Source organism: Vibrio natriegens NBRC 15636 = ATCC 14048 = DSM 759 (assembly GCF_035621455.1).
GTDB classification, from domain to species: Bacteria; Pseudomonadota; Gammaproteobacteria; order Enterobacterales; family Vibrionaceae; genus Vibrio; species Vibrio natriegens.
The window spans coordinates 1-57,671 of record NZ_CP141822.1 but is presented as its reverse complement, the minus strand read 5'-3'; the positions used below and the strand labels follow the sequence as shown (position 1 = coordinate 57,671).

General features: G+C 46.7%; 40 protein-coding genes, 8 tRNA genes and 3 rRNA genes (1 of these 51 running past the window's edge). 19 read left to right on the top strand and 32 right to left on the bottom strand.

All coding sequences use genetic code 11. The annotated features are described in order from the left end of the window. Both VER99_RS00260 and edd read left to right on the top strand, forming a co-directional pair. Positions 1-471, top strand: partial view of a gluconokinase gene (locus VER99_RS00260; protein ID WP_014230460.1) — the 3' portion only. Its footprint begins 57 nt before the window's first position; only the last 471 of its 528 coding nucleotides appear in the window; its start codon lies off the left edge, out of view; it ends in the stop codon at positions 469-471. Further along, entirely contained in the window at positions 468-2,264 is a 1,797-nt protein-coding gene (gene edd / locus VER99_RS00255; protein ID WP_020336247.1) for a phosphogluconate dehydratase, read from the top strand. The genes VER99_RS00260 and edd overlap by 4 nt, the downstream gene beginning before the upstream one ends. A 62-nt stretch (positions 2,265-2,326) precedes the next feature. Here edd and VER99_RS00250 read toward each other — a convergent pair whose 3' ends face one another. The 6 genes from VER99_RS00250 to VER99_RS00225 form a co-directional block, all read right to left on the bottom strand. Further along, the gene (locus VER99_RS00250) at positions 2,327-3,334 is read right to left on the bottom strand and encodes a LacI family DNA-binding transcriptional regulator (protein WP_024372755.1); all 1,008 of its coding nucleotides are present in this window, start codon (positions 3,332-3,334) and stop codon (positions 2,327-2,329) included. Positions 3,335-3,560: 226 nt separating this feature from the next. Further along, on the bottom strand, positions 3,561-4,541 hold the full coding sequence (locus VER99_RS00245; protein WP_020336245.1) for a hypothetical protein: 981 nt from the start codon (positions 4,539-4,541) through the stop codon (positions 3,561-3,563). Positions 4,542-4,697: 156 nt separating this feature from the next. Then, a complete protein-coding gene (locus VER99_RS00240) occupies positions 4,698-5,642 on the bottom strand; it encodes an ABC transporter permease (RefSeq protein WP_020336244.1) in 945 nt (314 codons plus the stop codon). Positions 5,643-5,644: 2 nt separating this feature from the next. Further along, on the bottom strand, positions 5,645-6,622 hold the full coding sequence (locus VER99_RS00235; RefSeq protein ID WP_014230455.1) for an ABC transporter permease: 978 nt from the start codon (positions 6,620-6,622) through the stop codon (positions 5,645-5,647). 176 nt (positions 6,623-6,798) lie between these two features. After that, positions 6,799-8,352 (bottom strand): ABC transporter substrate-binding protein, encoded by a 1,554-nt coding sequence (locus tag VER99_RS00230; protein ID WP_014230454.1) that lies wholly within the window; start codon positions 8,350-8,352, stop codon positions 6,799-6,801. 88 nt (positions 8,353-8,440) lie between these two features. Next, positions 8,441-10,156 (bottom strand): ABC transporter ATP-binding protein, encoded by a 1,716-nt coding sequence (locus VER99_RS00225; RefSeq protein WP_020336243.1) that lies wholly within the window; start codon positions 10,154-10,156, stop codon positions 8,441-8,443. 684 nt (positions 10,157-10,840) lie between these two features. Here VER99_RS00225 and VER99_RS00215 point away from each other — a divergent pair. Further along, positions 10,841-11,566 carry an HAD family hydrolase gene (locus tag VER99_RS00215; RefSeq protein ID WP_020336242.1) on the top strand — a complete coding sequence of 242 codons (726 nt, stop codon included), beginning with the start codon at positions 10,841-10,843 and terminating at the stop codon, positions 11,564-11,566. A 280-nt stretch (positions 11,567-11,846) separates the two neighbouring features. Here VER99_RS00215 and VER99_RS00210 read toward each other — a convergent pair. The 5 genes from VER99_RS00210 to VER99_RS00190 all read right to left on the bottom strand — a co-directional run bounded on the left by VER99_RS00210 (position 11,847) and on the right by VER99_RS00190 (position 12,407). Beyond that, a tRNA-Pro gene (locus VER99_RS00210) sits at positions 11,847-11,923 on the bottom strand. A 24-nt stretch (positions 11,924-11,947) separates the two neighbouring features. After that, positions 11,948-12,023, bottom strand: a tRNA-His gene (locus tag VER99_RS00205). Positions 12,024-12,072: 49 nt separating this feature from the next. Further along, a tRNA-Pro gene (locus tag VER99_RS00200) sits at positions 12,073-12,149 on the bottom strand. A 72-nt stretch (positions 12,150-12,221) separates the two neighbouring features. Next, positions 12,222-12,297 (bottom strand) — tRNA-His (locus VER99_RS00195). A gap of 33 nt (positions 12,298-12,330) precedes the next feature. Further along, positions 12,331-12,407: transfer RNA gene (locus tag VER99_RS00190), tRNA-Arg, on the bottom strand. 336 nt (positions 12,408-12,743) lie between these two features. Between VER99_RS00190 and VER99_RS00185 the strand changes: the two genes are divergently transcribed. Next, positions 12,744-13,157, top strand: coding sequence for a c-type cytochrome (locus VER99_RS00185; protein WP_014230450.1), 414 nt, complete (start codon positions 12,744-12,746; stop codon positions 13,155-13,157). 83 nt (positions 13,158-13,240) lie between these two features. Here VER99_RS00185 and rep read toward each other — a convergent pair whose 3' ends face one another. Then, positions 13,241-15,256: a DNA helicase Rep gene (gene rep / locus VER99_RS00180; protein ID WP_014230449.1), complete on the bottom strand. Its 2,016-nt coding sequence runs from the start codon at positions 15,254-15,256 to the stop codon at positions 13,241-13,243. A gap of 197 nt (positions 15,257-15,453) precedes the next feature. On the opposite strand from rep, the gene VER99_RS00175 reads away from it, so the two are divergent. From VER99_RS00175 to ubiK, 4 genes are all read left to right on the top strand, one after another. Then, positions 15,454-16,035 carry a TetR/AcrR family transcriptional regulator gene (locus VER99_RS00175; protein ID WP_014230448.1) on the top strand — a complete coding sequence of 194 codons (582 nt, stop codon included), beginning with the start codon at positions 15,454-15,456 and terminating at the stop codon, positions 16,033-16,035. 17 nt (positions 16,036-16,052) lie between these two features. Then, entirely contained in the window at positions 16,053-17,159 is a 1,107-nt protein-coding gene (locus tag VER99_RS00170; protein WP_014230447.1) for an efflux RND transporter periplasmic adaptor subunit, read from the top strand. 11 nt (positions 17,160-17,170) lie between these two features. Beyond that, on the top strand, positions 17,171-20,293 hold the full coding sequence (locus tag VER99_RS00165) for a multidrug efflux RND transporter permease subunit (RefSeq protein ID WP_020336241.1): 3,123 nt from the start codon (positions 17,171-17,173) through the stop codon (positions 20,291-20,293). Positions 20,294-20,441: 148 nt separating this feature from the next. Next, positions 20,442-20,693 (top strand): ubiquinone biosynthesis accessory factor UbiK, encoded by a 252-nt coding sequence (ubiK, locus tag VER99_RS00160; protein ID WP_014230445.1) that lies wholly within the window; start codon positions 20,442-20,444, stop codon positions 20,691-20,693. A gap of 201 nt (positions 20,694-20,894) precedes the next feature. On the opposite strand, the gene ilvC is transcribed toward ubiK, so the two are convergent. Further along, positions 20,895-22,379: a ketol-acid reductoisomerase gene (ilvC, locus tag VER99_RS00155; RefSeq protein WP_020336240.1), complete on the bottom strand. Its 1,485-nt coding sequence runs from the start codon at positions 22,377-22,379 to the stop codon at positions 20,895-20,897. A 137-nt stretch (positions 22,380-22,516) separates the two neighbouring features. On the opposite strand from ilvC, the gene ilvY reads away from it, so the two are divergent. The 3 genes from ilvY (at position 22,517) to VER99_RS00140 (ending at position 25,563) form a co-directional block, all read left to right on the top strand. Next, positions 22,517-23,407: an HTH-type transcriptional activator IlvY gene (gene ilvY / locus VER99_RS00150; protein ID WP_014230443.1), complete on the top strand. Its 891-nt coding sequence runs from the start codon at positions 22,517-22,519 to the stop codon at positions 23,405-23,407. Positions 23,408-23,618: 211 nt separating this feature from the next. Beyond that, positions 23,619-24,293, top strand: a complete 675-nt coding sequence (locus tag VER99_RS00145) for a response regulator transcription factor (RefSeq protein WP_020336239.1) — start codon at positions 23,619-23,621, stop codon at positions 24,291-24,293. Then, a complete protein-coding gene (locus VER99_RS00140) occupies positions 24,277-25,563 on the top strand; it encodes a sensor histidine kinase (RefSeq protein ID WP_020336238.1) in 1,287 nt (428 codons plus the stop codon). Before VER99_RS00145 ends, VER99_RS00140 begins: the two co-directional genes overlap by 17 nt. Positions 25,564-25,619: 56 nt before the next feature. Here the strand turns inward: VER99_RS00140 and nagE are convergent, their stop codons facing one another. The 10 genes from nagE to VER99_RS00090 all read right to left on the bottom strand — a co-directional run bounded on the left by nagE (position 25,620) and on the right by VER99_RS00090 (position 35,709). Further along, entirely contained in the window at positions 25,620-27,107 is a 1,488-nt protein-coding gene (gene nagE / locus VER99_RS00135) for an N-acetylglucosamine-specific PTS transporter subunit IIBC (RefSeq protein WP_020336236.1), read from the bottom strand. A gap of 163 nt (positions 27,108-27,270) precedes the next feature. Next, positions 27,271-27,387 (bottom strand): 5S ribosomal RNA (gene rrf / locus VER99_RS00130). Positions 27,388-27,479: 92 nt separating this feature from the next. After that, positions 27,480-30,370 (bottom strand): 23S ribosomal RNA (locus VER99_RS00125). 319 nt (positions 30,371-30,689) lie between these two features. Beyond that, positions 30,690-30,765, bottom strand: a tRNA-Val gene (locus VER99_RS00120). Between the two features lie 30 nt (positions 30,766-30,795). Then, a tRNA-Lys gene (locus VER99_RS00115) sits at positions 30,796-30,871 on the bottom strand. A 2-nt stretch (positions 30,872-30,873) separates the two neighbouring features. Beyond that, positions 30,874-30,949, bottom strand: a tRNA-Glu gene (locus VER99_RS00110). A gap of 91 nt (positions 30,950-31,040) precedes the next feature. Next, positions 31,041-32,593, bottom strand: a 16S ribosomal RNA gene (locus VER99_RS00105). Together the 16S, 23S and 5S rRNA genes with 3 tRNA genes alongside form the textbook arrangement of a ribosomal RNA operon. Before the next feature lie 451 nt (positions 32,594-33,044). After that, positions 33,045-33,572, bottom strand: a complete 528-nt coding sequence (gene hemG / locus VER99_RS00100; RefSeq protein ID WP_020333588.1) for a menaquinone-dependent protoporphyrinogen IX dehydrogenase — start codon at positions 33,570-33,572, stop codon at positions 33,045-33,047. Positions 33,573-33,581: 9 nt separating this feature from the next. Continuing rightward, complete coding sequence (locus VER99_RS00095) at positions 33,582-35,039, bottom strand: TrkH family potassium uptake protein (protein WP_014230441.1); 1,458 nt, start codon at positions 35,037-35,039, stop codon at positions 33,582-33,584. A gap of 46 nt (positions 35,040-35,085) precedes the next feature. Next, positions 35,086-35,709 (bottom strand): YigZ family protein, encoded by a 624-nt coding sequence (locus VER99_RS00090; protein ID WP_014230440.1) that lies wholly within the window; start codon positions 35,707-35,709, stop codon positions 35,086-35,088. A 272-nt stretch (positions 35,710-35,981) separates the two neighbouring features. On the opposite strand from VER99_RS00090, the gene fadB reads away from it, so the two are divergent. The 3 genes from fadB (at position 35,982) to acuI (ending at position 40,583) form a co-directional block, all read left to right on the top strand. Then, complete coding sequence (gene fadB, locus VER99_RS00085; protein WP_014230439.1) at positions 35,982-38,153, top strand: fatty acid oxidation complex subunit alpha FadB; 2,172 nt, start codon at positions 35,982-35,984, stop codon at positions 38,151-38,153. Positions 38,154-38,168: 15 nt separating this feature from the next. Then, positions 38,169-39,344 carry an acetyl-CoA C-acyltransferase FadA gene (gene fadA, locus VER99_RS00080; RefSeq protein ID WP_020333587.1) on the top strand — a complete coding sequence of 392 codons (1,176 nt, stop codon included), beginning with the start codon at positions 38,169-38,171 and terminating at the stop codon, positions 39,342-39,344. A gap of 258 nt (positions 39,345-39,602) precedes the next feature. Then, positions 39,603-40,583: an acrylyl-CoA reductase (NADPH) gene (gene acuI, locus VER99_RS00075; RefSeq protein ID WP_020333586.1), complete on the top strand. Its 981-nt coding sequence runs from the start codon at positions 39,603-39,605 to the stop codon at positions 40,581-40,583. Positions 40,584-40,638: 55 nt separating this feature from the next. Here acuI and VER99_RS00070 read toward each other — a convergent pair whose 3' ends face one another. Together VER99_RS00070 and VER99_RS00065 are read right to left on the bottom strand one after the other, a co-directional pair. Further along, on the bottom strand, positions 40,639-41,580 hold the full coding sequence (locus VER99_RS00070; RefSeq protein ID WP_024372653.1) for a LysR family transcriptional regulator: 942 nt from the start codon (positions 41,578-41,580) through the stop codon (positions 40,639-40,641). 165 nt (positions 41,581-41,745) lie between these two features. After that, on the bottom strand, positions 41,746-41,928 hold the full coding sequence (locus tag VER99_RS00065) for a hypothetical protein (RefSeq protein ID WP_014230435.1): 183 nt from the start codon (positions 41,926-41,928) through the stop codon (positions 41,746-41,748). A 132-nt stretch (positions 41,929-42,060) separates the two neighbouring features. Between VER99_RS00065 and tusA the strand changes: the two genes are divergently transcribed. Next, positions 42,061-42,309, top strand: coding sequence for a sulfurtransferase TusA (gene tusA, locus VER99_RS00060; RefSeq protein ID WP_014230434.1), 249 nt, complete (start codon positions 42,061-42,063; stop codon positions 42,307-42,309). Between the two features lie 33 nt (positions 42,310-42,342). Here tusA and VER99_RS00055 read toward each other — a convergent pair whose 3' ends face one another. Both VER99_RS00055 and VER99_RS00050 read right to left on the bottom strand, forming a co-directional pair. After that, positions 42,343-42,603, bottom strand: coding sequence for a hypothetical protein (locus VER99_RS00055; protein WP_020333584.1), 261 nt, complete (start codon positions 42,601-42,603; stop codon positions 42,343-42,345). Between the two features lie 206 nt (positions 42,604-42,809). After that, a complete protein-coding gene (locus tag VER99_RS00050) occupies positions 42,810-43,364 on the bottom strand; it encodes a TMEM165/GDT1 family protein (protein ID WP_020333583.1) in 555 nt (184 codons plus the stop codon). Positions 43,365-43,847: 483 nt separating this feature from the next. On the opposite strand from VER99_RS00050, the gene glyQ reads away from it, so the two are divergent. The 4 genes from glyQ (at position 43,848) to VER99_RS00030 (ending at position 50,645) form a co-directional block, all read left to right on the top strand. Continuing rightward, positions 43,848-44,768: a glycine--tRNA ligase subunit alpha gene (gene glyQ, locus VER99_RS00045; protein ID WP_014230431.1), complete on the top strand. Its 921-nt coding sequence runs from the start codon at positions 43,848-43,850 to the stop codon at positions 44,766-44,768. A 14-nt stretch (positions 44,769-44,782) separates the two neighbouring features. Beyond that, positions 44,783-46,849 (top strand): glycine--tRNA ligase subunit beta, encoded by a 2,067-nt coding sequence (gene glyS / locus VER99_RS00040; protein ID WP_020333582.1) that lies wholly within the window; start codon positions 44,783-44,785, stop codon positions 46,847-46,849. Between the two features lie 231 nt (positions 46,850-47,080). Further along, positions 47,081-49,165, top strand: a complete 2,085-nt coding sequence (locus VER99_RS00035) for an alpha-amylase (protein WP_020333581.1) — start codon at positions 47,081-47,083, stop codon at positions 49,163-49,165. 226 nt (positions 49,166-49,391) lie between these two features. Next, positions 49,392-50,645, top strand: coding sequence for a valine--pyruvate transaminase (locus VER99_RS00030; RefSeq protein ID WP_020333580.1), 1,254 nt, complete (start codon positions 49,392-49,394; stop codon positions 50,643-50,645). A gap of 64 nt (positions 50,646-50,709) precedes the next feature. Here VER99_RS00030 and VER99_RS00025 read toward each other — a convergent pair whose 3' ends face one another. The 5 genes from VER99_RS00025 to dnaA all read right to left on the bottom strand — a co-directional run bounded on the left by VER99_RS00025 (position 50,710) and on the right by dnaA (position 57,671). After that, the gene (locus VER99_RS00025; RefSeq protein ID WP_020333579.1) at positions 50,710-51,147 is read right to left on the bottom strand and encodes an Hsp20 family protein; all 438 of its coding nucleotides are present in this window, start codon (positions 51,145-51,147) and stop codon (positions 50,710-50,712) included. A gap of 433 nt (positions 51,148-51,580) precedes the next feature. Beyond that, a complete protein-coding gene (gene gyrB / locus VER99_RS00020) occupies positions 51,581-53,998 on the bottom strand; it encodes a DNA topoisomerase (ATP-hydrolyzing) subunit B (protein ID WP_020333578.1) in 2,418 nt (805 codons plus the stop codon). Between the two features lie 13 nt (positions 53,999-54,011). After that, positions 54,012-55,091 (bottom strand): DNA replication/repair protein RecF, encoded by a 1,080-nt coding sequence (gene recF / locus VER99_RS00015; RefSeq protein WP_020333577.1) that lies wholly within the window; start codon positions 55,089-55,091, stop codon positions 54,012-54,014. Positions 55,092-55,100: 9 nt separating this feature from the next. Next, on the bottom strand, positions 55,101-56,201 hold the full coding sequence (gene dnaN / locus VER99_RS00010) for a DNA polymerase III subunit beta (protein ID WP_014230423.1): 1,101 nt from the start codon (positions 56,199-56,201) through the stop codon (positions 55,101-55,103). A gap of 63 nt (positions 56,202-56,264) precedes the next feature. Further along, the gene (gene dnaA / locus VER99_RS00005) at positions 56,265-57,671 is read right to left on the bottom strand and encodes a chromosomal replication initiator protein DnaA (protein WP_014230422.1); all 1,407 of its coding nucleotides are present in this window, start codon (positions 57,669-57,671) and stop codon (positions 56,265-56,267) included.

Sequence of the window (57,671 nt, the reverse complement as noted above, 5' to 3'; positions counted from 1 at the left end):
GGCGAGCAACTAGCGAAAAAGCTAGGACGAAAATTCATTGATGGTGATGATCTTCACCCACGAGCGAACATCCAGAAAATGGCATCAGGCCAGCCTCTGAACGATGACGATCGCAAGCCATGGCTAGAACGTATCCGTGATGCCGCATACAGCCTGGAAAGTAAAAACGAACACGGCGTGATCGTTTGTTCGGCTCTGAAAAAGATCTACCGCGATCAAATCCGAGAAGGCAACAACAACGTGACTTTCCTGTTTTTGGATGGCGACATGGAATTGATCCTTAACCGCATGCGTCTTCGTCAAGGCCACTTCATGAAAGAAAACATGGTGAAAAGCCAGTTTGAAACCCTTGAACGCCCAGATAATGAACCGCAAACCCTAGTGGTAAGCATTGAAGGTGACATCAGTGGTGTTGTGGAGCGCTCTGCAGCAGAACTCTTAAAACAGCAACCGGTTGAGGAGGCATCATGACCCACTCCGTTATTCTCAATGTAACCGAACGTCTTATCGAACGAAGCCGTGAAGCTCGCGCCGAATTTTTAGCACATACTCGTATTCAGTCGGAAGCGGGTAAAGGTCGTACCGGTTTATCCTGTGGAAACCTAGCGCATGCGGTGGCTGCGTCATGTTCTTCCGAGAAAGAAAATATTCTCAACTTTACACAGTCTAATATCGCGCTCATCAGTGCCTACAATGACATGTTGAGTGCCCACCAGCCTTACCAAGAATATCCAGCGCAAATTAAACAAGTACTGGCGCAATATGGGCACACCGCTCAAGTAGCAGGCTGCGTACCCGCCATGTGCGACGGCGTGACTCAAGGTCAGCCTGGCATGGATATGTCGCTGTTTTCTCGTGACTTAATTGCTCAATCGACGGCGTTATCTTTAAGCCATAATGTCTTTGACGCGACCCTGCTGCTTGGTATCTGCGACAAAATCGCACCAGGACAACTGATGGGGGCGCTCTCTTACGCTCACCTGCCAACGGCCTTTGTACCTGCTGGTTTAATGGCAACCGGCATCAGCAACGAAGAAAAAGTCGATGTACGCCAAAAATACGCGGCTGGCGAAGTAGGCAAAGAAGCACTGCTGGACATGGAGTGCCGTGCTTATCACTCTCCTGGCACCTGCACTTTCTACGGCACCGCAAATACCAACCAACTGGTCTTTGAAGCCATGGGCCTAATGCTACCGGGCTCTGCGTTTATCCACCCGCATAGTGAACTGCGTAAAGCACTAACAGACCATGCGGCACTGAAGATAGCGTCCATGACTGCAGGCTCCAGCAATTTCCGTCCTCTGGCTGAAGTTGTAACGGAAAAGAGTTTAATCAACGGTATCATTGCGCTGCTGGCATCTGGCGGCAGTACTAACCACACCATTCATATGGTCGCCGTCGCTCGCGCAGCAGGCATCTTGCTCACCTGGCAAGACATCAGTGACTTGTCCGAAGTGGTGCCTCTGCTGGCGCGTGTTTATCCAAACGGTCCGGCGGATATGAATGCATTTCAGGCCGCTGGCGGCGTTCCAGCCTTGTTGCATCGACTGAATGAATCCGAGCTACTGCACCGCGATGTAAAACCGGTTTTCGGAGAGTTCTCTGATCAGATGACGATTCCATCTTTGAACAATGGCCAGTTGGTATGGACAGCCTGTCAGCGAAGCCTAGATGGCGATGTCATCGCTGCCCCGGAAGCAGTATTCCAACACACTGGTGGCACACGTGTTTTAGATGGCAATTTAGGTAAAGCGGTCGTGAAAGTCTCGGCAGTAAAAGAAGAACAGCGCATTATCGAAGCACCTGCGGTCGTTTTCCAGTGCCAGCATGAAGTGGAAGCGGCATACAAACGAAGTGAGCTCAACAAAGACTGCATTGTCGTTGTAACGCACAACGGTCCAGCTGCGAACGGCATGCCAGAGCTGCATAAGTTGATGCCAATATTAGGTAATGTGCAAAAAATGGGCTTTAAAGTTGCGTTGGTAACCGATGGCCGTTTGTCAGGCGCATCCGGCAAAATTCCATCCGCGATCCATGTATCACCTGAAGCGATTCGCGGTGGTGCAATAGGTTTAGTCCGTGATGGTGATGTTATTCGCGTGGATTGCCAAACGGGTGAGCTGAACAACTTAACCGACACCAGTGGACGTGAAGTCATTCAGCTTGATACTGAATCAACCCAGAAAACATGGGGACGTGGATTTTTCGAAGTGATCCGCCACAACGTTTCCAGTGCAGATCAGGGCGCGAGCTTTATTGTTTAGGGCGTAAAAATAGAAGAGCGGAGTACTGTTCACTCCGCTTTTCTGTATTATTCAACAAAGTATTACACACTCTCACCCGCAGTAATGTCATAGCCCATATCGACCACTAACTCTGGCTGCTCTTCGCCTTTTAATCGCGCTATCAGCAGTTCTGCACTCTTCTTGCCAATCTCAAAACGCGGCGTATCCACACTGGTCAACTTCGGACTGATCGTCTGACCGATGTCTAATGCGTTATAGCCAACCACTGCCAGTTGCTCAGGGACGTTAATCCCACGTTGCTGGGCACTGAGTATCGTACCAATCGCGATATCATCGTTGGTACAGAACACACCGTCCAGATCAGGGTAAGTCTCCAATGCACGCCCAAGTAACTCATGCGCAAGAGAGAAGCTGGAGTGTTCGCCGGTTAATACGTGTTTCGCTTCTAAGCCTGCTTCCGACATCGCACGGCCATAGCCTTGCATACGTAGCTTAGTTCGCGTATCCAAACGAGCACCAAAGTAGACAATGGTACGCTTGCCAGAATCCAACATACGTTTTACTGCACTATACGATGCATCTTCGTGGTCCAAACCAACCGCCATATCAATGGGTTGTTCCGGCAATTCCATGGTCTCTACCACCGGTACACCGGCATTTTTGATCATCTGCAATGTACGTGGGGTATGGTTGCTTTCCGTTAAGATCAACCCATCAACTTGATAAGAGAGTAATGAGGCGATCTTGCGCTCTTCTTCTTCTACGTCATAGCTAAAGTGGGCCAAAAGCGTCTCATAGCCATTCGCTTTGGTGACCATCTCAATGCCCTGAACAAAAGAAGCAAAAATTTGGTTAGACAGCGAAGGAAGCAAAATACCGATCGCTTTACTGGAGGATTTGGACAACATCGCCGGAGCGCGGTTTTCTATATAACCCAGCTTTTCTATCGCAGCGGCGATTTTAACCCGAGTCTTTTCAGCAACGGATTCCGGGTTACGCATGTAACGCGAAACCGTCATCTTTGTTACGCCAACCTGGTCAGCAACATCCTGTAATGTCGCACGTGTTTTCTTATTCTTTTGAGTCATAAATATGTGAATTATCAGCAATGTTACTAGTAACATTATGACGAATACATTGCATAGCGGCAAGTAAACTAAGAGAGTTCCTCATACCGTTCACAAAATCATGCGCTTAGGAGCTCTTTCAACGCAGATCGAGAAGCTTCAGTAAACTAAACATCACGCAACAAAGCAGAATTCTTTCATACAAATAAGCCCAGAATGACCGGGGCTTTTTCTTTAGTACTCGAAATCACTTCACACACATCACATTCAGCAACGAAGTGCCTGTTAATTGATTGGGTTCGCGATCGGTAAACAAACCTTTCTTGCCTTTACCCCAATACGGGAGTTGCAGTGGCCAATTATTTTTTTCCATCACTCCGGAAGATCTCAAGGTCTTGAACTCGTCCGAACCTGCCAACGACATCCCCAATTGCAGGCAAATCTGTGTTGCGCTTTTATAGTTGAGTCGGTTCCATGGTTTGCCATATTCCATGTAGAACTGGTTATGATTCTCTATCAGATACGGCACGACATAAGTTTTGCCCTGAAGTGCTGTTTTTAAGCGAACAACAATGCCATCTTGATTGGAGATTCTCTTTTCTTGCTGAGCTTTAGCGACGGGTTTCGCGTCAACGTGTTTAGCTGCGACAGGCTTTGGTTGAGAAGCCGTAGTTGAAGGTTTAAATGCATCGGTGTTAGGGCGAACATTCGGAGCCGTTGCTGCTGGTGTTGTCCCAACCATGGCCTTCTTCACTGCTTTGGGTTGTTTCGAAGCTGAGGACCCACCTTTGCCAACCACACGAATAAACGCTTCTCTATAGTTCGGTAAAGTTTTCACTCCACGTAAATCAGCCGCGGCTTTCACGGGATCGGTATACGGACCAATCAGACATCGATAGCCGTTAGGTTCAGATTTCATCCAAACATCCGTGGTAATTTGATTATAGAGGGGCTTGGATTTGGCCAGTGGCATCGGCTTAGGCAGCAAACCACATTGAATCCAGTAAAAATCACTGCCACCCTGCGGCACTTTCTTTCCCCATACTCCGGTTCCGATAGGGCAAGTTTGCTCAAGCCTTGGTAACTCTTTGGCGCTGGCCTGAGTCGCCTGACAAAGAAATTCTTCAGCCAACACGGCTGGAGAAAACTGAGCGCAACCCAAGACTAAACCTAGGCTGAGGCTTAATTGGATATGTCGAGATGAGTGTTGTGCCTTCTTCAATTCCATACGCTTCATTCTAAACTAGTGGGTAAGGTCATTATGGCGAAAGACCGCCAAAAATCGGTGAACAAGGAATAACTAGCAAAAAAAGAGCCGGAAATTCATCCGGCTCTTAGTTTAGGAAGGAATTAAGTGATTTAACAGCACTTAATGTTTAGATTCTTAACCTTTATACAGTTTCGGGTTAAATACATCACGTAACCAGTCACCCAATAGGTTGATGACCAGTACCAATGTCACCAACACAATGCCAGGGAAAGCGGTGATCCACCAAGCGCCTGAGAAGATGTAGTTAAAGCCGATACTGATCAATGCACCCAGAGACGGCTGATCCACTGGTAGACCTAAGCCAAGGAATGACAGCGCCGCTTCCGACATGATCGCGTTTGCGACCTGAACTGTCGAGATAACCAAGATTGGTGACAAACAGTTAGGCAGAATGTGACGGAACATAATACGTGGTGCTTTAAAGCCCATTACACGTGCTGCTTCTACGTACTCTTTTTTCTTCTCTGCCAGAACCGATGCTCGGATAGTACGTGCGTACTGTGGCCATTCTGCCACACCGATGATAACCACCAGCATGACCACCGCATATTGGCTGTAGAAATCACTACCAAAGCTGGCTTTGAAAATCGCCGAAACGATAATGGCTACCATCATGGTTGAGAACGAAAGCTGAACATCTGCAAAACGCATTAGGAAGCTGTCGATACGGCCGCCGAAGTAGCCTGCTGACAGACCAATGATGATCCCAAGAACCAGCTGCAGACCCACTGCCAAAAAGCCGATGGTCAGTGATAAGCGAGAGCCGTAAAGAATCGTCGATAAAATGTCACGACCTTGCTCATCGGTACCCAAAACAAAGCGCTCATCGCCGTCTTCCATCCATGAAGGAGGAAGTTCCGAGTCCATAATGTCGATAGACGTTAAGTCATACGGATCAGTTGGTGCCAGAATAGGCGCAGCAAGTGCCAGCACCAAAAAGACCATGAATACCGTAAAACTCGCCATCGCAACTTTGTCGCGCTTAAAGTAATACAAAAAGTCCGAGTTTTTAAAGCGCTCCCATGCAGAAGGAGCTGCCGCTGCATTTGATTGGCTCATGATTAAGCTCCTTTTCCAGTTAGGTTCACAGTTGGGTTGATGATGCCGTACAGCAAGTCAACGATGGTATTGGTTACCACGAAGATCAGACCAACAAAGATAACGTAGGCAGTGATTAGCGGTGTATCTACACGGTTAATCGCCTCTAGGAAAAGGAAACCCGTACCCGGCCATTGGAATACAGTTTCGGTTAGGATGGTGTATGCCACCATAGTACCAATTTGCACACCACCCACTGTCAGTACTGGCAGCATGGTATTTTTCAGTGCATGTTGGTAATAGATTTTTTGTAAGTTCAAGCCTTTCGCTTTTGCGAACTTGATGTACTCAGAGCTCAATACTTCCAGCATTTCTGAACGAACCAGACGAATGAACAGCGGCAACATGATAGAAGCCAGCGCAATACATGGCAGGATCAGATGCTTGATACCATCAATGGTAAAGAAGCCAGATTCCCAACCAAGAAGGTTCGATGTTTCACCCCGCCCGTAGGAAGGCAACCAGCCGAGCTCAATGGAGAAGACGTACATCAGCATGATTGCGGTCAGGAAAACCGGAATCGAAATGCCGACACTACTCATCGCCATAACAAATTTGGTAAAGATACTTTTCGGGTGAATCGCGGAGTACACCCCAAGTGGTATTGAGAAAGCAATAATAATGAGCGTCGCGCCAAACACGAGCTCTAGCGTCGCCACCAGCTTGTCAAGAATGACATCAACCGCTGGGCGCTTGAAAAAGTATGAAGTACCTAAATCACCTTGCAGTGCATTACCAACAAAGCGCGTGTACTTTGTGATAAAGGGATCGTTCAGGCCCAGTTCATCACGCAGCGCTTGACGCTCCGACTCCGAAACCGATTGACCTACAAGCTCACGCAGCGGGTCACCCAGGTTGTCCTGAATGGCAAACGCCACCAAACTGATCACAAACATCACTATCAGTGCCTGAAACAGGCGCTTGACCAGAAACGAAAACATTCCTTGCCCCTTAACTATCCATAGATCTCTAAATTTAGAGAGAAAATTCAGTCTTTAAAACGGGCTCAGTCCGACTGAAATAAAACTGAGCCTGGTATTGAGCCCCACAATAATTCACTTGTTATGGGGCTCATTCAGGAGGGAACGAATTCCCTCCTAAGCACTACTCAATGTGATTATTCAACCACTAGGTCGCCAAAGTAAGGCATAACCATTGGGTTCACGATGTCTGCTGCTTTCACGTTAGACTTCGCGCCCCACGCTTCACTTTGCCAGTGTAGCGGTACGAATGCTGCGTCGTTGTATAGCGTTGCTTCTACACCTTGTAGCATTTCTGCACGTTTCGCTGGGTCTGTTTCAACGTTAGCTGCTTCTACTACTTTGTCCATTTCTGGGTTTGAGTAGTGACCACAGTTGTACTGACCACGACCAGTTTCTTCGTTACGAGTCATGGTTAGGAATTCGTTGAAGTTTGCAGAATCTTCAGTATCTGAGTGCCAACCGATCATCAGCATGTCAGCAGAACATAAATCAAACTCAGGCCAGTATTGCGCTTTAGGCATTGTCTTCAGATCAACCTTGATACCGATCTTAGACAACATAGCCGCCGCTGCTTGTGCAACTTTTGCATCGTTCACGTAACGGTTGTTTGGCGCAATCATGGTTAGTGTCAAGCCGTCTTCGTAGCCCGCTTCTTTCATCAGCTCTTTTGCTTTCTTCAGATCGTAGCGAGGAACTAACTTGTCGTTATGACCAACGTAACCTGCTGGGCTTTGCTGGCCAGCTGCCGTTGCGAAGCCTTTCATGATTTTCTTCACGATGCCTTCGTTGTTGATGGCATGTACAATCGCCTGACGAACGCGAACGTCTTTCAACGCTTCGTTGCTGTTTTGGTTCATTTGTAGCGTGATGATACGAGTACCAGGTAGGGTTACCAGATCGATACCTTCAGCATCTTTCACACGTTGGTGATCGTTTGGCGCAACTGGGTGAATCATATCTACGCCGCCAGAAAGTAGCGCTGCAACACGAGTCGCATCTTCTTTGATCGGTACTAGCGTTAGCTTATCAACGTTACCTTTTGACTCTTTGTCCCAGTAGTCTTTGAAGCGTTCAAATTCTACTTTTACGCCCTGCTCACGTGATGTCACGATGAATGGACCAGTACCAGAAACGTGAGTTGATGCAAATGAGTTACCGTGCTTCACTAGCTCAGATTTGTCTTTGCCGTCTTCAGTCTTACCAGTGTAGAACTTGCTGTCCATTGGGAAGATGTACGTTGCAGTTTGTAGAACAAGTGGGTAAGGACCTTTAGTCACAAGATCAACCGTATTGTCATCAACTTTAACGATTTTTTCGTATGGGTCGAAGATAGCTTTAAAGTCTGGAGAGTTTTGCAGACGTTCGAATGTCCATACAACGTCATCTGCAGTCATTGTGTTACCAGAGTGGAATTTCACACCTTCACGTAGTTTGAAGCGCACTGTCGTATCGTTAATACGCTCCCAGCTTTCTGCTAGGCGAGGTTCAAAATCCATTTCCTGAGTGAAACGAACTAGTGGGTCAAATACCATGTGTGACATTTGCAGTGTACCACCAGATAGCTGCTCGTGCGGGTCAAGCGATACCGGGTCAGCAGCGTAGCCAACTTTAATGTCTGCTGCCAACGAGTTAAAACTTAGTCCCGCAGCGATTAGCGCCACTGCTAATTTGCTTTTCATGGTTTTCATTTGCATAACTCCTTCATGCTGGGATCAAAGTCCCTTGTTGTGTTTGCGTCTGTTTTTATTTCAAGATCAGCCAAGCAAAAAACTTGGTTTATGCCGATTTAATCTCTTCTCTTAGCCCGGTAAATTCTGGCATCAGAGAGATCAGTTTCTTACTGTATTCATGCTGAGGATCGGTAAACAACTGCTCAGTTGGTGCCACTTCAAGTAGCGTACCCATCTGCATTACACCGACTCGGTCACACATCTGACGAATTACCGGTAAGTCGTGACTGATAAACAACATAGTCAAGTTCAGCTCACTTTGTAGATCTTTCAGCAAGTTAAGGATCTGTGCCTGTACCGAAACATCCAACGCTGATGTTGGTTCGTCACAGATCAAAAGACGGGGCCTGGTTGCCAGTGCACGCGCAATAGAAATACGCTGACGCTGACCACCTGAGAATTCGTGTGGATATTTAAGACCAGCCATACGACCCAAACCAACGTGATCAAGCAAGTCATTCACGATTTGGCGTGTTTCTGACTCGTTTTTAGTTAGCTTATGGAAACGAATAGGCTCAGCAATGATATCCGCCACCTTCATACGAGGGTTCATCGACGTATATGGGTTCTGGAATACCATCTGCATTTGACGACGAACTGGGCGACGCTCTTTTTCTGACTTCATTGCAGTCAGGTCCAGGCCTTCAAATTTTACCTGACCAGAGTTTGGTTCATACAAGCCTGCGATCACACGTGCGATTGTCGACTTACCAGAACCAGATTCACCCACCAGACCAAAAGTTTCACCTTCATGGACTTCAAAGCTGACATTATTCGACGCTTGTACGTACTCACGGCGGCTTTCAAACAGAGAGTCTTTGGTTACGAATCTTAGGTTTACGTTTTTCACGTCCAACAACGGACCTGTGTACTCACGTTGATCCTGACTTTGTCCTAACCAGTGATTCTTAATGTCTAGCGACTTCATTTCTGTCGCTTCTTCGATGTAACTTACCAGAGGGAAGCGATCGAGCTTTCTGTCTGAGCGAGGAACCGCTGAGATCAAGCTGCGAGTGTATGGGTGATCAGGGTTGCCCAGCACTTTTGCAGTCGGACCAAATTCAACCAGGTCACCTCGATACATAACTGCCACACGGTCAGTAACGTTCGAAACCACACCCATATCGTGCGTCACCAACATACAACCTACGTTGTTTTTGATGCACAACTCACGAATCAGGCTCAGGATTTGGTCTTGGATGGAAACGTCCAATGCCGTCGTTGGCTCATCGGCAATGATCAGATCAGGTTCACCTGCTAGCGCGATGGCAATAACCACACGCTGACGCATACCACCTGAGAATTGGTGAGGATATTGTTTGAGACGGTTTTCCGGTTGAGGGATACCCACTTGCTGCATCAGAGAAAGCGCACGTTGATAAGCCTCTTCATCCGACACTTTCATGTTGGCATGAATGGTTTCTTTTAGCTGCTGCTCAACCGTAAACAAAGGGTTAAGAGAGGTCATTGGGTCTTGGAAAATAAAGCCTATCTTCGAACCACGAACCTTACGCATCGCTTCCGGAGATAAACCGGAAATCTTTTCTCCATCCAGAAATACATCGCCACTGGCAACGCGACCCGGAGGACTAAGCAAATCAATAACAGCGTTACCAACGGTGGATTTACCCGCACCTGATTCGCCGACAACACCCACAATCTCACCACGTTCAATTTGGAACGAAAGAGATTTCACGGCTGCGTGAACACCGTGTCGGGATGGATACTCAATACGAAGGTTTTTCACTTCTAATAGTGACATTTCAGACCTCTACTACCTTGTCTGTGTGGTATTGAATCTCGCCCACCTAGGGCGCTATTCATCACCTGAATGAATCCGTTCAAATTCAGAATAATGCTCTGAAATTTTAATGCGGACACAATTTGGCAAAAATCACACAAAAAAGCAACAATTAAAGTATATTCCGCCATGAAAATGTTAATTAAACGCATATCTGGCGAATAAAAATGCATTAACAAGTATTTAACCATTTTCATATCAACCTATTTTTGTGCGCTATGCACCAATAAAAGCAGAAAAATGCTCTAAATTTAGGCAGAAACCCAACATTACAAATAGCCACATTATTCACAGGTCATTGTTAACATTTAGCAAACAATATCTGGCATGAAATCGATCTCTTAGGCATAAAATTTCATCTAAAAATAGTAGAGAGAAATAAAAAACCAAGTATCAATAACAATAGGCTGAAGTAAAACGTGAGCGGTCCTGCAAAAAAGATTAATATTCTATTTTAGGTCAGTTATTCGAATTTGGTGGCCAAACGTACAATGAATGGCACTGAAATCGTCCACTCGGTTTGAATCGATTGATAGCAGCCGGCTCTGCCATACTTTGGTTTTAAGGCTTTACGATACTATCGAGCATGAGATAATGGATTAAATAGAAGCCCCAGTAGCAAAGTTGTAAATGATAGGAGCCCCTGTGCTTAAAGCGATTTTTTTTGATATGGACGAGACTTTATGTGGCACATCTCAAGCCGATAAAGTGGCAGGGCAAGAATTTGCAAATTGGATGAAAGAAACCTATCCGCTGCTCGCGGATTCTAATGCCTTCTTACAACGCTACTTACAAGGCGTGTATAAAAAGCTCAATGCAGAGTTCCCTCAGCTTGTAGCCTTGCTACCGGATGAAAATGCATTCCGTTGTGGCCTGATAAAAACCATCCTTGCGGAACAAGGGATCGAAATAAGCGCAGCGCAAGCTCAACAGGCGCAAAGTTTTTTTGACTCTGCACGCATGAATGCATTCTCCTTTCTACCAGGAGTAAAGGAAATGCTGATTGAACTGCGTCAACACTACACTCTCGTTGTCATTACTAACGGTCCGATCTTCTCTCAACATCCAAAACTGGCGGCAACAGAGATGAGTGAATGGGTCGATCACATTATTGTTGGTGGTGAAGAACCGGAAGAAAAACCTGCGGCAAGCATCTTCCGTAAGGCTCTTAAGCTAGCAGACGTTAAACCAGAAGAAGCGCTTCATATCGGTGACTCTTTAGCAGCAGATATTGCGGGCGCTAACGATATGGATATTCTCAGCGTTTGGGTGAATCCAAAAGGTACCGATAATCTCACGGAGATTGAGCCAGACTACGAAGTAAAAGACACCGTAGAGCTAAAAGAAATCCTCAAAACGCTCGCTCAGTAGAATGGATTGAATGGTAAAAACACAAAACCCCAGCCACTGTGCTGGGGTTTGTTTTATCGGCTGAGAAAGCTTTTGGGTTACTGGTGGTCAAAAGCTATTTGACCTGACAGTTAAGACTTATTGAATGGTGGTCGGTGAAGAGCCAGAGTTTGAACATCAAGCGAACCCCCGCCCCTCTGGTCCGCTATATTTCAAAGAATGAGATGTGCTATCAAGCTGCTCTATTCTCAATCTGCAGACGTAAAAAAGCCCCGATATTTCTATCGGGGCTTTCGAATGGTGGTCGGTGAAGAGGGATTCGAACCCCCGACCCTCTGGTCCCAAACCAGATGCGCTACCAAGCTGCGCTATTCACCGAGCATGTATTCTTTAGAGAAAGAATGGGGTGGCTAACGAGACTTGAACTCGCGACAACCGGAATCACAATCCGGGGCTCTACCAACTGAGCTATAGCCACCATCAAATTGTCATGTTTACCGCTTACTGTAAGCCATAAACTTTAATAGTGGTCGGTGAAGAGGGATTCGAACCCCCGACCCTCTGGTCCCAAACCAGATGCGCTACCAAGCTGCGCTATTCACCGACTTATGTTTTATCTCGACTCTAAATCAAGACAGGAAGCAATGCTACCTTGTTCTTCCTAAAAAAGAAAGAATGGGGTGGCTAACGAGACTTGAACTCGCGACAACCGGAATCACAATCCGGGGCTCTACCAACTGAGCTATAGCCACCACTGAGTTTTACCGACTTATCCTCCGGGGTAATGGTACGCCCGAAAGGATTCGAACCTTCGACCTTTGGCTCCGGAGGCCAACGCTCTATCCAACTGAGCTACGGGCGCATGCCCTATCGGCGGAGTGGAATAATACGGATATCACACTATGCCGTCTAGTACTTTTTTTACTTTTTTTATCGTTTGGTCTCTTTTTCGACAGTTATATGCCTTTAAAGAGAATTTTTGATGTGATTCACGCCCTGTCATCGATAACTTGTTGTTTAATGCAACAAGCTATCGGGATATAATCACTCATTATTTACATTGATTTAACAGCTGCAACCAAGTTGTCTAATCATTCTATGCCATTGAAGTGGTTTTATCGGGCTTCTTTAATCGGTATCAATACTCTAACTATATAAATAGGTAAGTCACTTACCTCGGGAATGTGAAGTGGGTTTAATGGATATGTCTCGACAAATGATTAGCGTTTTGTTCGCTGCCTTAACTTTTTCTACGGCAGCTTTAGCTTCTGACATCAGCCAAAGTGAATACGATGCGATCGCAGAACGCATCAAACCTGTCGGCGATGTTTATCTAGCAGGCTCTGAGCCTGTAAAAGCAGAACCAACCGGTCCTCGTGATGGCGCAACAGTTTACGGTACTTTTTGTATTGCTTGTCACGCATCTGGTGTAAACGGTGCTCCAAAGATTGGCAATGCTGACGAATGGGCGCCTCGTATCGCTCAAGGTAAAGATGTACTGATCAAACATGCACTTGAAGGCTTCAACGCGATGCCAGCTAAAGGTACGTGTATGGACTGTTCTGACGACGAGATCACGGCCGCTATCGATCATATGATTGCAGGTCTGTAATTCGTCTTGAATCAAAGCTTTAAAAGAGAAAGGCTTGCCACTTGGCAAGCCTTTTTATTTGCTGTTTGATGATTTGGATGATGCTACTTCTTAAACATCGAGCGTAAGTTGGCAATGTGAGCCTGGCCTTTTGCCATTCTCTCCTCTTGCGAAACAGGCTTTTTGTTGACTTCCCATTCCACATCATCGAAAGGCAATTCATCAAGAAAGCGGCTTTGTGTCGGCTTGATTAACTCACCATACTGACGGCGTTCTTTACACATCGTAAAAGTCAGCTCTCGCTGGGCACGAGTAATCCCCACGTACATCAGGCGACGTTCTTCTTCTACGTTGTCTTCATCAATGCTGGTTTGATGTGGCAAAATGCCTTCTTCTGAACCAATCAGATAAACGTACGGGAATTCCAGACCCTTTGACGCATGCAATGTCATCAATTGTACTGCATCGCTGTCTTCGTCCTCTTCCCCTCGCTCCATCATGTCACGCAAGGTTAAACGCTGAACCACCTCTTTTAATGTCTTCTCTTCCTGATCGTAATTATCGCCTTCTAAATCAGCCACAATCCAGGAATAGAGATCCGACACGTTCTTCATGCGCATCTCAGCCGCTTTCGGGCTAGCAGAGGTTTCGTATAACCAGTCTTCGTAGTTGATGTCACGAACCAGTGAACGGACCGCAGCCACGGTATCGCCTCTTTCCGCCTGATCAGCAATAGCGACTAACCACTGAGTGAAGCGGCGTAAATTCTCCAGACCACGCCCTGTTAAATGCTGTTCGAGCCCCATTTCAAAGCTGGCTTCAAACAGGCTTTTGCCACGCATATTGGCGTAACTGCCCAGTTTTTCTAGTGTAACCGGTCCAATTTCACGTCGGGGCGTGTTTACGATGCGTAGAAAGGCATTGTCATCGTCCGGGTTCACCAGAACTCGAAGATACGCCATGATGTCTTTGATCTCTGAACGAGCAAAGAAAGAGGTACCACCCGAGATTTTGTATGGTACGCGGTTTTGCATCAGCGACTTTTCTATTAAGCGTGATTGATGGTTACCACGATACAAAATCGAGTAGTCTCGATATTCGGTGCGATTGAGGAACTTGTGTGCGATCAGCTCTCCCGTAACACGTTCCGCTTCATGCTCTTCATTTTTTGCTAGCAGTACTTTGAGTTTTTCACCGTCAGGGATCTCAGAGAATAGCGTCTTCTCATACACGTGCGGGTTGTTGGCAATGAGAATATTGGCAGCACGAAGAATACGACTGGTAGAGCGATAGTTTTGCTCTAGTTTAATCAGGCGCAAGTTCGGGTAGTCTTCACCCAATAGCACCAGGTTCTGTGGCTTCGCACCACGCCATGAGTAAATAGACTGGTCGTCATCCCCTACTACGGTTAGGCGGCCACGCTCACCGACAATGTGTTTTACCAGCTCGTATTGGCTGGTATTGGTATCTTGGTATTCGTCCACCAATAGGTAGCGGATGCGGCTCTGCCAACGCTGACGTACGTCTTCATTAGTACGTAACAACAGTACTGGCATCAGAATCAAATCATCAAAATCGAGCGCGTTGTACGCTTTCATCTGCTTCTGGTACATGTCGAAGCAGAAGGCAAACAACTGTTGTTGCTCACCTTTCGCCTGAGCTTTCACCTGCTCTGGCGTTAGCATGTCGTTCTTCCAGTTAGAGATTGAACTCATCAGCTGACGCAGCAGATCTTTATCGCCATCGAGCTGCTTTTCCGTTAGCTCTTTTAATAACGCGAGTTGGTCTTGGTCATCAAACAAGGAGAAGCCTGCTTTTAAACCAAGCTGCTTGTACTCGCGCTTAATGATGTTCAAGCCCAAGGTGTGGAAGGTCGACACCATCAAACCTTTAGATTCCGCTTTACCTAATGTCTGACCCACCCGCTCTTTCATTTCTCGTGCGGCTTTATTGGTAAAGGTTACCGCTGCAATATTTCGCGCTTTGTAGCCACATTGCTGAACCAAATAAGCAATTTTATTGGTGATAACACGAGTTTTACCCGAGCCAGCACCTGCCAGCACCAAACACGGACCAGATACGTACTTTACGGCTTCATCTTGACTAGGGTTCAGCTTCATAGAATTTCTCAGCGGGCAATAAACGTGGCGCCTATGATAATAGTGAGTATGAACGATTACCACGTTTATCAGCCCTCAGTTTGTCAGTGTTTGCTAACTCCATTTATAGCAAAGTAAAAATTTAATTATTTTTTATTGCACACTCGTATAGCTTTAGATCTATAATGAATGAACGTTCATTCACTAAAAGTGGAACTATGTCGAGTAATACAACTTTAGATAAAAAAGCTCAGATTCTTTGTGCGGCGGAAAAACTGATTGCTGAGCTGGGTTTTCAGGGATTTTCGATGCAAAAGCTAGCCAAAGAAGCGGGTGTGGCGGCTGGCACTATCTATCGTTACTTTTCCGATAAGAACCACCTTTTAGACGAAGTTAGATTAAACGTCGCAAAGCGCATTGCAATAGAAGTGCAAGCGGGCGTGAGCGACGATATGCCTTTAAAAGAACGTTATACAAAAATGTGGCTTAACATTTGGTGTTTAGCTGGCTCAAATGTGGACACATTGAACAATAGAGTTCAATATCAATCCCTGCCCTATGCAAGCAATAGAGTAACGCTGGAACTTGAGCGTAAAATGTTTGATCAGGTAGACCGACTATTTGACCAAGGTAAAGAGCAAGGAGTGTTTAAGCCACTCGACAATATGATCCTTTCGGGACTGAGTTTCGAGGCGACCGTTGCACTCGCCCGACATCATGCTCTGGGGTTTTATCAACTGGACGAAGCAGCCATAGAAGCTGCCATTGAAGCCAGTTGGGACGCAATCATTCAACACTAATTGGAGTTCTGACCAGAATGAAAAAGTGGACTTTTTTTATGTTACTTATCGCAATCTTGCTGTTCGGCAGTGTGATAGGTTTCAACTTATTCAAGCAACAGAAGATTGCCGAATACATGGCGAATCGCCCGGAACCTGAATTTCCCGTAACCGTTACTGACGTACAGTCAGTGGATTGGGTACCGGTGATTGAGGCAATTGGCTTTATCGAGCCTAACCAAGGGGTAACGGTAGCGAACGAGACAAGTGGCGTCATTGACCAAATCGCTTTTGAATCTGGCACTCAAGTGAAAGAAGGCCAGGATTTGGTACTTCTTGACTCAGCTGTTGAGAAAGCCAACCTGAAAAGTGCACAAGCGAAGCTGCCAGCTGCTGAAGCAAAATACAAGCGTTACCAAGGCCTGTACAAAAAAGGGTCGATTTCTAAAGAGTCTTATGATGAAGCAGAAGCGAATTACTTTTCTCTTAGCGCTGACATCGAGAGCTTGAAAGCGGCGATAGACCGTCGTGAAATCAAAGCTCCGTTTTCAGGCGTGGTTGGTATCCGTAATGTTTACCTAGGTCAGTACCTGCAAGCGGGTACCGATATCGTGCGTCTTGAAGATACCAGCGTTATGCGTCTACGTTTCACCGTGCCGCAGACCGATATTTCTCGTATCCACATCAGCCAAGCTGTCGATATTTTTGTCGATGCGTACCCAGAAATCGCCTTCAAAGGTTCAATTACAGCCATTGAGCCAGCGGTTAATGTACAGAGTGGCCTGATCCAGGTACAAGCAGATATTCCAAATAACGACGGCAAACTACGTAGTGGTATGTTCGCTCGAGCGAATATCATCCTGCCTAAACTTGAAAACCAGGTGACTCTTCCACAAACCGCGATTACTTACACACTTTACGGTGACAGCATTTACATCGTATCTGAAGAAGATGGCGAAAAGCGTGTAACACAGCAAGTGGTTAAAGTGGGTGAGCGTACAAAAGACATCGTACACATTCTTGAAGGCGTTAAGCCAGGTGATGTGGTAGTGACCTCAGGTCAGATTCGTCTGAGTAACCACGCTAAAGTCCGTGTCGTAGAAAGCGATGCAACGACTCCACCAACTGAAACACCAATGCTGTAATCGGAGGCTTCATGCGCTTTACTGATGTTTTTATTAAACGTCCAGTTTTAGCGGTATCAATCAGCTTTTTGATCGCATTGCTTGGTCTGCAAGCAATCTTCAAAATGCAGGTTCGTGAATACCCTGAAATGACGAATACGGAAGTAACGGTTTCGACCAGTTACTACGGTGCCAGTGCCGACCTAATCCAGGGCTTTATTACTCAGCCATTGGAACAAGCGGTCGCACAGGCTGATAATATCGATTATATGACTTCTCAATCGGTGCTGGGTAAATCCACCATCACTGTAAAAATGAAGTTGAATACTGACCCGAATGCGGCACTCTCGGACATTCTGGCAAAAACCAACTCGGTTCGCTCGCAACTACCGAAAGAAGCCGAAGACCCTACCGTTACTATGTCGACTGGCTCGACAACAGCGGTACTGTATATCGGTTTTACCAGTGATGAGTTGTCTTCAAGTCAGATCACCGACTACCTTGAGCGTGTAATCAACCCACAGTTGTTTACCGTTAACGGTGTGTCGAAAGTCGACCTATACGGTGGTATGAAATACGCGCTACGTGTTTGGCTAGACCCTGCAAAAATGGCAGCGTTTAACTTAACCGCGACTGACGTGATGGGTGTGTTAAGTGCCAACAACTATCAGTCTGCTACGGGTCAGGCTATCGGTGAATTTGTACTTTACAACGGCAGTGCAGATACACAGGTATCCAATGTTGATGAGTTGAAGAACCTTGTTGTTAGCAACGACGACGGCAATGTCACTCGCTTAAGCGATATTGCTAAAGTGACTCTAGAAAAGAGCCACGACTCATATCGAGCGAGTGCAAATGGTCAGGAGGCGGTTGTTGCTGCAATTAATGCAGCACCAAGTGCCAACCCAATCAATATCGCAGCAGACGTACTTGATCTATTACCTCAGCTAGAGCGCAATTTGCCTAGTACGATCAAGATGAATGTTCTTTATGATTCGACTATCGCAATTAACGAATCCATTAACGAAGTAATCAAAACCATCGCTGAAGCTGCAGTGATTGTACTGATTGTTATCACTATATTCCTTGGTTCATTCCGTGCCGTAGTGATCCCTATTGTAACTATCCCACTCTCTTTGATCGGTGTGGCGATGGTAATGCAATCCATGGGTTTCTCGTGGAACCTGATGACCCTACTGGCAATGGTTCTCGCCATTGGTCTGGTGGTAGATGATGCGATCGTTGTACTGGAAAACGTTGACCGACATATCAAGCTTGGTGAATCACCATTCCGAGCGGCCATTATTGGTACGCGCGAAATTGCGGTTCCAGTTATCGCGATGACACTAACGTTGGGTGCAGTATACGCGCCGATCGCATTGATGGGTGGTATCACGGGCTCGCTATTTAAAGAGTTCGCGTTAACCCTGGCGGGTGCGGTATTTGTATCAGGTATCGTGGCACTGACTCTATCACCAATGATGTGTTCAAAAATGCTGAAAGCTCATCAGGCACCAAGCAAGTTTGAACAGAAAGTGCATAGCGTGTTAGAGCGCATGACCAGCCGATACGCCAAAATGTTGGGTGCTGTCATGCAACACCGTCCAGTTGTGATTGGTTTCGCGTTGATTGTATTTGCCAGCTTACCGATGCTGTTCAAGTTCATCCCAAGTGAACTGGCTCCGTCTGAAGATAAAGGCGTGGTTGTATTGATGGGTACTGCTCCATCTAATTCGAACTTAGACTTTATCCAGAACACCATGAACCAGGTAAACAACATTCTGTCTGAACAGCCAGAAGTTCAGTTTGCACAGGTTTTCTCAGGTGTACCAAACTCTCACCAAGCGTTCGGTATTGCCTCTATGGTGCCTTGGAGTGAGCGTGAAGCAAGCCAGGCAGACGTAACGGGCCGTGTAGGCGGATTGGTTGCAGACGTACCGGGAATGGCAGTTACCGCTTTCCAAATGCCTGAGTTACCAGGTGCGGGTAGTGGTCTTCCAATTCAGTTTGTTCTGACCACACCAAACGCGTTTGAGAGTTTGTTCTCTATCGCGACAGACGTATTAACGGAAGTGAAATCTAGCCCAATGTTCGTTTATTCGGATCTTGATCTGAACTACGACTCGGCGACGATGAAAATTAATATCGACAAAGACAAAGCGGGCGCATACGGCGTAACCATGCAAGACATCGGTGTGACTTTAAGCACCATGATGGCAGATGGCTACGTAAACCGTATCGACCTTAATGGCCGCTCTTACGAAGTTATCCCTCAGGTAGAACGTAAGTGGCGTCTAAATCCAGAGTCGATGAACAACTACTACGTACGTGCAGCTGACGGTAACGCGGTTCCACTGAGTAACCTAGTGACGATTGACGTGATTGCAGAGCCACGCTCACTGCCTCACTTCAACCAGCTGAACTCAGCAACGGTAGGTGCAGTACCAGCTCCGGGCACGGCAATGGGCGATGCGATTAACTGGTTTGAGAACATCGCTGAAACGAAACTGCCAAGCGGCTACAACCATGACTACATGGGTGAAGCTCGTCAGTTTGTGACTGAAGGTAGCGCGTTATACGCGACATTTGGTTTAGCACTAGCGATCATCTTCTTGGTTCTGGCGATTCAGTTTGAATCTGTGAAAGATCCGCTGGTTATCATGGTGTCTGTGCCATTGGCAATTTGTGGCGCGTTGATTGCGCTTGCCTGGGGTGCTGCATCGATGAACATTTACTCTCAGGTTGGTTTGATTACTCTGGTTGGTCTTATCACCAAGCACGGTATCTTGATTTGTGAAGTAGCGAAAGAAGAGCAGCTGCAAAACAAACTGGGTAAAACAGAAGCTGTAATGGAAGCGGCGAAAGTTCGTCTGCGTCCTATTCTGATGACAACTGCAGCGATGATCGCGGGTCTTATCCCACTGATGTACGCGACTGGTGCAGGCGCGGCTCAGCGCTTTAGTATCGGTATCGTAATCGTTGCTGGTCTGGCGATTGGTACTCTGTTTACCCTATTCGTACTGCCTGTTATTTACAGCTACTTAGCTGAAAAACACAAACCACTTCCAGTGTTTGTTGAAGACAAAGATCTGGAAAAGTTGGCCCGTGTTGATGAAGCAAAAGCGGCACAACGAGGATTAGCGGACAACCACTAATTCCCTGCCAAGCTAAAAAGGTCACTTCGGTGGCCTTTTTTATTGGCTTGCGTTTGCCGTACCTATCTCGATTTTTTGCATTCCAACTAGCGACTTTCCCGTATCAATTACTTAAAATGAGCACAAATCAAAAGGAGTTTTAACCACTATGTTTGATCCAAAGAAACTAGAGCAAATCGCTAAGCAGATTCATGACTCTATGCCAGCACCAGTGAAAGAGCTAGGTGCAGATGTTGATCAGAAAGTTCGCCAAGTGATTCAAGGTCAGCTGAACAAGCTTGATGTTGTTAGCCGTGAAGAGTTTGATGTTCAGACTCAGGTTCTGCTTCGTACTCGTCAGAAGCTAACTGAGATGGAAGCGAAACTGGCCGAGCTTGAAGCTAAGCTAGCAGACAAATAAGCATCATCTTCCGATAAGATTCAAAGGCTGACACTCAGGTGTCAGCCTTTTTTGTACTCCAACCAAACGAGCCATAAATAAAAAAGGCTTGGTCAACGGCGACCAAGCCTTTTGATTAGATGTTGTGTTTTGTATTTATTGACCCCAGTCTGCCTGGAGTTCTTTTACTGCGTTACTTTATAATAGGTAACTTATACAGTATTAACCACCAACAGCGATGCGCTTCATATCAGTCATGTAACCACGCAGCTCTTCACCAATGTACTCAACTGGGTGGTTGCGAAGCTTCTCGTTAACCGCGATAAGTGTTGCGTTATCAACTTGGTTTGAAGTCTCACCTAGGCCTTTACCGATAACATCAGTACCTACTGAAGGCATGAATTTCTCACGTAGTAGCGGCGTTGCTACATTTGCGAATAGGTAGTTACCGTATTCTGCAGTGTCAGAGATTACTACGTTCATCTCGTATAGGCGCTTACGTGCAATTGTGTTTGCGATTAGCGGTAGTTCGTGTAGTGACTCGTAGTACGCTGACTCATCGATGATGCCTGATGCAGTCATTGCTTCAAACGCTAGCTCAACCCCTGCGCGAACCATCGCAATCATTAGAATACCGTTATCGAAGTACTCTTGCTCAGAGATTTCAACGTCAGTTTCTGGGTAGTTTTCAAATGCTGTTTGACCAGTCTCTTCACGCCAGCCTAATAGGTTCACGTCGTCGTTCGCCCAGTCAGCCATCATAGTGCTAGAGAAGTGACCAGAAATGATGTCATCCATGTGCTTGTTGTAAAGTGGACGCATTAGATCTTTTAGCTCTTCAGAAAGCTCAAACGCTTTGATCTTAGCTGGGTTAGACAGACGGTCCATCATGTGCGTGATGCCACCGAATTTCAGTGCTTCTGTTACTGTTTCCCAACCGTACTGAAGTAGTTTACCTGCGTAACCTGGATCGATACCTTCCGCAACCATCTTCTCGTAACATACGATAGAACCAGCTTGAAGCATGCCACATAGGATAGTTTGCTCACCCATTAGGTCAGATTTTACTTCTGCAACGAAAGATGACTCTAGACAACCTGCGCGGTGACCGCCAGTTGCTGCTGCCCATGCTTTCGCGATTTCCATACCATCGCCTTTAGGGTCATTCTCTGGGTGAACCGCAATTAGAGTTGGAACACCGAAACCGCGTTTGTATTCTTCACGAACCTCAGTACCAGGACACTTAGGTGCAACCATTACAACCGTTAGGTCTTTACGGATTTGCATACCTTCTTCAACAACGTTGAAGCCGTGTGAGTAACCTAGCGCCGCGCCTTCTTTCATTAGAGGCATTACTGTTTCAACAACGTTAGAGTGCTGCTTGTCTGGAGTCAGGTTAACAACAAGATCAGCCTGAGGAATTAGAGTCTCATAGCTGCCTACTTCAAAACCGTTGTCTTTTGCATTTTTAAATGACTGACGTTGCTCGTCGATTGCAGCCTGACGAAGTGCATATGACACATCCAGACCAGAATCACGCATGTTTAGACCTTGGTTCAGGCCTTGAGCACCACAACCTACGATGACAACCTTCTTACCTTTTAGGTAGTCTGCTTCTGAAGCAAACTCACTGCGGTCCATAAAACGACAACGACCTAGTTGGTCCAATTGCTCACGCAAGTTTAGAGTATTGAAATAGTTAGCCATTAGGGTGCTCCTTTAAGATTCTTCCGTAGAGGTCGGTATTGGTCTTACCGAATGAGTTCATACTAGAACAGACATTTAATTGCTTAAAGTGATATATTCACAATTAGTAATTGCAAAAAGTGCAACACGGTAATTTCATGAATATAAAAACCATCCGACTGTTCCTTGATATCTGTGACAGCAAGAATTTTAGTAAGACAGCAGCCACTATGCACGTGAGTCCATCTGCTTTGAGTCGTCAGATTCAAAAATTAGAAGAAGAGATAGGCCACCCGCTTTTTGTCAGGGACAACCGGAGTGTGGAGTTAACGCCCGCTGGCGAGAAATTTCAGCCAGTAGCGATGAAGATGGTTCACGACTGGACACAATTCCAATCTCAAATAAATGTGCAAGACGATGTTCTGAAAGGTGAAGTTCGATTGTTCTGCTCCGTGACCGCCAGCTACAGCCACTTGCCTCAGCTGCTCAACTCGTTTCGCTTAAAGCACCCTTACATTGAATTCAAGCTTTTGACGGGCGACCCGGCTCAGGCCATCGATAAGATAATGAATGATGAGGCCGATATTGCCATTTCAGCTATGCCAGAGCACCTTTCATCTAAAGTGGAGTTCACCACCATCACTGAAATTCCACTGTCCGTAATAGCCCCCATAGGCATCAGTTCTTGGGTTGAAGAGCTACACAAAGAACATCCCGACTGGAATAAGATTCCTTTCATTGTGCCTGAATCTGGTACCGCCAGAGACAGAGCCAATGCTTGGTTTAAAAAAATGAAAATTAAGCCCAACATCTACGCGCAAATTTCTGGTCATGAAGCCATTGTCAGTATGGTGGCGTTAGGTTGTGGCGTCGGAATCGCGCCAGATGTGGTGATTAATAACAGCCCTGTACGAGATAGCATTCAGCGTCTCTCGTTTGCCCCAATCAAACCATTCCAGCTCGGTGTGTGTTGCAAACGATCGCAATTGGAAAACTCATTAGTCAAAGCGTTGTGGGAGTTAGCCGAAGGAAGCTTTATTGCTCAATAAATACATTAACGATATTTAATCTTTCCAAAAGGTCTGCTCAACAGAAGGTTGAGTAGACTCCCCATGACAATTTATAGATACAAACCGACAAAATATTAACGATTTATCCCCCTAAATCGTGTTGGCTCGCATTAGTCACGCGAGCCTTCTTTTTCATATTTCCCTCTCTCTGCTTCATCAGTAAAGTACCAGCCAAAACAGAGGAATCCCCGTGAAAATACTCATCATTGAAGATGACGCAACGACCAGAGAATTCGTAAGTAAAGGCCTAACCGAGCACGGTTATATCGTTGACCAAGCCGAGGACGGCAAGAAAGGGTTAATGATGGCTCTTAGCTCAGAATACCAGCTCATCATCCTGGATAGGATGCTACCATATCTTGACGGAATGAAAGTACTCGCCGCCATCAAAGCCGCGGAAGAACAGCTTCCAGTTCTGATTTTAAGCGCGATGGATAGCGTAAACGATCGAGTGGACGGTTTGCAGGCTGGCAGTGATGACTACCTAATAAAACCATTTGCCCTTGCAGAGTTAATTGCCCGAGTCGATATCATCATCAATCGCACTCAGCGGCCAACATCAAATCAACACATGCTTAATTATCATTGTTTGCAGGTGGACCTAAAAGCTCACAAAGTCACCTGTAATCAGCAGGAGATCGTGCTCCAACCCAAAGAGTTTCAGCTTATTCAATACTTTATTGAGCATAGTGAGCAAGTGGTATCACGCATGCGCCTGTTCGAAAATATCTGGAGTTATCATTTTGATCCCAAAACTAACGTCATCGATGTCCACGTCGCTAACTTGCGCCGTAAACTGGAAGAGGCTGGATGTACAGAGCTACTACACACAGTGAGAGGGGTCGGCTATGTCCTTCGTCGATGACTATGCTTTAACCCGTTCTTCGGTATTTAAAACATTGGCGAGCCTTTTTTTAATTGTCACTATCACCAATATCGTCGTCATACATCAACTGTATCGGGATTCTAACAACTTTCACCAAAAGCAATTAACACGGCAACTCAATGAAGAAATTCTGGAATTCAACTTTGCAGCCAACCAGAGCCAAGAGGATGTCGAGCAACTGTTAAGAACCAAACGCGCAACGGAGACACCTTTCTACTACAGACTGATCGAAGCTAACGAATCAGACCATCTTCAGCATTATTACCCTATCGACCTGCAAGCAAACAAACATAATATTCTGGTAGGAAATAACCTCCAATTAGAGATAGGAGTAGATAAAAGAGCCTTAGAAGAGTACAGGAAGTCACTTACCCCAATGGTTTTCTCTGGCATCATTTTTCCTACTGCAGTCATGATCATTTCTGCACTATTTTTTACGGTGCTCATTCTCAAAAAATTAGAAAAAGTAAATCACGCCATGAATCGCGTCCTATGTGGCGAGCCCAATGTAAAGATTGCCGTTTCTCGCCAGGATGATGAGTTTGATATTTTAGCCATTCATCTCAATTTCATGATTGAGCAAATGGCCAAAAACGAGTCTAGCCTCAAATCGCTGACCACTGGGCTTGCTCATGACATGAGAACACCAATGGCTAGGTTGAAACTTCGCTTAGAAGACATTCTAGCTCAAAGCGATTTATCACCATCCCTAGTTAGGAGCTTTTCAGCTTGTTATGATGAATTAGAGCTAATTTTGTCACTATTCAATAGCATGCTTGAAATTGCAAAACTCAACAGTGGCCAGGTGAATATCGACAATAATAGTGTCGATTTAGGTAAAGTCACCCGAGATGCCCTTGATTTTATTTCTCCCATCGCCGACGAAAAAAATCAGAGAATAACGTTTAGACAAGATACCCCCTGTGTTATCACAGGCGATCGTTCTCTGCTTTTTCGAGCGGTGTTTAACCTATTAGAAAATGCCGTTAAGTACACACCTAACGGAGGACAGATCGAAGTGATTGCGGACTGCTTTGGTGTTGTTATCGCCGACTCTGGCATCGGAATTTCTGATTACGACAAAATGTATGTTTGCCGCCCAATGTATCGTGCGGATCAGAGCCGCACGGAATCAGGTAATGGTTTAGGGTTGTCTTTGGTCGATGCCGTGGCCAATTTGCACAATGCGCACCTGTTTTTGCGTGACAACAATCCAGGGTTACGTGCTCGACTCTATTTTGAGAGTTAAATAAATACAAAAAAAGCTGAGTAGATACTCAGCTTTTAACTTAATTAGACATAATTTTATACAGATAAACTAGGAACGACGACATCCGAGAGATCTTGCGTCTCTGGAATTTGCTGCATCGCATGAGCGATTTGTTCCGCTTCAGTACCAACAATAACTTGTAGGTTATTCACGCCAATTTTTACTACTCCCATAGCGCCAATGGCTTTGAGAGTTCGTTCGTCAACAATAGTGGTATCATTCAAAGTTAAACGCAAACGCGTAATGCATGAGTCGATAGAAGCAAGATTACTATGGCCACCCAGCGCTTTCAGATACTGAGCTGCTCTCGTATTAGTAGAAGTCTCATTCTTTACTACTGCCTCCACTTCTTCACGACCTGGCGTTTTCAAATCGAACTTAATAATCGCAAATCGGAATACCGCATAGTAAATAAATGCAAAGCAAATACCTTGTACGATAAGCATATAAGGCTTGATCGCTAGAGGTAAGTTATAAGACAAGATGAAGTCAATTAACCCGCCGCTAAATGTGAAACCCGCGAACCACTGCATGCTTGCTGCAATATAGAGAGAAAGAGCTGCCAATAAAGCGTGCACAACATAAAGAGCAGGAGCCACAAACATAAACGCAAATTCAATCGGTTCAGTAACACCTGTCAAAATTGCCGTCAACGCTGATGCACCAAGAATGCCGCCGACTCTTTTCTTATTTTCTGGCTTCGCACAGTGGTACATCGCTAGACATGCGGCTGGTAGACCATAACCCATAAATGGGAAGAAGCCACCTTGGTACATACCCGTAACACCCAACTCACCAGTACCAGACCAGAATTTAGAAATATCGTTAATACCAACAAGGTCAAAGATGAACACTTGGTTGAGTGCATGGTGCAGACCGATTGGAATTAACAGTCGGTTGAAGAAACCGTAGATACCAGCGCCCGCCGCACCCATTTCAGAAATTGAGATACCAAAGTTAACCAGTGAACCATAAACTGCAGGCCACACGTAAACCATAACAATACTGATGAGAATCGAAGCCAGTGAAGTCACAATAGGTACAAAGCGTTTACCGCCAAAGAAGCCTAATGCCGCCGGCAATTTGATAGTGTGGAAACGGTTGTAAAGAGTGGCAGCCACTATCCCCATCATGATCCCTGTAAATGCACTTACAGCGGCTCCAGATGCGATAACCTCTGAAGAGCTCATATCAGCAACAGGAACTCCGGTGATCTGTGAAATTACTGCCGTATTACCAACAATCATTTCAACAATTAATAGACCGAGTAATCCAGATAAAGCAGCGGCACCGTTATTGTCTTTCGCCAATCCATAAGCCACACCAACGGCGAATAACCAAGCTTGGTTATCCATAATACCTTTACCACCATACACCAGTATCGTAGCTAATGGGCTATTCGCTCCCCAGCCAGATGGGTCCAAGGCATAACCAAGGCCAAGCATTAAACCGCCGGCTGGTAGCACAGCGATCGGTACCATGAGTGCTTTACCGATTTTCTGTAAATATCCTAAAATGTTCACGTTGTATCCTCTTACTTTTTGATTCTAGAGAGAGGATACGTGATTGATAATTAAGGGGTGGTTGTGCGTAGATTAAGTTTTATTAATCTTATGAAGCATATTTTGGAAAGCGTAAATAACAAAAAAGCCCGCTATTTCTAGCGGGCTTTTTTGCAAATTTAAAGCCTGGCGATGTCCTACTCTCACATGGGGAAACCCCACACTACCATCGGCGCTATTTCGTTTCACTTCTGAGTTCGGAATGGAAGTCAGGTGGGTCCAAAACGCTATGGTCGCCAAGCAAATTCTTTAATTCGGAAAGCTGTTTTTAATTCTCGTTATTACACATTCAACGTTCTTACATTGAGTCCATCAAAACCCCTTGGGTGTTGTATGGTTAAGCCTCACGGGCAATTAGTACAGGTTAGCTCAACGCCTCACAACGCTTACACACCCTGCCTATCAACGTCGTAGTCTACGACAACCCTTTAGGATACTTAAAGTATCAGGGAGAACTCATCTCAAGGCTCGCTTCCCGCTTAGATGCTTTCAGCGGTTATCGATCCCGAACTTAGCTACCGGGCAATGCGTCTGGCGACACAACCCGAACACCAGAGGTTCGTCCACTCCGGTCCTCTCGTACTAGGAGCAGCCCCTTTCAATTCTCCAACGCCCACGGCAGATAGGGACCGAACTGTCTCACGACGTTCTAAACCCAGCTCGCGTACCACTTTAAATGGCGAACAGCCATACCCTTGGGACCGACTTCAGCCCCAGGATGTGATGAGCCGACATCGAGGTGCCAAACACCGCCGTCGATATGAACTCTTGGGCGGTATCAGCCTGTTATCCCCGGAGTACCTTTTATCCGTTGAGCGATGGCCCTTCCATTCAGAACCACCGGATCACTATGACCTGCTTTCGCACCTGCTCGAATTGTCATTCTCGCAGTCAAGCGGGCTTATGCCATTGCACTAACCTCACGATGTCCAACCGTGATTAGCCCACCTTCGTGCTCCTCCGTTACGCTTTGGGAGGAGACCGCCCCAGTCAAACTACCCACCAGGCACTGTCCGCAACCCCGATAAGGGGTCAACGTTAGAACATCAACACTACAAGGGTGGTATTTCAAGGACGGCTCCACGAATACTGGCGTACTCGTTTCAAAGCCTCCCACCTATCCTACACATGTAGGGTCAATGTTCAGTGCCAAGCTGTAGTAAAGGTTCACGGGGTCTTTCCGTCTAGCCGCGGGTACACTGCATCTTCACAGCGATTTCAATTTCACTGAGTCTCGGGTGGAGACAGCGTGGCCATCATTACGCCATTCGTGCAGGTCGGAACTTACCCGACAAGGAATTTCGCTACCTTAGGACCGTTATAGTTACGGCCGCCGTTTACCGGGGCTTCGATCAAGAGCTTCGACCGAAGTCTAACCCCATCAATTAACCTTCCGGCACCGGGCAGGCGTCACACCGTATACGTCATCTTACGATTTTGCACAGTGCTGTGTTTTTAATAAACAGTTGCAGCCACCTGGTATCTGCGACTCTCAATAGCTCCATCCGCGAGGGACTTCACCGTCGAGAGCGTACCTTCTCCCGAAGTTACGGTACCATTTTGCCTAGTTCCTTCACCCGAGTTCTCTCAAGCGCCTTGGTATTCTCTACCCGACCACCTGTGTCGGTTTGGGGTACGATTCCTTACAATCTGAAGCTTAGAGGCTTTTCCTGGAAGCATGGCATCAATGACTTCACACCCGTAGGTGCTCGACGTCGTGTCTCAGCCTTAGAGAGAGCCGGATTTACCTAACTCTCAAGCCTACGCACTTGAACCTGGACAACCGTCGCCAGGCCCACCTAGCCTTCTCCGTCCCCCCATCGCAATTGTAAGAAGTACGGGAATATTAACCCGTTTCCCATCGACTACGCCTTTCGGCCTCGCCTTAGGGGTCGACTTACCCTGCCCCGATTAACGTTGGACAGGAACCCTTGGTCTTCCGGCGAGGAGGTTTTTCACCCCCTTTATCGTTACTCATGTCAGCATTCGCACTTCTGATACGTCCAGCATGCGTTACCACACACCTTCAACCGCTTACAGAACGCTCCCCTACCCAATATACAAAAGTATATTGCCGCAGCTTCGGTTTACTACTTAGCCCCGTTACATCTTCCGCGCAGGCCGACTCGACCAGTGAGCTATTACGCTTTCTTTAAATGATGGCTGCTTCTAAGCCAACATCCTGGCTGTCTGAGCCTTCCCACATCGTTTCCCACTTAGTAGTAATTTGGGACCTTAGCTGGCGGTCTGGGTTGTTTCCCTCTCCACGACGGACGTTAGCACCCGCCGTGTGTCTCCCGGATAGTACTTACTGGTATTCGGAGTTTGCAAAGGGTTGGTAAGTCGGGATGACCCCCTAGCCTTAACAGTGCTCTACCCCCAGTAGTATTCGTCCGAGGCGCTACCTAAATAGCTTTCGGGGAGAACCAGCTATCTCCAGGTTTGATTGGCCTTTCACCCCTAGCCACAAGTCATCCGCTAATTTTTCAACATTAGTCGGTTCGGTCCTCCAGTTGATGTTACTCAACCTTCAACCTGCCCATGGCTAGATCACCTGGTTTCGGGTCTATATCCAGAGACTGAACGCCCAGTTAAGACTCGGTTTCCCTACGGCTCCCCTAGATGGTTAACCTTGCCACTGAATATAAGTCGCTGACCCATTATACAAAAGGTACGCAGTCACAGGACAAAGCCTGCTCCTACTGCTTGTACGTACACGGTTTCAGGTTCTATTTCACTCCCCTCACAGGGGTTCTTTTCGCCTTTCCCTCACGGTACTGGTTCACTATCGGTCAGTCAGTAGTATTTAGCCTTGGAGGATGGTCCCCCCATATTCAGACAGGATATCACGTGTCCCGCCCTACTCGATTTCACTGAATATGCGTCGTCAGTTACGGGGCTATCACCCTGTATCGCCAAGCTTTCCAGCTTGTTCACCTAACGCTTATAAAGCTTAAGGGCTAGTCCAATTTCGCTCGCCGCTACTTTCGGAATCTCGGTTGATTTCTTTTCCTCGGGGTACTTAGATGTTTCAGTTCCCCCGGTTCGCCTCCTGTTGCTATGTATTCACAACAGGATACTTACTTATGTAAGTGGGTTTCCCCATTCGGAAATCCCAGACTCAAGTGGCTTTTACTGCCTAATCTGGGCTTATCGCAAGTTAATACGTCCTTCATCGCCTCTGACTGCCAAGGCATCCACCGTGTACGCTTAGTCACTTAACCATACAACCCGAAGGAGTTTCGAATTGAAGTTAAACAACCAAAGTTGTCTCTCATTATTTGAATGAGCGAGAGACATTCGATTTTGCCGGACTCAAATTCCAAGAACACTTGAATGTGTTTTTAGTTGTATTCAATTAAGAATACTTTGAGAACTTTACAAATAATCTTAAAGATTATTTTGTCAGCTTTCCAAATTGTTAAAGAGCTATGTTTCTTCACGAGGAAGTACATTTTCTAAAGACTTTCAGAGTCAAAAATGCCAACCAGTGTCAATTGCTTGCTCTGGTTTGGACGTTTTATTCCAAAAATGCTTAGAGAATGGTGGGCGATACCGGGCTCGAACCAGTGACCCCCTGCTTGTAAGGCAGGTGCTCTCCCAACTGAGCTAATCGCCCACATAAGTTTTAATTCTTCGTGGCGAAGAATGGTGGGTCGTGCAGGATTCGAACCTGCGACCAATTGATTAAAAGTCAACTGCTCTACCAACTGAGCTAACGACCCAATGGTATCCCGTAGGGGAGTCGAACCCCTGTTACCGCCGTGAAAGGGCGGTGTCCTAGGCCTCTAGACGAACGGGACACTAAGTTGAACATCTTGGGGGATGTTCTATCTCTTAAACTTCATAAACCGTATCAATCTGTGTGGACACTCATCGTGAATAATCATCGTATAAGGAGGTGATCCAGCGCCAGGTTCCCCTAGCGCTACCTTGTTACGACTTCACCCCAGTCATGAACCACAAAGTGGTAAGCGTCCCCCCGAAGGTTAAACTACCTACTTCTTTTGCAGCCCACTCCCATGGTGTGACGGGCGGTGTGTACAAGGCCCGGGAACGTATTCACCGTGGCATTCTGATCCACGATTACTAGCGATTCCGACTTCATGGAGTCGAGTTGCAGACTCCAATCCGGACTACGACGCACTTTTTGGGATTCGCTCACTTTCGCAAGTTGGCCGCCCTCTGTATGCGCCATTGTAGCACGTGTGTAGCCCTACTCGTAAGGGCCATGATGACTTGACGTCGTCCCCACCTTCCTCCGGTTTATCACCGGCAGTCTCCCTGGAGTTCCCGACATTACTCGCTGGCAAACAAGGATAAGGGTTGCGCTCGTTGCGGGACTTAACCCAACATTTCACAACACGAGCTGACGACAGCCATGCAGCACCTGTCTCAGAGTTCCCGAAGGCACCAATCCATCTCTGGAAAGTTCTCTGGATGTCAAGAGTAGGTAAGGTTCTTCGCGTTGCATCGAATTAAACCACATGCTCCACCGCTTGTGCGGGCCCCCGTCAATTCATTTGAGTTTTAATCTTGCGACCGTACTCCCCAGGCGGTCTACTTAACGCGTTAGCTCCGAAAGCCACGGCTCAAGGCCACAACCTCCAAGTAGACATCGTTTACGGCGTGGACTACCAGGGTATCTAATCCTGTTTGCTCCCCACGCTTTCGCATCTGAGTGTCAGTATCTGTCCAGGGGGCCGCCTTCGCCACCGGTATTCCTTCAGATCTCTACGCATTTCACCGCTACACCTGAAATTCTACCCCCCTCTACAGTACTCTAGTCTGCCAGTTTCAAATGCTATTCCGAGGTTGAGCCCCGGGCTTTCACATCTGACTTAACAAACCACCTGCATGCGCTTTACGCCCAGTAATTCCGATTAACGCTCGCACCCTCCGTATTACCGCGGCTGCTGGCACGGAGTTAGCCGGTGCTTCTTCTGTCGCTAACGTCAAATAATGCAGCTATTAACTACACTACCTTCCTCACGACTGAAAGTGCTTTACAACCCGAAGGCCTTCTTCACACACGCGGCATGGCTGCATCAGGCTTGCGCCCATTGTGCAATATTCCCCACTGCTGCCTCCCGTAGGAGTCTGGACCGTGTCTCAGTTCCAGTGTGGCTGATCATCCTCTCAGACCAGCTAGGGATCGTCGCCTTGGTGAGCCCTTACCTCACCAACTAGCTAATCCCACCTAGGCATATCCTGACGCGAGAGGCCCGAAGGTCCCCCTCTTTGGCCCGTAGGCATCATGCGGTATTAGCCATCGTTTCCAATGGTTATCCCCCACATCAGGGCAATTTCCTAGGCATTACTCACCCGTCCGCCGCTCGACGCCGTTAACGTCCCCCGAAGGTTCAGTTAACTCGTTTCCGCTCGACTTGCATGTGTTAGGCCTGCCGCCAGCGTTCAATCTGAGCCATGATCAAACTCTTCAATTTAAGATTTTGTCGGCTCAATGAATACTGAACATTACATAAAGTAATGTTTGAATTGACTGTGCTGAATCCGAAGATTCAATGGTCACTTCGTATCATTGAAACCTAATTTGAAACCGAAGTTTCTAATTGGATTATCATCAACGAGTGCCCACACAGATTGATAGGTCTATATTGTTAAAGAGCTTTCCTATTGAGCTTCGCTCAAATCGGACGGCCATTTTAGCGAGTTAAAGTTTAGTGTCAATCACTTTTTTCAAACTTTTTTCAAGCGTTTCCGCTTGGCTAATTTGGCTTGCTAACCCTGGCTCGTTTCTTTCGAAGCGTTGCCGTGTCAGCGAGGTGGCATTATAGAGATTGCGATCACATTGGCAAGCCCTTTTTGAGGTTTTTTTTGAATTTTCTATCATTCGAATGAAATAGCATCAAAAACACTTAAAAGAGCACGTTATTTCTACAGTTCTTTGAATTTATCCGTGAAAAGAGTCACTTTTTCCCAGTTGGTGTATTCCACCTCTTTCGTTGTATCCGTTTCTCCACCCGTCATCGACATGATGAACTTAATCATCATTTTGTCGAACCACCCGTAGCGCGGATAATAAAGGGCGCCAGCAAACACGCCTATTAACTCTGGTTTCCAAGGTGATTTCATCAAGAACTTACGAATATACGCACTGCCTTCTGGCGTATCTTTACCTTGGTCTTCTTTACGTGCCGTTAGGTTCACACAGAAGAAAGCGACTTTATGCTTTTCCAGTTGAGTAAGGTGGCGTTCAATAAATTGGTACAACTTCTTATTCAAATGCCCATAGCGAATAGAAGCCCCAACCAGCACTTTGTCATAGGGTTCGAAATCAATAGTGTCTACATTATGTAGATCCACTAAATCACAATCGAAGTCCGTTAGCTTCTCATCTATATAGTTGAAGATTTTTTTTGTTTGCCCTTCACGAGAAGAGTATAAGAACAATGCTTTTGCCACGATATCCCCTTAGCTACGCCAAAACGTTGGCGTGAGTAGAATGAGTAAGGTAAAGATTTCTAGACGACCAAACAACATGGACACGATCAGAACCCATTTTGCTTTGTCATTTACATCACCAAAATGCAGCGCTACTTCTCCAAGGCCCGGACCAAGATTATTCAAAGTGGCGGCAACGGCAGAGAATGCACTCAGTTCATCCATTCCGGTCGCGATCAGTCCCAACATACACACAACAAACACCAACGCATACGCAGAGAAGAATCCCCAAACGGCATCTACGACTCGTTGTGGTAGCGCGCTACCACCAACTTTAATGGTGTAGACCGCGCGAGGGTGAACCAGACGCTTCAGCTCACGAGCACCTTGTAAGGTAAGCAGCAATATGCGAATTACTTTCATACCACCACCTGTCGAGCCAGCACATCCACCAATAAAAGATGAGAACAGCAGCAAGACAGGTAAGAACAATGGCCAATCCGCAAAGCCTGTTGTCGTAAAACCAGCCGTGGTTGAGATAGAGACTGTTTGGAAAAGCGCTTGGTCGAAAGCATCATACGTGGACGTGTATGAGTGGTGCTTCAGTAGTAATAAGAAGCAAACAACAAACAGTATCACCTGTATAAAGATGAATGCGCGAAACTCGGGATCTTTCCAGTAGTATTTAGGATGTACCCCGCCGGACGAGAATGCCGCAAAGTGCAAAGTAAAGTTACACGCTGAGATCAGGAGAAATACGACGGTAATGAGGTTGATTGCGTAACTGTCGAAATACCCCATGCTTGCGTCATGCGTTGAGAAACCGCCAATCGCGATGGTAGAGAAACTATGGCTGATGGCGTCAAACGGTGTCATCCCTGCCAACCAAAATGCTGTCGCACATGCAATCGTCAGGCTTAAGTAGATATACCAAAGCGCTTTGGCTGTCTCAGCAATACGCGGTGTCATTTTGGTGTCTTTTACCGGCCCCGGGATTTCAGCACGATACAACTGCATTCCACCGATACCTAACACAGGCAAAATGGCCACCGCTAATACGATGATCCCCATCCCGCCAAACCACTGAAGTAGCTGACGATAGAACAAGATCGCTTTGGGTAATTCATCCAGACCAACAATCACCGTCGCACCGGTGGTCGTCAAAGCGGAAAATGACTCAAAAAAAGCGTCCGTTACCGATATATTAGGATTATCAGCAATCAAAAAAGGAATGGAGCCCGCACTGCCCAATACGGTCCAGAATAAGACTACGATAAGGAATCCGTCACGCGCTTTTAGCTCATGCTTATGCCTACGGTTCGGAAACCAGCACACCGCCCCGCAAAACAGCAGAACAAAAAAGGTCGTGACAAAAGGCACACCAGCGCCATCTCGGTAAGTCAGCGCGACAAGCGCAGGCGCGAGCATTGTGACACTAAAAAGCGCGAGCAATAGCCCGACGATACGAATAATTGAACGAAATTGCATGGATTGATTGACTAGCGAAGCTGTCCCTGTCGCTTACTGTTTTTCATTATTTTCCGTCTAGTGGGGTAACAATTGCCTTCGCCCCACTTTTATTAATGATAGCTTGGGTAAATCCGCTCACTTCACGAAGCTCAATTTCTACCACCAGCACGACCTGATCGCTGTATTCAGCATCAACTTCAACCGCCCCAAACTGAGGCATAATAGACTGTGCGATAGGCATAAACCCATAGTCTAACGCTAGTCTGAGCTTTGTGGTTATTTTTTTCTCAATAGTTTGAAGCTGCCTGAGTGCTTGTTGTACACCACCACCATAGGCCTTCACTAAACCACCCGTCCCTAATTTGATGCCGCCTGAGTAACGGGTTACAACCGCCGTAATTTCTCCAACCCCTGAACCAGAGAGCTGAGCGAGAATAGGCTTACCTGCCGTTCCAGACGGTTCGCCATCGTCACTGAAGCCCCACTTCATCGAGTCTTCTGGTCTTCCGGCGACAAATCCCCAGCAATTATGCCTCGCATCCGCGTGTTTTGTTTTTACTTGTTCCACAAACGCTTTCGCAGCGTCGACACTTGGCGTATGGGCAAGATAAGTAATAAACACACTCTTTTTGATCTCTTCTTCAAATTGAGTCGGTTGTGCAGGAATCAAATAAGGCTGGTCATTCATAGAATTAGGTCGCTTGTCTCTTTGCCTGAAGTCTACCACGAGTGTGATTTACAAGTCGCATAAGATCTGGCCCAGCGCACAATGTTAAACACTTGTTTGAAAAATGTATTGAAATTAAACATCCACCGATCAAAACTAACATCAATGGTCAAGCCAGAATTAGAATAAAACACTTCCTCGATACCTATTTATCCGAAGCTATTTATACGAGGAAGGGCACCATTTTAATAGGTATACAGACAATCCCAGATTGTATGTCATGGAGATAGACAATGATTTACCAAGCCGAAACCCTACAGGTAAAGGAAATACAGGATGGCATTGCAGAGCTGAGTTTCTGCTCGCCAAAATCCGTAAATAAACTCGATTTAGCGACACTTGAGTCACTAGACAAAGCCCTTGATGCACTTATCGCACACCAAGGTCTGAAAGGCGTAATGCTGACTTCAGATAAAGATGCGTTCATTGTAGGTGCAGACATTACTGAATTCTTAGGCCTGTTTGCTAAGACTGATGAAGAACTGGATCAGTGGCTACAATTCGCCAACAGCATCTTCAACAAACTTGAAGACCTTCCAGTCCCAACCATCTCAGTCATCAAGGGCCACGCTCTTGGTGGTGGCTGCGAGTGTGTATTGGCAACAGACATGCGCATCGGTGATAAAACCACCAGCATCGGTCTACCAGAAACGAAACTTGGCATCATGCCAGGCTTTGGTGGTTGTGTACGTCTACCTCGTGTTATCGGTGCTGATAACGCGATGGAAATCATTACACAAGGTAAAGCGCTCCGTGCTGATGAAGCACTAAAACTTGGCCTGTTGGATGCGGTTGTCGATTCAGACTCTCTGCATGCATCCGCTCTGCAAACACTGACGTCTGCAATCAACGAAAAACTTGATTGGCAAGCTCGCCGCAAACAAAAGACATCACCACTAACGCTAAGCAAGCTAGAGTCGATGATGAGCTTCACCATGGCAAAAGGCCTGGTGGCGCAAAAAGCGGGTCCACACTACCCGGCACCAATCACATCAGTCCTTACTATTGAAGAAGGCGCTCGATTTGCACGTAATGAAGCGCTGGATGTTGAACGTAAGCACTTCGTTAAACTAGCAAAATCAGAAGAAGCGAAATCATTGGTTGGTCTGTTCCTTAGCGATCAGTACATTAAAGGCATCGCTAAAAAAGCGGCAAAATCAGCAAACAAAGACACTAAACGTGCTGCTGTACTTGGCGCAGGTATCATGGGTGGCGGTATCGCTTACCAGTCAGCACTGAAAGGTGTGCCTGTACTGATGAAAGACATCGCTCAGGCCTCATTAGATTTGGGCATGAATGAAGCATCGAAACTGCTGAATAAGCGTCTTGCTACAGGTCGTCTTGACGGCTTCAAGATGGCGGGCATCCTCGCGTCTATTACTCCAAGCTTGCACTACGCTGGCATCGAAAACTCAGATGTGATTGTCGAAGCCGTGGTTGAGAATCCGAAAGTAAAAGCGGCGGTACTGAGCGAAGTCGAGCAAAACGTGGGCGAAGATACGGTTATCACGTCGAACACATCGACCATTCCAATCAACGTACTGGCTCAGTCACTACAACGCCCAGAAAACTTCTGTGGTATGCACTTCTTTAACCCTGTGCATCGCATGCCATTGGTTGAAATCATCCGCGGCGAAAAAACGTCAGATGAAACCATCAACCGTGTTGTGGCTTACGCAGCGAAAATGGGTAAATCACCAATCGTCGTTAATGACTGCCCTGGATTCTTCGTAAACCGCGTACTGTTCCCGTACTTTGGTGGTTTCAGCATGCTACTTCGTGACGGAGCTGACTTCACACAAATCGATAAAATCATGGAACGCAAGTTTGGTTGGCCAATGGGTCCAGCCTACTTGCTTGACGTTGTAGGTATCGATACAGCTCACCACGCACAAGCCGTCATGGCTGAAGGCTTCCCAGAGCGTATGGGCAAGCAAGGTCGCGATGCGATTGATACTTTGTTTGAAGCCAACAAGTTTGGCCAGAAAAATGGCAGCGGTTTCTACAGCTATTCAGTTGATAAGAAAGGTAAACCGAAGAAGACCTTCTCTGAAGAAATCTTGCCACTGTTAGCTGACGTATGTGCAGATAAACGTGACTTCGACGAGCAAACCATCATCCAACGAATGATGATTCCTATGATCAACGAAGTGGTGCTGTGTCTACAGGAAGGCATTATCGCGACACCACAAGAAGCGGACATGGCTCTGGTTTACGGTCTGGGCTTCCCTCCATTCCGCGGCGGTGTATTCCGCTACCTAGACAGCGTTGGTATTGCTGAATACATCGAAACAGCAAAACAACACGCTGAACTAGGCGCGATGTACCAAGTACCGCAAATGCTGATTGATATGGCAGCCAAAGGCGAGACCTTCTACGGCGCACAACAGCAAGGCTCTATCTAAGGAGGGATTCCCAAAATGACTAATCAAACAAGAAATGTTGTCGTAGTAGATTGTCTACGTACCCCAATGGGTCGCTCTAAAGGTGGCGCTTTCCGAAATACTCGTGCTGAAGACCTATCTGCACAACTGATGAAAGGCATTCTGGCGCGTAACCCACAAGTTAACCCAAGTGAGATCGAAGACATCTACTGGGGCTGTGTACAACAAACCCTGGAACAAGGCTTTAACGTTGCACGTAACGCAGCGCTGCTGGCTGGTCTGCCAATTGAAATTAGCGCGGTTACCGTAAACCGTTTGTGTGGTTCATCCATGCAGGCTTTGCATGACGGTACACGCGCAATTATGACTGGCGATGCCGAGATTTGCCTGATCGGTGGTGTTGAACACATGGGTCACGTACCAATGAACCACGGTGTGGACTTCCACCCGGGTATGGCGAAGAACGTAGCAAAAGCCGCAGGCATGATGGGTTTAACGGCCGAAATGCTGGGTAAACTGCACGGTATTAGCCGTGAGCAACAAGATGAGTTTGCCGCGCGCTCTCATGCACGTGCTCATGCAGCAACGGTAGAAGGTCGCTTTAAGAACGAAATCCTGCCAATCGAAGGTCACGCGGCAGACGGCACACTATTTACTCTGGATTACGATGAAGTTATCCGTCCAGAAACATCGGTAGAAGGCCTGTCTCAGCTTCGTCCGGTATTCGACCCGGCAAATGGTACCGTGACGGCAGGTACCTCCTCTGCACTATCAGATGGTGCTTCAGCAATGCTGATCATGAGTGAAGAAAAAGCCAACGAGCTTGGCCTGAAGATTCGCGCGCGTATCAAGGGCATGGCGGTTGCGGGCTGCGATCCGTCAATCATGGGTTACGGTCCAGTACCAGCAACACAAAAAGCGTTAAAACGTGCAGGTTTGTCTATCGAAGATATGGACGTAGTCGAGCTAAACGAAGCGTTCGCAGCACAGTCACTACCATGTGCTAAAGACCTGGGTCTGCTTGATGTGATGGACGAAAAAGTAAACCTGAATGGCGGCGCTATCGCTCTGGGCCACCCACTAGGCTGTTCTGGCTCTCGTATCTCTACGACGCTGATCAACCTAATGGAAGCAAAAGACGCGAAATACGGCCTTGCGACCATGTGTATCGGTCTTGGTCAGGGTATCGCGACTGTTTTTGAGAGACCTTAGGTCTTTGAACGACAGAGTGATCCACTCGGCATCCTGATGAAATGCACCGATGCTAAAGTCATTTAGTATTAGACTTAAGGGCGACATGTTGTGTCGCCCTTTATTTTTAAGTTTTTACCAGAAATCTATGCACTAAACGCATAGATTAAATGATGAACTTTCATTTTATTCATAACTAAACAAGACATACACTTAGAGGCAGTTAATATCTTGCTGCTGTGGCATCCCAGCCACACTACCGCACACTCGGAGAACCTCATGTTTAATGCTCTAGTTCTAAACCAAGAAGACAAACGTACTATCGCCAACATCGAACAAATTGATGAAACCCAACTCCCTGAAGGTGACGTCCTGATTGACGTTGACTACTCATCGTTAAACTACAAAGACGGTTTGGCGATTACGGGCAAAGGTAAAATCATCCGTAACTTCCCAATGGTTCCGGGCATTGACCTGGCTGGTACCGTGGTGAGCTCTGAAGATGGACGCTACCAGGCTGGCGACAAAGTGGTGCTAACAGGCTGGGGCGTAGGTGAAAACCACTGGGGCGGCATGGCGCAACGTGCTCGCTTGAAAGCCGATTGGTTAGTACCGCTACCAAAAGGTCTAGACAGCAAAAAAGCAATGATGGTCGGTACCGCTGGCTTTACCGCAATGCTGTGTGTTCAAGCGCTGCTTGATGCTGATATCAAACCAGAAGCAGGCGAAATCCTTGTTACTGGCGCAAGTGGTGGCGTGGGTTCAGTCGCAGTCGCATTATTAGCTCAATTGGGTTACAAAGTCGCAGCCGTTACTGGTCGCGTAGAACAAAACGGTCCACTGCTAGAAAAGCTGGGCGCAAGTCGCATCATCGACCGCGTTGAGTTTGAAGAACCAGCTCGCCCACTTGAGAAACAAATCTGGGCAGGTGCAGTTGATACTGTCGGCAGCAAAGTGCTGGCAAAAGTACTGGCACAAATGGATTACAACAGCGCTGTCGCAGCATGTGGCCTGGCAGGTGGTTTTGACCTGCCAACAACTGTGATGCCATTTATCCTTCGTAACGTGCGTCTGCAAGGTGTCGACTCAGTAATGTGTCCGACTGAAAAACGTATCGCCGCATGGGAAAAGCTGGTTGAGCTATTACCTGATAGCTACTTTGAGCAAGCTTGTACCGAAGTCGAGCTAGCCGAAGCACCTAAATACGCCGAAGACATCACTAACGGCCAAGTCACTGGTCGCGTGGTTATCAAGCTTTAAGATCAAAAGTCACAAATTAGACAGACTAAGAGCCGGCATTGCTGGCTCTTTTTGATCAACCTAACCCCATATCTTCGATGCGCTTGGCAATCAAACGTCCGCACTCTTCTTTAACTATCCCTCTCAACCATTCTTGTGCAGGTGAATGCTCACAACGCGCATGCCAGATCATCGAGTAATCAAACGGAGTAAATTCAAACGGCAGGGGTTTCACCATCAGGTCATAACGTTCCGCGACCAAATACGCTAAATCTGCCGGAACGGTGATAATGATCGGCAGGGTATCAACAATCGCCAGTGCCGCTTCCAGGTGATAAGCACGCAGCACCATTTTGCGTTGTGGCTTATCAATCAAAGCTTGTTCAATCAGCGCATTTACCCCATCACTGATCGCAATCATTGCATGTGGATGCCCCAAATAATCTTCGAGATTCATCTCTTTATCTGCCAGCGGGTGCTGCTTAGACAATAAACACAACACACCAACCCGGCCTAGTATTTCACTACGCAATGGCTCAATGGGACCGGTCGGTCGGCAAATGGCGAGATCGGCGCCTTCATAAGTCAGTTGATCAGACAGCCTATCGTGCTGCAATGGCAGGAAGTTAAACGACACATTGGGCGCTTCCTGATAAATACGCGGCAAGGCAAAAGGTAAGATGGTCTGCATGGCGTAATCTGTCGTGGCGATAGTAAAAGTCTGGTCGCAATGCAACGGATCAAACTCAATAGGTGAAAGCAATTGGCGCAGCGACTCTAACGGCTCTCCCAGAGAACGATCAATTTCCAGAGCCTTTTGTGTGGGGATTAAATGCTGCCCCTGACGAGTGAAAAGAGGGTCGCCTAATAAGTCACGTAGTCGTCCAAGCACTCGACTCATCGCCGACTGGCTTAAATTCAGCCGAGTTGCTGCCTTACTAACACTGCTTTCTTCAATAAGCACGCGTAATGCGACTAATAAATTGAGATCTCGGCGATAAATGTCTTCTAATTCCACAATGACCATATATTATGAATGGGTTTAGATAAATTGTACTCTTCAGGCAAAAAAAATCCCGCCTTTCAGCGGGGAAGCCCAAGAAAAAATGGGGATAGTGTCGGAATGAAGTGTTGGTAAAAAGAAGATGGCAAAATCAATGTATCTTGATTGAGTTAAGCAAAATTAATTTTCTTGCTCGGATGCATCTGACCATTTATGCATCTCAATCCAAATACCCAAAATCGTTGCAATCACGCCTACTAAAGGCATCAGTGAGGTTTCAGCTGGAGTTCTGAGCACTAACGCACAGAACGAAATAAAGCACAGCACAGAATATATCGTTAGTCTGTCTAAAGCTGTCAGCATCGCCTCTCCTTACTACTTGTTACCAATTTGTTAATTTAAGGTAAAGCAAAAATAACACTTTGCCAAGTGGTTATTGAATATTTTTTCCACGAACGTAAAATTCAACGCTAAGTTAGCTACGAGAGTCACACTATGAGCTTTAATCCTGAACTGGCAACCAAGACGTTAGAAGCAGAGGGACTGCGCTGCCCAGAGCCAGTGATGATGGTCAGGAAGACAATTCGCAACATGCAAGATGGTGAAATTTTGCTGGTGAAAGCGGACGATCCATCGACGACTCGAGATATTCCGAGTTTCTGCCGATTTATGGATCACCAGTTGATAGCGGCACAAACAGAGCAGTTACCCTATCAATACCTGATAAAGAAAGGTTTGGAATAATCAAAAACGGCAGCCTATCTGGCTGCCGTTTACTTATTCGTCGTATTCTAATGTGCGTATTTCTGACTGTAGCTTATTGAGCTGTTTCTTCATCGCCCGCATTTCTTCATGCATCGGTATGATGTGTGCAACCCGAATCCATGCTTCTACCGTTAACCCGGTGAGTATGAAAGTTCCCGCTACAATCGGTAACCACATATCGGTTAGCACCAATGCCAACAAGCACAGCACTAAACCAAAAGTGAATAAATAACTCTGACTCTTTGGGGTCATCCCCATGTAACGTGTAAGCATAAACTTGCCCTCTCGCTATCATTCACAGCACTAAACTACCATGACAAGTATGACACTAATATGCCACTCGTCACGCTATTGAACGAATTTATGCCAGAGTTTGAAGTAAGCCACGAATTCACTAGTTATTGATAATTCGCTCCATTTTCAACGACGTTTCGGGGCAAAGTAACACTAAGCCGTTAGCTTTACCCACATAGGTCAAACTAGAAGACTGCCGCACCAATCGCCAATAAGACGAACAAAAAGGCGGTCACTTTACGGATAAGATCCAATGGCATTTTATCCGCAGATAACTTACCGATCAGAACCACAGGCACATTCGCCAGTAACATACCTATCGTCGTACCTAATACCACCCAACTCAAGGCATCAGCATACTGCGCGCCCAGAATAGAGGTTGCTATTTGAGTTTTGTCTCCAATCTCAGCAACAAAAAAGGCAATAAAACTGGCAATGAACGGGCCGCGGTTGGAGATCTCTTCATCGTCATCGAGTTTATCCGGAATCAGAATCCAAGCCGCCATGGCAACAAAACTGACCACCAGCACCCATTTTAAAACTTCAGGAGAAAGATAATCGGCTACAACGACACCTAACCATGCAGCTAAAGCGTGGTTAGCAATAGTGGCTAAAAAGATGGCTGCAATAATAGGAACCGGTTTACGGTATCGACTAGCAAGTAACAACGAAAGCAATTGGGTCTTATCGCCAATTTCTGCTAACGCGACAGTAGTAATTGAAATAGCTAAAACGCTCACGACATGCTCTTTGGGGCAGGGATTATAATATTTAACCATAGACAAACCTCACGCCCCACCCCGGTTCGTGATGATTTGTCTAAGGTCTTGCTAAACTCGAAAGGCTTCGAGTCTCGAGCGCCATGGTGATTTTGCACCAATTATGTTGACGAACGAACCGGATGAAATAGAAACTCCATCGGGTAAGCTACTCCCCAAAGACAGGCGCAATTCTAGCCAACCTTGTAGCGCATCTCAAGCACCAAATCAGACGAAAACTCCCTTTTAAGAAAAATACGGTAGATAACTCGGTAAAAATCCATTAAAGGAGAAAATTGCCCACGAATTAATCAAGATTAGCTCTACTCCCATGCTCAATATCTGGGTATACTAGATTGTTAATTTATTCAACCGTAATTACTCCTTATCGCCCTTGTTAGAGTTGTAAAACTCGGCATAGACGGCGAATTAACGAGTAACAAGAGAATCGCGCGAACCTGACTTATGCAAAAATACGATATCAAAACCTTCCAGGGAATGATCCTCGCGCTGCAGGATTATTGGGCTCAAAATGGTTGTACCATTGTTCAACCACTAGATATGGAAGTTGGTGCGGGTACCTCTCACCCAATGACCTGTCTACGAGCGATTGGCCCAGAGCCAATGTCGACAGCTTATGTACAACCTTCACGTCGTCCTACTGATGGCCGTTATGGTGAAAACCCTAACCGTCTTCAGCACTACTACCAATTCCAAGTAGCGCTAAAACCATCGCCAGACAATATCCAAGAGTTGTACCTTGGTTCCCTTGAAGTTCTTGGTATTGACCCACTTGTACACGATATCCGTTTCGTAGAAGACAACTGGGAAAACCCAACACTAGGCGCATGGGGCCTAGGCTGGGAAGTATGGCTAAACGGCATGGAAGTAACTCAGTTTACTTACTTCCAACAAGTTGGTGGCCTTGAGTGTAAACCAGTAACTGGCGAGATCACTTACGGTATCGAACGTCTTGCAATGTACATCCAAGAAGTAGATTCAGTTTACGACCTGGTTTGGAACATTGCGCCAGACGGCAGCAAAGTTACTTATGGTGATATCTTCCACCAAAACGAAGTGGAACAATCAACTTACAACTTCGAACACGCTGACGTAGATTTCCTATTCGGCTTCTTTGAACAGTGTGAGAAAGAGTGTCAAGAGCTCGTTGCACTTGAAAAGCCTCTTCCACTTCCTGCTTACGAACGCATCCTGAAAGCTGGCCACGCGTTCAACCTGCTAGATGCACGCAAGGCGATCTCAGTAACTGAGCGTCAACGCTACATCCTACGCATCCGTAACCTGACTAAGTCAGTAGCAGAAGCATACTACGCATCACGTGAAGCGCTTGGCTTCCCAATGTGTAAAAAAGAAGATAACGCGTAAGGGGTCGATCTAACATGGCAAAAGAATTTCTAATCGAGCTGGGTACAGAAGAGCTACCACCAACGCAACTTCGTACTCTGGCTGAAGCATTCGCAGCAAACTTTGAAGCTGAACTGGCAAGTGCAGAACTTGCTCATGAAGGCATCAAGTGGTTTGCAGCACCTCGCCGTCTGGCACTTAAAGTAGCAGCATTGGCAGAAAGCCAATCTGACAAAGTCGTTGAAAAACGCGGCCCTGCAGTCTCTGCAGCATTTGATGCTGACGGTAACCCAACCAAAGCAGCTCAAGGCTGGGCTCGTGGTTGTGGCATTACCGTTGACCAAGCGGATCGCATGGTAACAGACAAAGGTGAATGGCTACTGTTCAAACAAGAAGTGAAAGGTCAGCCAGCATCTGAGATCATCGTTGAACTAGCAGCAAAAGCACTAGCAAACCTACCTATCGCAAAACCAATGCGCTGGGGTAACAAGACGACTCAATTTATTCGTCCGGTTAAAACGCTAACGATGCTAATGGGCAGCGACCTAATCGAAGGTGAAATCCTTGGCGTCGCTTCTGCACGCACCATTCGCGGTCACCGCTTCATGGGTGAGCAAGAATTCACTATCGACTCTGCTGAGCAATACCCTGCGATTCTTGAAGAACGCGGTAAAGTTATGGCGGATTACGAAGCTCGTAAAGCTATCATCCTAGCTGACGCCAAAAAAGCGGCAGCCGCGGTTGGTGGTATCGCTGATCTAGAAGATGACCTAGTAGAAGAAGTGACCTCTCTGGTTGAATGGCCAGTGGTACTAACAGCGAAATTCGAAGAAGAATTCCTGAAAGTGCCTTCTGAAGCATTGGTTTACACCATGAAAGGTGACCAGAAGTACTTCCCTGTCTACTCTGAAGACAAGAAACTACTGCCTAACTTCATCTTCGTATCAAACATTGAGTCGAAAGAACCTCGCCACGTTATCGAAGGTAACGAGAAAGTTGTACGTCCACGTCTAGCTGATGCCGAGTTTTTCTTCAACACTGACCGTAAGCGTCCACTGATTGACCGTCTTCCTGAGCTAGAAAACGCGATTTTCCAGAAGCAACTGGGCACAATCAAAGACAAAACCGATCGTATCACAGCGCTTGCTGGCTACATCGCGAAACAAATTGGTGCCGATGTTGAGAAATCGACTCGCGCAGGCTTGCTGGCGAAGTGTGACCTAATGACCTCAATGGTATTCGAGTTTACGGATACTCAAGGTGTAATGGGTATGCATTACGCAACTCACGATGGTGAAGATGAGCAAGTAGCACTCGCTCTATACGAGCAATACATGCCGCGTTTCGCTGGTGATGTTCTGCCAAGCACTGCGATTTCTTCTGCAGTGGCAATGGCTGACAAGCTGGACACTATCGTTGGTATCTTCGGTATTGGCCAAGCACCTAAAGGCAGCGACCCGTTTGCACTTCGTCGTGCTTCTCTGGGCGTACTGCGTATCATCGTTGAAAACGGCTACAACCTAGACCTTCTAGACCTTATCCGTGAAGCAAAAGTACAGTTTGGCTCAAAACTGACTAACGACAACGTTGAGCAAGATGTCATCGAGTTCATGCTTGGTCGTTTCAATGCATGGTATAAAGATGAAGGTTTCAGTGTCGATATTATTCAAGCTGTACTGGCGCGTCGCCCGACTAAACCAGCTGATTTCGACCAACGCGTGAAAGCGGTATCTCACTTCCGTGAGCTAGAAGCAGCAGAATCTTTAGCAGCAGCGAACAAACGTGTAGGTAACATCCTAGCGAAATTCGATGGCGAACTAGCAGAAGAGATTGACTTGTCTCTTCTACAAGAAGATGCAGAAAAAGCGTTAGCAGAAAGCGTTGAAGTGATGACTGAAGCACTTGAGCCAGCTTTTGCAACAGGTAACTACCAAGAAGCCCTAAGCAAACTTGCTGACCTTCGTGAGCCAGTGGATGCGTTCTTCGACAACGTAATGGTAATGGCAGACGACGAAGCACTTAAGAAGAACCGTCTGACCCTTCTGAACAATCTGCGTAACCTGTTCCTACAGATCGCAGACATCTCGCTTCTGCAAAAATAGGTAACCGAAACTGAGTTACTGACTGAAAAAGAAGTCACAAAATAACCAAAAGGGAAGCATCTGCTTCCCTTTTTTGTTGGCAAAAATACAAGGTTAGAGAGAAATATTACTCATTTTGTGAACAGGACAAAAATTTGTAGGGTGAGAGAGGTTTAACTTGTGGGTGCACCGCTCGGATTGTAGAGGCTTCTTTTTGTTATAAAAGATCTGTTTATTCGGGGGAAGGACACAATGAAAAAAACAATTCTCGCACTCTCTATTGGTCTGCTTAGTGCCTGCAGCCAAATTCCAGAAAATGCCATCGTATTAAGCGTCGGTGATGACAAAGCCATGTTCGAACAAAACGATCAAGGATTACTCGTCGCAGAACAGAAACTGGATAAAGGCAATTACACCTTTACGATTGCCGACAGCAAACAAAGCTGTGGCAGTAGCTTCACTCTGGCAGAAGAAAGCCGCATCAAATTCAACACACCATTAAAAATGGATAACTGTGCAACGGATGCCACTATGCCGCTGCGCATTTTCAAAGCCAATACCTACCAATTTACGCTCAACCCAACGATCAATGAGCTGACGGTTAAGATCAAACCAAAACAGTCTCAGGTAACCAGCTTCACTTGCCCTGTCGCAACCGATACGGCTAAAACCATCAACGTCGCGGAAACCTTTAGTGATGGGACTTTGGTACGAGATGCACTGACTGGACAAGAGACAACCGTAACCGATGGTGCAGTCACCCTTAAGCCGGGCCCAATGAGTCAGGGGCTCCTACTGCTAGAGGAAGTTGAACAACAAGCGAATAAACCATTCAGCTGGGATAACGCCACAGTTTACTTCGTCATGACCGACCGTTTTTACAATGGTAATCCAAACAACGACAACAGCTATGGCCGCAGTAAAGACGGTAAATACGAAATCGGCACCTTCCACGGTGGTGACTTGGCGGGTCTGACCAAAAAGCTCGATTACATTGAATCTCTCGGTGTTAACGCGATTTGGCTAACCTCACCGCTGGAGCAAATTCACGGCTGGGTCGGCGGCGGTGACAAAGGCGATTTCAAACACTACGGCTATCACGGCTACTACCACCAAGACTGGACTAAGCTTGATGCCAATATGGGCACCGAAGATGAGCTGCGAACCTTCATCGATACCGCGCATAAGAAAGGCATTCGCATCATTTGGGATGTCGTGATGAATCACACTGGCTACGCCACACTGGCCGATATGCAGGAGTTTGGCTTTGGTCAACTTTACCTTGATGACCAAGAAGCGAAACAAGTGCTGGGTGAAAAATGGACAGACTGGCAGCCCAAATCAGGTCAGAGTTGGCATAGCTTCAACGACTACGTCAAATACAGCGATAACGAAGCGTGGGAAAAATGGTGGGGCAAAGCGTGGATTCGTACCGACATCGGTAATTACGATGCGCCGGGATACAACGATATCAGCATGTCTCTGAACTACTTACCGGATCTGAAAACCGAGTCGACTCAGAAAACCGGTTTGCCAAACTTCTTCCACAACAAAGATACCGGCGCACGTGATGAACAAAAGACGCCGCGCGAACATCTGATCACTTGGCTATCCGATTGGGTCCGCGATTATGGCGTTGATGGCTTCCGTGTCGATACCGCCAAACATGTAGAAATGGATGCGTGGTCAGAATTGAAAGCCAGTACCACACAAGCTCTTGCCGAATGGAAACAGAACAACCCAGAGAAGGCGCTGGACGATTTGCCATTCTGGATGACCGGAGAAGTCTGGGCACACAGCGTGGTGAAGAGCCCGTACTTCGATAACGGATTCGATTCGATAATTAATTTCGAATTCCAGTCAGATGTCGCACCAAAAGCGCTGAAATGCTTTGCCAACCTCGACAGTGATTACCGACGCTATGCAGAGCAAATCAACAACGATCCCGAGTTCAATGTGTTGAGTTACCTTTCTTCTCATGACACTCAGCTGTTCTGGTCTGCACGTAGCCGCAGCTTCGATGATCAGGCACGCGCAGCAAATGCGTTAATGTTAGCGCCGGGTGCGGTTCAAATCTATTACGGTGATGAGATTGCCCGTGACTTCGGTCATACCGGTTCAGATACCCACCAGGGAACCCGCTCCGACATGCCATGGGATAAGATTCATGGCGAACGTAAAGACTTACTGCAGCACTGGCAAAAACTGGGCGAATTCCGTAAGCGTCACCCAGCCGTTGCTCAAGGTAAGCACGTTACACGTAATCAGGAAGGCTACTACGCGTTCGAGCGCCAATATCAGGATGACAAGGTGCTTATTGTCTACACTGGCGAATAGCACATCCATCTCTCCACCAGCAAGGGAAGCGTAGGCTTCCCTTTTTATTTCTCTTTTCGCTTTATAATCCATTCATCTGGTCTGAACAGACTCTTTTTTCTTCTTCGAGTGAATTCACACTTTGCGTCGTAATAACATTAGGGTAAGGTCAAGTATTACACTATAAGCTGATGTTCAGTCAGCAAGATTACACAAAGCAATCACAATGAATTAGGTATAAGTAAACATGCAGTACTCAAAGTTTGGCGAAAAATTTAATCAGTATTCAGGTATCACACAGTTAATGGATGATTTAAATGATGGTCTGCGCACACCAGGTGCCATCATGCTCGGTGGAGGTAACCCTGCCGCCATTCCTGCCATGCTCGATTACTTTCACCAAGCCAGTGAGGAAATGCTCGCCAGCGGAGAACTCATCGCCGCGCTCACCAACTATGATGGCCCCCAAGGTAAAGATGCGTTTATCAAAGCGCTGGCAAAACTGTTTCGTGAAACCTACGGTTGGGACATCAGTGAGAAGAACATCAGTCTGACCAATGGCAGCCAAAGTGGTTTCTTCTACCTATTTAATTTACTCGCCGGCCAACAGCCTGACGGTTCACACAAAAAAGTGCTGTTGCCAATCGCACCAGAGTACATTGGCTACGGCGATGCCGGTATTGATGAAGATATTTTCGTCTCTTACCACCCGGAGATCGAGTTGCTCGACAATGGTTTGTTTAAGTATCACGTTGATTTTGAACAACTGAAAGTTGATGACTCTGTCGCGGCTATCTGTGCTTCTCGCCCAACCAACCCAACAGGCAACGTGCTAACGGATGAAGAAGTCCGCAAGCTAGATAAACTCGCGCGTGAAAACAATATTCCGTTGATCATTGATAACGCTTACGGTTTGCCGTTCCCGAACATCATTTTTGAAGATGTTGAACCATTCTGGAATGACAATACGATCCTGTGTATGAGCCTGTCCAAACTTGGCTTACCGGGCGTGCGCTGCGGTATCGTAATTGCCAACGAAGCGATTACCCAGGCTTTGACCAATATGAATGGCATTATCAGTCTGGCTCCAGGTAGTGTCGGCCCTGCACTGGCCAACCATATCATTGGTAATGGCGACCTGCTTAGATTGAGTTCGGATGTGATTAAGCCTTATTACAAGCAGAAATCTCTACGTGCGGTAGAACTGCTGCAGCAAGCGATCACCGACCCACGTTTTCGTATTCACAAACCTGAAGGCGCTATCTTTTTATGGCTATGGTTTGACGAACTACCAATCACCACTATGGAACTGTACCAACGCCTGAAAGATCGTGGAGTGCTGATTGTACCGGGTGAATACTTCTTTATCGGTCAGGAAGATGAATGGGATCATGCGCATCAATGTCTGCGGATGAACTACGTTCAGGATGACGAGATGATGCAGAAAGGTATCGCAATCATCGCTGAAGAAGTTGAAAAGGCTTACCAAGAAGGTAAATAGAAAAACAAACTAAAAGAGCGCCAACTGGCGCTCTTTCTCACTCTATGTGCAAACTACTTGCTGATTAGTTGTTTTCTAGCAAGTTATTGCCGCCGATAGCGATTTTACGTGGTTGCATCGCTTCTGGAATTTCACGAACCAAATCAATGTGTAGCAGGCCGTTTTCCATTGATGCGCCAATTACTTTTACGTAGTCAGCAAGCTGGAACTTACGTTCAAAGTCGCGCTCTGCAATACCTTGGTAAACGTAGTTTTTACCTTCTTCCGCTTTACGCTCACCCTTTACGATCAACATGTTTTCATTTTGAGTCAGATCGAGCTGTTCTTCAGCAAATCCTGCAACCGCCATTGTAATACGGTAGTTATGCTCGTCTTTTTGCTCAATGTTGTATGGAGGGTAACCGCCAGAAGAATTTTTCGCAGAGCTTGCTTCCATCAGGTTAAACAGACGGTCAAAGCCAATTGCATTACGGTATAGTGGTGAGAAATCTACATTACGCATAAAATCTATCCTCTTAATTAAGCAATAGTCTTAGCTCAGATGACACTCATCTAATTGGCGTGTTTATGCAAAAACCAGCGCCGAGCTAAGGAATCCAAATCATTCCGCTAGTGAAAACGCGTTTCACCGAGACATGACAGGAATCATTAAGTTAAGTTGTGTGCCAAAACAAAGCATCCTCTTTTGAGCGATCTTGTTTCAGCGGTTGCAGAGGGCTGTTCTTCTAGTCTCTAGCAAGTCAGCTAACCTCTTCAATTCTAGATATAAGGTCTGAAAATACGCTTTCAAGGGATAATAAGAAAAAAATTTAGGGATGTTGAGATCAGAGTTTCTAGCCCTTAGGACCTCCGTTTATCTTCGACCTTCTCCAAAAACAAAAACGCCATCTCATTCGAGATGACGTTTTTAATCACAATGAGTTGCAAGCTTTCGACTACACGTCTAGGTTAGCCACCTTCAGTGCGTTCTCTTCAATGAAGTTACGACGCGGCTCAACCTGATCACCCATCAATGTTGTGAACAACTGGTCTGCACCAACAGCATCTTCGATGGTTACTTGCATCATACGGCGCGTCTCTGGGTCCATTGTGGTTTCCCAAAGCTGATCTGGGTTCATCTCACCCAGACCTTTGTAGCGCTGACGGCTTAGACCACGCATGGACTCTTTAACCAGCCACGCTAGTGCTTCTGCAAAGCTTGAAATTGCCAGAGTACGCTCACCACGCTTAATGTAAGCACCTTCTTCGATCAGGCCATCAAGCTCTTCAGATAGATCCGCCAATTTGCTGTATTCTTTCGAATTCAGGAAGTCGATGCTTAGTGCATGCTCATGTGTCACACCATGAGTACGTACGATAATCTTAGGTAGGCTCAGACCAAGCTCTGCGTGCTGTTCAACCTCAAAGCTGTATTGGCTCGCGCCCACTTCTTTTGCATTAAGCTGCTCAACAAGCTGCTTAGTCCACGCTTCAACAGCTGCTGCATCGTGACATTGTTCTGGTGTCAAACGCGGCGTGTAAATCAGCTCATGCATCAAAGCGTTAGGGTATCGGCGGCTCATACGATCAGCTAGCTTAATGCCAGCATTGTATTGCTGTACCAGTTTCTCCAACGATTCACCCGCAAGAGCTGGCGCTTCTGCGTTAACGTGCAGTGATGCGTTGTCCAGTGCCAGTGATACCTGGTATTGGTTCATCGCTTCTTCATCTTTGATGTACTGCTCTTGTTTGCCTTTTTTCACTTTGTATAGTGGTGGCTGAGCGATGTACACGTAGCCACGCTCGATAAGCTCTGGCATTTGACGGTAGAAGAAAGTCAACAGTAGCGTACGGATGTGCGAACCATCGACGTCGGCATCGGTCATGATGATGATGTTGTGGTAACGCAGTTTGTCCGGGTTATATTCGTCACGCCCAATACCACAACCTAGCGCTGTGATAAGCGTCGCTACTTCTTGTGAAGAAAGCATCTTGTCGAAACGTGCTTTCTCTACGTTCAGGATCTTACCTTTCAGTGGCAGGATAGCCTGGTTCTTACGGTTACGACCCTGCTTAGCACTACCGCCCGCAGAGTCACCCTCCACAATGTATAGTTCAGAGAGTGCCGGATCTTTTTCCTGACAGTCAGCAAGTTTGCCCGGAAGGCCTGCTAGGTCTAGCGCACCTTTACGACGAGTCATTTCACGAGCTTTACGCGCGGCTTCACGAGCACGTGCTGCATCGATGATTTTAGAACAAACCATCTTCGCTTCACTCGGGTTTTCAACTAAGAACTCAGAAAGCTTTTCACCCATCGCCGACTCAACTGCTGATTTCACTTCTGATGACACCAGTTTGTCTTTGGTTTGGCTTGAGAATTTTGGGTCAGGCACTTTTACAGAAACAACAGCAGTCAGACCTTCACGTGCGTCATCGCCTGAGGTTGCTGTTTTCGCTTTCCTAGAGAAACCTTCTTTATCCATGAAAGTGTTCAGTGTACGCGTCAGCGCAGCACGGAAACCAGCTAGGTGAGTACCACCATCACGCTGAGGAATGTTGTTAGTAAAACAGAAGATGTTCTCTTGGAAGCCATCGTTCCATTGCATTGCAACTTCTACTGAAATGCCGTCTTCACGTTCAAAGTTGAAGTGGAAGATTTTCTCGATGATTGGCGTTTTGTTGGTATTTAAGTGCTGAACAAATGCCTGAATACCACCTTCGTACATGAAGTGGTCATGCTTATCTTCTTCACGCTCATCTGACAGCTTGATAGAAACGCCAGAGTTCAGGAACGATAGTTCACGCAGACGTTTAGCTAGAATGTCGTAATGGAATTCTGTGTTAGTGAAAGTCTCACTACTTGGCCAGAAGCGAATTTGTGTACCGGTTTTGTCCGTATCACCAACAACCGCTAGAGGAGCCTGAGGCTCACCGTGACGGTAGGTTTGAGTATGGATATGGCCACCACGGTGAATGGTCAGTTCAACCTTTTCAGACAGTGCGTTTACTACCGAAACACCTACACCGTGCAGACCACCCGATACTTTGTATGAGTTATCATCGAACTTACCACCAGCGTGAAGTACCGTCATGATAACTTCGGCTGCTGATACTTTTTCTTCTGGGTGCATTTCTGTTGGAATGCCACGACCATCGTCGCTAACGGAAACCGAGTTATCCTCATGAATTGTCACAACGATGTCTTTACAGTGACCTGCCAACGCTTCATCAATTGAGTTATCCACCACCTCGAAAACCATGTGGTGCAGGCCGGTCCCGTCGTCCGTATCGCCGATGTACATACCTGGACGCTTACGTACCGCATCCAGACCCTTCAGTACCTTAATACTCGATGAATCGTAATTTTCAGACATGAGTTTCTCTCTTCTAGTTTGACTCTATCCTGCCATGTTCCACATGAAACAATTTTCCATTCTCGTCCAACATGTCGGCGATTTGGTTTTCAGTGATAGAGCTTACAAATACTTGTGCGCCCGTCTCTTTCAAGCAGTCAGCAAGACGCTTGCGACGTTGGCTATCTAATTCCGACGCAAAGTCGTCAATTAGGTAAATGCATTGTTTACCGGTCATCTCTGTCAGGTGCTGCCCTTGCGCTACTCGCAATGCACACACCATGAGTTTTAATTGACCGCGTGAAAGAACATCCTCAACAGGTGTTCCGTTCACTTTAATGCGCAAATCAGCTTTATTTGGGCCACTAAAGGTGTACCCCAACGACTGATCACGCTCGAAATTCTTTTCCAGTATATCTTGGTACGGAGTGTCTTTATCCCAACCTCGATAATACTTTAATTGGATCTCAAATTCTGGCAAAAATGTCTGACAGATCGTTTCTGCGACGCTTTTCATCTGTTCGATGTACAACGCGCGCCACTGGCTGATGTTTTCAGCCAAACGTGCCATTTCCTGATCCCAGTAACTGAGCTCTCGGTAACTAGTGGCTGTTTTTAATAACGCGTTTCTCTGCTTATTGAGACGCTTAAAACGACCCCACGCATCATAAAAAGCGGGTTCAGTATGGAACACACCCCAATCGATAAATGCGCGCCGATGTTTAGGGCCATCAGTAAGTAAATCAAACCCTTCCGTATGTATCAACTGCAGTGGTAATACTTGTGCCAACTGAGCGAGTTTTTGCCCGGATTGACCGCCTATTTTAACCTCTGTTGAACCATCGCGCTGCTTATTAATGCCGATTGGTAGCTCAAATTGATCAGAGTTCAAAAAACGCCCGTGAACAAACAGTTCATCACACTCATTTTGAATCACTCGGCCAGTCAGAGAGCTTTTGAACGAGCGACCATGTCCAAGTAAATAGACCGCTTCCAGAACACTGGTTTTACCGCTGCCATTAGGCCCGATAAGAAAGTTAAAGCCTGTTGATAACTGAATATCACAGGCTTTAATGTTTCGAAATTGCTGAATAATAAGGCGAGAAAGAGGCATTCTGTTCGCTTATAGACGGATTGGCATCACCACATACATGGCACTGTCATCGTCGGCGTTTTCAATCAGCGCACTTGCGTTCGCGTCCGACATCGACACTCGCACGTTTTCACAACGTAGCGTATTCAGCACATCCAGTACGTAGCTGACGTTAAAGCCGATTTCGATCGGTTCGCCATCAAAGCTTACGTCCAGCATTTCTTCTGCTTCTTCTTGCTCTGGGTTGTTGGCAGTAATGCGCATTTCCGTATCCGCGAGATTTACTCGCACGCCACGGAATTTTTCATTGGATAAAATCGCAGCACGTGAAAATGCCTGGCGCAACTCATCACAGCTTGCGATTAACGTTTTGTTAGTGCTTTGCGGCAATACGCGGCGGTAGTCAGGGAAACGACCATCAACCAGCTTAGAAGTGAAGATAAAGTTGTTCACTTCAGCACGTACATTAGAGTTACCAATTTGCAATACGACCGGTTGCTCTGGAGCATCCATTAACTTAACGAGTTCCTGGACACCTTTACGCGGCACGATGATTTGCTTTTGCGCAAAGTCCGCGCCCAGTTCAGTTTGAGACACCGCCATACGGTGACCATCGGTCGCGACACTGCGCAATGTCGTGCCATCAATTTCAAACAACATACCGTTGAGGTAGTAACGAACGTCCTGGTTCGCCATCGAGAACTGAGTTTTGTCGATCAGTGTGCGCAGATCAGCCTGGCTCAGTGAGACTTCTACTTCACTTTGCCAGTCTTCAATGTTTGGAAAATCGTTCGCAGGTAGCGTCGCCAATGAGAAACGACTGCGGCCAGAGCGAACTTGTACGCGATCACCTTCTAATACGAAGGTAATGATCGCATCGTCAGGTAAACCGCGGCAGATGTCGAGAAACTTACGCGAAGGAACGGTAATGCTGCCCGCTTCAAAATCCCCTTCCAGAGTCACTTTGCTCACCAATTCCACTTCCAAATCGGTCGCGGTCATTGAAAGCACGTTCTCTTCTACTTTCAGTAGTAAGTTACCCAGAATAGGCAGGGTTGGTCGGCCACCTAAAGCACCCGAGACCTGTTGTAGCGGTTTGATTAAATGACTACGTTCAATAGTAAATTTCATGCTTGGCTCTTTACGCTGTCAGCTCAATAAATGATTTGCTTAGAATACCGTTATTCTAACCGATTAAGAGGACAGGGTGCGAATCAAGTTAGAGTAATCTTCTTTAATATCGTGGCTCTCTTCACGCAGCTGCTCAATCTTGCGACATGCATGCAGTACCGTGGTGTGGTCACGACCACCAAACGCATCGCCAATTTCTGGCAAGCTGTGGTTAGTCAGTTCTTTCGCCAATGCCATCGCTAGCTGACGAGGACGCGCGACTGAACGAGAACGACGCTTAGACAGTAGATCCGCCACTTTAATTTTGTAGTATTCCGCAACGGTCTTTTGAATATTATCGATAGTCACCAGCTTTTCTTGCAGAGCCAGTAGATCGCGCAGCGCTTCACGTACAAAATCAATCGTAATTGGGCGACCAGTAAAGTTCGCATTGGCGATAACTCGGTTTAGTGCACCTTCCAGCTCACGAACGTTTGAACGCAGGCGCTTAGCAATAAAGAATGCCACTTCGTCGGCCAGGTGAATTTGGTGATCTTCTGCCTTCTTCATCAAAATCGCTACGCGCGTTTCCAGCTCAGGCGGTTCGATCGCAACCGTAAGACCCCAACCGAAGCGCGATTTCAGGCGATCTTCTACCCCACTGATCTCTTTTGGATAACGATCAGAAGTCAGGATGATCTGTTGGTTGCCTTCCAATAACGCGTTGAAGGTATGGAAGAATTCTTCCTGCGATCGCTCTTTATTGGCAAAGAACTGGATATCATCGATAAGAAGTGCGTCAACACTGCGGTAGTAACGTTTGAACTCTTCAATCGCGTTATTTTGCAGTGCTTTTACCATGTCTTGCACGAAACGCTCAGAGTGCATGTACACCACTTTCGCGTTCGGGTTGTTATCCACAATCGCATTACCCACCGCGTGGAGCAAGTGAGTTTTACCCAGACCAGTCCCACCATAAAGGAACAATGGGTTGTACGCTGCGCCCGGGTTATCCGATACCTGACGTGCCGCAGCCAAACCTAACTGGTTCGATTTACCTTCGACAAAGTTGTTGAACTTATGTTTTGGGTTCACGTTAGAGCGGTGATTGATGTCTGCGATCGCTTGTGCGTCATCATCCCAAGTTTTATGAACCGGTTTACGAGCCTGTAATTGTGCTGGCGCTGAAGATTCAGCGGCAACATCCGCAGGCGTGCGCGTCGGCGCAGGTTTAGGTGCTGAAACAGGACGACTACCCACTTCAAAACGTAAGTTAGGGATGTCGTTACCGCAATATTGCTGCAGTAAGCGTGTAATACTGTTCAGATACTTATCACGCACCCAATCCAACACAAAACGGTTTGGTGCGAATAGAGTGAGCGTATTGTCATTGAGCTCCGCTTGTAGCGGACGAACCCACATACTGAATTCTGTTGCTGGTAGCTCTTCTTGAAGCTGCTGCAAGCATTGCAGCCAAAGCGAAGATGACAC

What these genes read in the sequence shown, in the direction of transcription:
- VER99_RS00235 (WP_014230455.1), bottom strand. Translation starts at nt 6,622, where the DNA reads ATGTTTTCGTTTCTGGTCAAGCGCCTGTTTCAGGCACTGATAGTGATG.
- gyrB (WP_020333578.1), bottom strand. Translation starts at nt 53,998, where the DNA reads ATGTCTGAAAATTACGATTCATCGAGTATTAAGGTACTGAAGGGTCTG.
- recF (WP_020333577.1), bottom strand. Translation starts at nt 55,091, where the DNA reads ATGCCTCTTTCTCGCCTTATTATTCAGCAATTTCGAAACATTAAAGCC.
- VER99_RS00175 (WP_014230448.1), top strand. Translation starts at nt 15,454, where the DNA reads ATGTCGAGTAATACAACTTTAGATAAAAAAGCTCAGATTCTTTGTGCG.
- VER99_RS00140 (WP_020336238.1), top strand. Translation starts at nt 24,277, where the DNA reads ATGTCCTTCGTCGATGACTATGCTTTAACCCGTTCTTCGGTATTTAAA.
- VER99_RS00030 (WP_020333580.1), top strand. Translation starts at nt 49,392, where the DNA reads ATGCAGTACTCAAAGTTTGGCGAAAAATTTAATCAGTATTCAGGTATC.
- fadB (WP_014230439.1), top strand. Translation starts at nt 35,982, where the DNA reads ATGATTTACCAAGCCGAAACCCTACAGGTAAAGGAAATACAGGATGGC.
- VER99_RS00090 (WP_014230440.1), bottom strand. Translation starts at nt 35,709, where the DNA reads ATGAATGACCAGCCTTATTTGATTCCTGCACAACCGACTCAATTTGAA.
- VER99_RS00245 (WP_020336245.1), bottom strand. Translation starts at nt 4,541, where the DNA reads ATGGAATTGAAGAAGGCACAACACTCATCTCGACATATCCAATTAAGC.
- VER99_RS00035 (WP_020333581.1), top strand. Translation starts at nt 47,081, where the DNA reads ATGAAAAAAACAATTCTCGCACTCTCTATTGGTCTGCTTAGTGCCTGC.
- VER99_RS00095 (WP_014230441.1), bottom strand. Translation starts at nt 35,039, where the DNA reads ATGCAATTTCGTTCAATTATTCGTATCGTCGGGCTATTGCTCGCGCTT.
- VER99_RS00240 (WP_020336244.1), bottom strand. Translation starts at nt 5,642, where the DNA reads ATGAGCCAATCAAATGCAGCGGCAGCTCCTTCTGCATGGGAGCGCTTT.
- acuI (WP_020333586.1), top strand. Translation starts at nt 39,603, where the DNA reads ATGTTTAATGCTCTAGTTCTAAACCAAGAAGACAAACGTACTATCGCC.
- VER99_RS00025 (WP_020333579.1), bottom strand. Translation starts at nt 51,147, where the DNA reads ATGCGTAATGTAGATTTCTCACCACTATACCGTAATGCAATTGGCTTT.
- VER99_RS00055 (WP_020333584.1), bottom strand. Translation starts at nt 42,603, where the DNA reads ATGCTTACACGTTACATGGGGATGACCCCAAAGAGTCAGAGTTATTTA.
- ilvY (WP_014230443.1), top strand. Translation starts at nt 22,517, where the DNA reads ATGAATATAAAAACCATCCGACTGTTCCTTGATATCTGTGACAGCAAG.
- VER99_RS00165 (WP_020336241.1), top strand. Translation starts at nt 17,171, where the DNA reads ATGCGCTTTACTGATGTTTTTATTAAACGTCCAGTTTTAGCGGTATCA.
- ilvC (WP_020336240.1), bottom strand. Translation starts at nt 22,379, where the DNA reads ATGGCTAACTATTTCAATACTCTAAACTTGCGTGAGCAATTGGACCAA.
- VER99_RS00185 (WP_014230450.1), top strand. Translation starts at nt 12,744, where the DNA reads ATGGATATGTCTCGACAAATGATTAGCGTTTTGTTCGCTGCCTTAACT.
- VER99_RS00250 (WP_024372755.1), bottom strand. Translation starts at nt 3,334, where the DNA reads ATGACTCAAAAGAATAAGAAAACACGTGCGACATTACAGGATGTTGCT.
- fadA (WP_020333587.1), top strand. Translation starts at nt 38,169, where the DNA reads ATGACTAATCAAACAAGAAATGTTGTCGTAGTAGATTGTCTACGTACC.
- tusA (WP_014230434.1), top strand. Translation starts at nt 42,061, where the DNA reads ATGAGCTTTAATCCTGAACTGGCAACCAAGACGTTAGAAGCAGAGGGA.
- glyS (WP_020333582.1), top strand. Translation starts at nt 44,783, where the DNA reads ATGGCAAAAGAATTTCTAATCGAGCTGGGTACAGAAGAGCTACCACCA.
- rep (WP_014230449.1), bottom strand. Translation starts at nt 15,256, where the DNA reads ATGAAGCTGAACCCTAGTCAAGATGAAGCCGTAAAGTACGTATCTGGT.
- edd (WP_020336247.1), top strand. Translation starts at nt 468, where the DNA reads ATGACCCACTCCGTTATTCTCAATGTAACCGAACGTCTTATCGAACGA.
- VER99_RS00225 (WP_020336243.1), bottom strand. Translation starts at nt 10,156, where the DNA reads ATGTCACTATTAGAAGTGAAAAACCTTCGTATTGAGTATCCATCCCGA.
- dnaN (WP_014230423.1), bottom strand. Translation starts at nt 56,201, where the DNA reads ATGAAATTTACTATTGAACGTAGTCATTTAATCAAACCGCTACAACAG.
- VER99_RS00065 (WP_014230435.1), bottom strand. Translation starts at nt 41,928, where the DNA reads ATGCTGACAGCTTTAGACAGACTAACGATATATTCTGTGCTGTGCTTT.
- glyQ (WP_014230431.1), top strand. Translation starts at nt 43,848, where the DNA reads ATGCAAAAATACGATATCAAAACCTTCCAGGGAATGATCCTCGCGCTG.
- ubiK (WP_014230445.1), top strand. Translation starts at nt 20,442, where the DNA reads ATGTTTGATCCAAAGAAACTAGAGCAAATCGCTAAGCAGATTCATGAC.
- VER99_RS00230 (WP_014230454.1), bottom strand. Translation starts at nt 8,352, where the DNA reads ATGAAAACCATGAAAAGCAAATTAGCAGTGGCGCTAATCGCTGCGGGA.
- VER99_RS00170 (WP_014230447.1), top strand. Translation starts at nt 16,053, where the DNA reads ATGAAAAAGTGGACTTTTTTTATGTTACTTATCGCAATCTTGCTGTTC.